This is a genomic window from Paenibacillus sp. BGI2013 (genome assembly GCF_002843485.1).
GTDB lineage: Bacteria > Bacillota > Bacilli > Paenibacillales > Paenibacillaceae > Paenibacillus > Paenibacillus amylolyticus.
Map to the genome: position 1 here is coordinate 1 of NZ_PJFA01000002.1, position 57,671 is coordinate 57,671.

Annotated in this window: 51 protein-coding genes, 1 tRNA gene and 1 rRNA gene; 39 read left to right on the top strand and 14 right to left on the bottom strand. The window is 45.2% G+C overall.

Annotated elements, in window-relative coordinates:
• The 3 genes from CXK86_RS03950 to gyrA all read right to left on the bottom strand — a co-directional run.
• A 16S ribosomal RNA gene (locus CXK86_RS03950) occupies positions 1 to 331 on the bottom strand; the annotation flags it as partial.
• A gap of 467 nt (positions 332 to 798) precedes the next feature.
• A complete protein-coding gene (locus CXK86_RS03955) occupies positions 799 to 1,917 on the bottom strand; it encodes an HD-GYP domain-containing protein (RefSeq protein WP_101313481.1) in 1,119 nt (372 codons plus the stop codon).
• Positions 1,918 to 2,139: 222 nt separating this feature from the next.
• A complete protein-coding gene (gene gyrA / locus CXK86_RS03960) occupies positions 2,140 to 4,704 on the bottom strand; it encodes a DNA gyrase subunit A (protein WP_036612002.1) in 2,565 nt (854 codons plus the stop codon).
• Between the two features lie 427 nt (positions 4,705 to 5,131).
• Between gyrA and CXK86_RS03965 the strand changes: the two genes are divergently transcribed.
• Positions 5,132 to 6,079, top strand: coding sequence for a YheC/YheD family protein (locus CXK86_RS03965; protein WP_101313482.1), 948 nt, complete (start codon positions 5,132 to 5,134; stop codon positions 6,077 to 6,079).
• A 97-nt stretch (positions 6,080 to 6,176) separates the two neighbouring features.
• Here the strand turns inward: CXK86_RS03965 and gyrB are convergent, their stop codons facing one another.
• The 9 genes from gyrB to CXK86_RS04010 form a co-directional block, all read right to left on the bottom strand.
• Complete coding sequence (gene gyrB, locus CXK86_RS03970; RefSeq protein WP_101313483.1) at positions 6,177 to 8,087, bottom strand: DNA topoisomerase (ATP-hydrolyzing) subunit B; 1,911 nt, start codon at positions 8,085 to 8,087, stop codon at positions 6,177 to 6,179.
• A gap of 144 nt (positions 8,088 to 8,231) precedes the next feature.
• On the bottom strand, positions 8,232 to 8,480 hold the full coding sequence (remB, locus tag CXK86_RS03975) for an extracellular matrix regulator RemB (protein WP_017691405.1): 249 nt from the start codon (positions 8,478 to 8,480) through the stop codon (positions 8,232 to 8,234).
• 14 nt (positions 8,481 to 8,494) lie between these two features.
• On the bottom strand, positions 8,495 to 9,607 hold the full coding sequence (recF, locus tag CXK86_RS03980) for a DNA replication/repair protein RecF (protein ID WP_017691406.1): 1,113 nt from the start codon (positions 9,605 to 9,607) through the stop codon (positions 8,495 to 8,497).
• A 57-nt stretch (positions 9,608 to 9,664) separates the two neighbouring features.
• Positions 9,665 to 9,880 carry a S4 domain-containing protein YaaA gene (gene yaaA / locus CXK86_RS03985; protein WP_036611994.1) on the bottom strand — a complete coding sequence of 72 codons (216 nt, stop codon included), beginning with the start codon at positions 9,878 to 9,880 and terminating at the stop codon, positions 9,665 to 9,667.
• A 16-nt stretch (positions 9,881 to 9,896) separates the two neighbouring features.
• Positions 9,897 to 11,039 (bottom strand): DNA polymerase III subunit beta, encoded by a 1,143-nt coding sequence (dnaN, locus tag CXK86_RS03990; protein WP_017691408.1) that lies wholly within the window; start codon positions 11,037 to 11,039, stop codon positions 9,897 to 9,899.
• Between the two features lie 220 nt (positions 11,040 to 11,259).
• Complete coding sequence (gene dnaA / locus CXK86_RS03995) at positions 11,260 to 12,606, bottom strand: chromosomal replication initiator protein DnaA (protein WP_036611990.1); 1,347 nt, start codon at positions 12,604 to 12,606, stop codon at positions 11,260 to 11,262.
• An 871-nt stretch (positions 12,607 to 13,477) separates the two neighbouring features.
• The gene (gene gntK, locus CXK86_RS04000; protein WP_036671887.1) at positions 13,478 to 15,025 is read right to left on the bottom strand and encodes a gluconokinase; all 1,548 of its coding nucleotides are present in this window, start codon (positions 15,023 to 15,025) and stop codon (positions 13,478 to 13,480) included.
• A 66-nt stretch (positions 15,026 to 15,091) separates the two neighbouring features.
• Entirely contained in the window at positions 15,092 to 16,453 is a 1,362-nt protein-coding gene (locus CXK86_RS04005; RefSeq protein ID WP_036671886.1) for a GntT/GntP/DsdX family permease, read from the bottom strand.
• A 210-nt stretch (positions 16,454 to 16,663) separates the two neighbouring features.
• Complete coding sequence (locus CXK86_RS04010) at positions 16,664 to 17,338, bottom strand: GntR family transcriptional regulator (protein WP_101313484.1); 675 nt, start codon at positions 17,336 to 17,338, stop codon at positions 16,664 to 16,666.
• Positions 17,339 to 17,914: 576 nt separating this feature from the next.
• Here CXK86_RS04010 and rpmH point away from each other — a divergent pair.
• The 12 genes from rpmH (at position 17,915) to CXK86_RS04070 (ending at position 29,912) form a co-directional block, all read left to right on the top strand.
• Entirely contained in the window at positions 17,915 to 18,049 is a 135-nt protein-coding gene (rpmH, locus tag CXK86_RS04015) for a 50S ribosomal protein L34 (RefSeq protein WP_017691413.1), read from the top strand.
• A 358-nt stretch (positions 18,050 to 18,407) separates the two neighbouring features.
• Positions 18,408 to 18,758 carry a ribonuclease P protein component gene (rnpA, locus tag CXK86_RS04020; protein ID WP_036611981.1) on the top strand — a complete coding sequence of 117 codons (351 nt, stop codon included), beginning with the start codon at positions 18,408 to 18,410 and terminating at the stop codon, positions 18,756 to 18,758.
• 75 nt (positions 18,759 to 18,833) lie between these two features.
• The gene (locus CXK86_RS04025) at positions 18,834 to 19,712 is read left to right on the top strand and encodes a YidC/Oxa1 family membrane protein insertase (RefSeq protein ID WP_076252192.1); all 879 of its coding nucleotides are present in this window, start codon (positions 18,834 to 18,836) and stop codon (positions 19,710 to 19,712) included.
• Positions 19,709 to 20,410 carry an RNA-binding cell elongation regulator Jag/EloR gene (gene jag / locus CXK86_RS04030; protein ID WP_036611977.1) on the top strand — a complete coding sequence of 234 codons (702 nt, stop codon included), beginning with the start codon at positions 19,709 to 19,711 and terminating at the stop codon, positions 20,408 to 20,410. The genes CXK86_RS04025 and jag overlap by 4 nt, the downstream gene beginning before the upstream one ends.
• A 211-nt stretch (positions 20,411 to 20,621) precedes the next feature.
• Entirely contained in the window at positions 20,622 to 21,998 is a 1,377-nt protein-coding gene (gene mnmE / locus CXK86_RS04035; protein ID WP_036671881.1) for a tRNA uridine-5-carboxymethylaminomethyl(34) synthesis GTPase MnmE, read from the top strand.
• A gap of 222 nt (positions 21,999 to 22,220) precedes the next feature.
• On the top strand, positions 22,221 to 24,110 hold the full coding sequence (mnmG, locus tag CXK86_RS04040) for a tRNA uridine-5-carboxymethylaminomethyl(34) synthesis enzyme MnmG (RefSeq protein WP_036611972.1): 1,890 nt from the start codon (positions 22,221 to 22,223) through the stop codon (positions 24,108 to 24,110).
• Positions 24,110 to 24,832: a 16S rRNA (guanine(527)-N(7))-methyltransferase RsmG gene (rsmG, locus tag CXK86_RS04045; protein WP_036611970.1), complete on the top strand. Its 723-nt coding sequence runs from the start codon at positions 24,110 to 24,112 to the stop codon at positions 24,830 to 24,832. The genes mnmG and rsmG overlap by 1 nt, the downstream gene beginning before the upstream one ends.
• A gap of 515 nt (positions 24,833 to 25,347) precedes the next feature.
• Positions 25,348 to 26,166, top strand: coding sequence for a nucleoid occlusion protein (noc, locus tag CXK86_RS04050; protein ID WP_036611968.1), 819 nt, complete (start codon positions 25,348 to 25,350; stop codon positions 26,164 to 26,166).
• A 189-nt stretch (positions 26,167 to 26,355) separates the two neighbouring features.
• Positions 26,356 to 27,117 carry a ParA family protein gene (locus CXK86_RS04055; protein WP_036611966.1) on the top strand — a complete coding sequence of 254 codons (762 nt, stop codon included), beginning with the start codon at positions 26,356 to 26,358 and terminating at the stop codon, positions 27,115 to 27,117.
• A complete protein-coding gene (locus CXK86_RS04060) occupies positions 27,110 to 27,955 on the top strand; it encodes a ParB/RepB/Spo0J family partition protein (RefSeq protein ID WP_036611964.1) in 846 nt (281 codons plus the stop codon). The genes CXK86_RS04055 and CXK86_RS04060 overlap by 8 nt, the downstream gene beginning before the upstream one ends.
• Before the next feature lie 161 nt (positions 27,956 to 28,116).
• The gene (locus CXK86_RS04065) at positions 28,117 to 29,271 is read left to right on the top strand and encodes an aminotransferase class V-fold PLP-dependent enzyme (protein ID WP_101313485.1); all 1,155 of its coding nucleotides are present in this window, start codon (positions 28,117 to 28,119) and stop codon (positions 29,269 to 29,271) included.
• Between the two features lie 140 nt (positions 29,272 to 29,411).
• A complete protein-coding gene (locus CXK86_RS04070) occupies positions 29,412 to 29,912 on the top strand; it encodes a DUF4446 family protein (protein ID WP_047841029.1) in 501 nt (166 codons plus the stop codon).
• On the opposite strand, the gene yyaC is transcribed toward CXK86_RS04070, so the two are convergent.
• Positions 29,887 to 30,492 carry a spore protease YyaC gene (gene yyaC, locus CXK86_RS04075; protein ID WP_036611957.1) on the bottom strand — a complete coding sequence of 202 codons (606 nt, stop codon included), beginning with the start codon at positions 30,490 to 30,492 and terminating at the stop codon, positions 29,887 to 29,889. The two genes, CXK86_RS04070 and yyaC, sit on opposite strands and share 26 nt — an antisense overlap.
• 117 nt (positions 30,493 to 30,609) lie before the next feature.
• On the opposite strand from yyaC, the gene CXK86_RS04080 reads away from it, so the two are divergent.
• From CXK86_RS04080 to CXK86_RS04095, 4 genes are all read left to right on the top strand, one after another.
• Positions 30,610 to 30,873: a putative Se/S carrier protein gene (locus tag CXK86_RS04080; RefSeq protein WP_017691427.1), complete on the top strand. Its 264-nt coding sequence runs from the start codon at positions 30,610 to 30,612 to the stop codon at positions 30,871 to 30,873.
• 14 nt (positions 30,874 to 30,887) lie between these two features.
• The gene (locus tag CXK86_RS04085) at positions 30,888 to 31,829 is read left to right on the top strand and encodes a mechanosensitive ion channel family protein (protein ID WP_101313486.1); all 942 of its coding nucleotides are present in this window, start codon (positions 30,888 to 30,890) and stop codon (positions 31,827 to 31,829) included.
• Entirely contained in the window at positions 31,819 to 32,028 is a 210-nt protein-coding gene (locus tag CXK86_RS04090; protein WP_036611950.1) for a DUF951 domain-containing protein, read from the top strand. Before CXK86_RS04085 ends, CXK86_RS04090 begins: the two co-directional genes overlap by 11 nt.
• A 103-nt stretch (positions 32,029 to 32,131) precedes the next feature.
• A tRNA-Ser gene (locus tag CXK86_RS04095) sits at positions 32,132 to 32,222 on the top strand.
• A 437-nt stretch (positions 32,223 to 32,659) separates the two neighbouring features.
• Here CXK86_RS04095 and CXK86_RS04100 read toward each other — a convergent pair.
• Positions 32,660 to 32,854 carry a YjzC family protein gene (locus CXK86_RS04100; RefSeq protein ID WP_036671877.1) on the bottom strand — a complete coding sequence of 65 codons (195 nt, stop codon included), beginning with the start codon at positions 32,852 to 32,854 and terminating at the stop codon, positions 32,660 to 32,662.
• 202 nt (positions 32,855 to 33,056) lie between these two features.
• Between CXK86_RS04100 and rpsF the strand changes: the two genes are divergently transcribed.
• The 22 genes from rpsF (at position 33,057) to CXK86_RS04210 (ending at position 57,464) form a co-directional block, all read left to right on the top strand.
• On the top strand, positions 33,057 to 33,350 hold the full coding sequence (gene rpsF / locus CXK86_RS04105) for a 30S ribosomal protein S6 (protein ID WP_036611944.1): 294 nt from the start codon (positions 33,057 to 33,059) through the stop codon (positions 33,348 to 33,350).
• A 48-nt stretch (positions 33,351 to 33,398) separates the two neighbouring features.
• Complete coding sequence (ssb, locus tag CXK86_RS04110; RefSeq protein WP_017691432.1) at positions 33,399 to 33,884, top strand: single-stranded DNA-binding protein; 486 nt, start codon at positions 33,399 to 33,401, stop codon at positions 33,882 to 33,884.
• A 56-nt stretch (positions 33,885 to 33,940) separates the two neighbouring features.
• Positions 33,941 to 34,213: a 30S ribosomal protein S18 gene (gene rpsR / locus CXK86_RS04115; RefSeq protein WP_017691433.1), complete on the top strand. Its 273-nt coding sequence runs from the start codon at positions 33,941 to 33,943 to the stop codon at positions 34,211 to 34,213.
• A gap of 228 nt (positions 34,214 to 34,441) precedes the next feature.
• Positions 34,442 to 35,035 carry a M15 family metallopeptidase gene (locus CXK86_RS04120; RefSeq protein WP_047841028.1) on the top strand — a complete coding sequence of 198 codons (594 nt, stop codon included), beginning with the start codon at positions 34,442 to 34,444 and terminating at the stop codon, positions 35,033 to 35,035.
• A gap of 725 nt (positions 35,036 to 35,760) precedes the next feature.
• The gene (locus CXK86_RS04125; protein WP_101313565.1) at positions 35,761 to 36,750 is read left to right on the top strand and encodes an ABC transporter ATP-binding protein; all 990 of its coding nucleotides are present in this window, start codon (positions 35,761 to 35,763) and stop codon (positions 36,748 to 36,750) included.
• A gap of 14 nt (positions 36,751 to 36,764) precedes the next feature.
• Entirely contained in the window at positions 36,765 to 37,697 is a 933-nt protein-coding gene (locus CXK86_RS04130; protein WP_017691436.1) for an ABC transporter ATP-binding protein, read from the top strand.
• Between the two features lie 7 nt (positions 37,698 to 37,704).
• Positions 37,705 to 38,667, top strand: coding sequence for an oligopeptide ABC transporter permease (opp4B, locus tag CXK86_RS04135; RefSeq protein WP_036611942.1), 963 nt, complete (start codon positions 37,705 to 37,707; stop codon positions 38,665 to 38,667).
• A 29-nt stretch (positions 38,668 to 38,696) separates the two neighbouring features.
• Positions 38,697 to 39,602 carry an ABC transporter permease gene (locus tag CXK86_RS04140; protein WP_036611941.1) on the top strand — a complete coding sequence of 302 codons (906 nt, stop codon included), beginning with the start codon at positions 38,697 to 38,699 and terminating at the stop codon, positions 39,600 to 39,602.
• 19 nt (positions 39,603 to 39,621) lie between these two features.
• On the top strand, positions 39,622 to 41,448 hold the full coding sequence (locus CXK86_RS04145; RefSeq protein ID WP_036611939.1) for an oligopeptide ABC transporter substrate-binding protein: 1,827 nt from the start codon (positions 39,622 to 39,624) through the stop codon (positions 41,446 to 41,448).
• 254 nt (positions 41,449 to 41,702) lie between these two features.
• On the top strand, positions 41,703 to 42,608 hold the full coding sequence (locus CXK86_RS04150) for a D-alanyl-D-alanine carboxypeptidase family protein (protein WP_101313487.1): 906 nt from the start codon (positions 41,703 to 41,705) through the stop codon (positions 42,606 to 42,608).
• 251 nt (positions 42,609 to 42,859) lie between these two features.
• Positions 42,860 to 44,446, top strand: coding sequence for an MFS transporter (locus CXK86_RS04155; RefSeq protein WP_101313488.1), 1,587 nt, complete (start codon positions 42,860 to 42,862; stop codon positions 44,444 to 44,446).
• 242 nt (positions 44,447 to 44,688) lie between these two features.
• Positions 44,689 to 45,723, top strand: a complete 1,035-nt coding sequence (locus tag CXK86_RS04160) for an LCP family protein (RefSeq protein ID WP_036671869.1) — start codon at positions 44,689 to 44,691, stop codon at positions 45,721 to 45,723.
• A 184-nt stretch (positions 45,724 to 45,907) separates the two neighbouring features.
• Positions 45,908 to 46,333, top strand: a complete 426-nt coding sequence (locus CXK86_RS04165; protein WP_017691444.1) for a CBS domain-containing protein — start codon at positions 45,908 to 45,910, stop codon at positions 46,331 to 46,333.
• Positions 46,334 to 46,598: 265 nt separating this feature from the next.
• Positions 46,599 to 46,901, top strand: coding sequence for a MazG-like family protein (locus CXK86_RS04170; protein WP_017691445.1), 303 nt, complete (start codon positions 46,599 to 46,601; stop codon positions 46,899 to 46,901).
• Positions 46,898 to 47,818 carry a DUF2232 domain-containing protein gene (locus tag CXK86_RS04175; protein WP_243391271.1) on the top strand — a complete coding sequence of 307 codons (921 nt, stop codon included), beginning with the start codon at positions 46,898 to 46,900 and terminating at the stop codon, positions 47,816 to 47,818. The genes CXK86_RS04170 and CXK86_RS04175 overlap by 4 nt, the downstream gene beginning before the upstream one ends.
• Positions 47,819 to 47,829: 11 nt before the next feature.
• The gene (locus CXK86_RS04180; protein WP_076252179.1) at positions 47,830 to 49,821 is read left to right on the top strand and encodes a DHH family phosphoesterase; all 1,992 of its coding nucleotides are present in this window, start codon (positions 47,830 to 47,832) and stop codon (positions 49,819 to 49,821) included.
• Complete coding sequence (gene rplI, locus CXK86_RS04185; protein WP_076252177.1) at positions 49,818 to 50,261, top strand: 50S ribosomal protein L9; 444 nt, start codon at positions 49,818 to 49,820, stop codon at positions 50,259 to 50,261. Before CXK86_RS04180 ends, rplI begins: the two co-directional genes overlap by 4 nt.
• Before the next feature lies 1 nt (position 50,262).
• Positions 50,263 to 51,624 carry a replicative DNA helicase gene (gene dnaB / locus CXK86_RS04190; protein ID WP_036611922.1) on the top strand — a complete coding sequence of 454 codons (1,362 nt, stop codon included), beginning with the start codon at positions 50,263 to 50,265 and terminating at the stop codon, positions 51,622 to 51,624.
• A gap of 445 nt (positions 51,625 to 52,069) precedes the next feature.
• Positions 52,070 to 53,356 (top strand): adenylosuccinate synthase, encoded by a 1,287-nt coding sequence (locus CXK86_RS04195; protein WP_036671866.1) that lies wholly within the window; start codon positions 52,070 to 52,072, stop codon positions 53,354 to 53,356.
• A 222-nt stretch (positions 53,357 to 53,578) separates the two neighbouring features.
• Positions 53,579 to 54,346, top strand: a complete 768-nt coding sequence (locus CXK86_RS04200) for a hypothetical protein (RefSeq protein WP_076252175.1) — start codon at positions 53,579 to 53,581, stop codon at positions 54,344 to 54,346.
• 289 nt (positions 54,347 to 54,635) lie between these two features.
• Entirely contained in the window at positions 54,636 to 55,445 is an 810-nt protein-coding gene (locus tag CXK86_RS04205) for a class I SAM-dependent methyltransferase (protein ID WP_256720066.1), read from the top strand.
• Positions 55,446 to 55,931: 486 nt separating this feature from the next.
• Positions 55,932 to 57,464, top strand: coding sequence for a peptidoglycan DD-metalloendopeptidase family protein (locus CXK86_RS04210; protein ID WP_101313489.1), 1,533 nt, complete (start codon positions 55,932 to 55,934; stop codon positions 57,462 to 57,464).
• Positions 57,465 to 57,671 lie beyond the last annotated feature (207 nt).

Here is a 57,671-nt window from a genome sequence, read left to right on the forward strand (position 1 = left end):
TCCCAGTGTGGCCGATCACCCTCTCAGGTCGGCTACGCATCGTCGCCTTGGTGAGCCGTTACCTCACCAACTAGCTAATGCGCCGCAGGCCCATCCCCAAGTGACAGATTGCTCCGTCTTTCCAGTTTCCTTCAGGCGAAGAAAACAACTATTCGGTATTAGCTACCGTTTCCGGTAGTTGTCCCAAACTTGAGGGCAGGTTGCCTACGTGTTACTCACCCGTCCGCCGCTAAGTATCAAGGAAGCAAGCTTCCTATCAACTCCGCTCGACTTGCATGTATTAGGCATGCCGCCAGCGTTCGTCCTGAGCCAGGATCAAACTCTCCAATAAAGTATTGAAAAGAGCGATAAGCTCATTTTGAATCTGACGAGATTAAAAATCTCATTTGTGCTCCAGTCGATCCAAGCCAAGGCTTGTCTCAAACTTTCGCGTTCATTCTGCAAGCAGAATGTTAACTCACTCGTTGTTCAGTTTTCAAAGATCAAACTTATTTTGTTACCGAATGTCGTTCTCTTCAGCAACTTTTATATCTTATCACATCCAAACCAACTTTGCAAGCTCTTTTTTTAAGTTTCTTTTGAAGCTTATTTCATTTGCTTGCCGCACCGTGTAAACCGTGTTTTCTTGGCCGGAATTAGAATATACCATGTACAGATATTGAATGCAAGTCTTTTTTTGATTAATTATATATCTTTCTATAATCTTTTTGTTTTTTTCTACACTCCCACATTTATCTCACGTAAAAAGCCTCTCTATAAAAGAAAGGCCCTCTCATCAAGATACTTTAATATCTATTGTTATCCGATAACCTCTTGGATATGAAGCTGCCGTTGCTGCATCAGGTTAATGATGGTTCCTTCTACTGACACCATAGGCCGTGTAGGATGATCTCGATCAGAGAATACGATCTCTCCAATCTGGTTATTGCTGAGTTTTACTCGGATGCCATTATGGATCTGGGTCGACCGTTGAACAAATACACTTACGATTGCAGGGTCCAATTTCCCAAAGGCCTCACTTTGGATCTGTTCTAGGACTAGGTATGGTGATTGTGCCTTGCGGTAGATCTTCTCCAGCGTCATGGCGTGGAAAATATCAGCAATAGCTACAATCTTGGCATAAATATGAATCTGCGTCCCACTAAGCTGCAACGGGTAGCCTGATCCATCCACTTTTTCATGATGCTGCAAAGCTGCAAGTCTGGCTCCCTCATTAATAGCCTTTGCCTGTTTAAGGATCTGATAACCATATTTCGTATGCTGACGAATCTCTTCCTGCTCTGTAGCCGTCAACGTGGATGGTTTATGGAGAATCTGAGGATCTACCTTGTTGTTACCAATATCATGGAACAAGCCTGCAAAAGCCACTTGCATCCAATCCTTGGAGGGGAGATCGATCCATTGAGCCAGTTGATAGGATGTGATCGCACTCAGTACGGCATGGTGATATACATAATCATGTTCTTGCATTACTCGTGGACTGAAGGTAAGCACATTATATTGTTTGAGATGTGCAAACACTGCCTCCAACTGTGTACGTAACTCATAGACCGGTAATTCAGCCGCCAGAGAGGACAGGAAAGCATTTTTGGTTAGTCCGACCATCTTCTCATACTCATCCTGCAAAGACGTTACTACAGGAGCTGTGGTGACGTTCCCTGTCTTCCCTGCCCGTTCACCATTGTTGTCATTGGCAGAACTTCCTGCGGACACAGATGCACCTTTGGTTCCTGTACTACTCGACACCATTCTTTCTTGTTCAATATCTACCTGTTGAATCATAAAGGCTCTGAGCACTTCCATATCCTTGGGTAAAATGACTTTTCCCTTCTGAAGCAGAACGTTGCCGCGAAGTGTTTGCACATCACTCCCAAGTTTGAGTCCTGGTTTGACTTCTGACAGGGTGATTAATCCCATGTGTATTCCCCTCACTCATCGTTCTTCTATGTTAATACAAACAAGACCATAGTCCCGGTTTTTCATGATATTTCCCATTATATTACTCAGGAATCAGGCTGTACATCCCAGATTCGGAAGAATAAAAGAAGAGATTCCTTTATACAAACAAAAGGGCTCCCGGTGGGAGCCCTCGCAATCTTCTTCCAATCTCAAAGAGATCAGTCTTTATAAAATTCTATTTTATGCTTCCGAACCGGAATCGTCGTCGCCCTCAACTTCATTAACCTCAGCGTCAGAAACGGTGCCTTCTTCCAAGCTTACTTCCGGAGCTTGGGACTCCTCGCCTTCCAAGCCTTCAAGCGACTCATCGTCTGGTTCCTCTTCATTTTTGTCAATTCGGCTGACTGTAGCTACTGAATCCTCGTCACGAATATGAATCAGCTTCACACCCTGCGTGTATCGACCCATAGTGGATATGCCTTCCATGCTCATCCGGATCAACGTACCGCTGGACGTGATAATCATCAGATCCTCTTCGGTTTTAACCATTTTGAGGCTGACTACTGAGCCGTTCTTCTCTGTGACATTAATAGTCTTGATCCCTTTACCGCCACGAGTCTGCATCCGATAATCACTGACAGGTGTACGTTTACCGTAACCTTTGGCTGTAACGATCAGAACATCAAGCTCTTTATCAACTACATCCATGCCGATAACAGCATCCTGTTCATCCAATGTAATCCCTTTGACGCCGGTTGCGCTACGTCCCATGGAACGTACATTACCTTCCGAGAATCGAATAGACATTCCGTGAGCTGTACCCATGATGATCTCTTGCAATCCATCGGTCAGCTTAACATCGATCAGAACGTCATCATCACGTAAGGAAATACCGATCAAGCCGCCTTTGCGGATATTGGTGTAATCCTCAAGTGGCGTCTTCTTCACAACCCCTTGGCGGGTAGCAAAGAACAAGTATCTGTCACTTTCGAATTCCTGGACCGGAATTACGGCATTGACCGATTCGCCCTGCTCGATCTGGATCAGGTTGATAATCGGCGTTCCCCGAGCGGTACGTCCAAGCTCTGGAATCTCGTAAGCTTTGAGACGGTACACTTTACCTTTGTCAGTGAAGAACATGAGGTAATTGTGGGAGTTGGTCACAAACAGATGCTCGACAAAGTCGGTATCTTTTGTATCCATACCCACGACCCCACGTCCACCACGTTTCTGGCTGCGGTATGTGGATACCGGCAGACGTTTCACGTAGCCTGTATGAGTAATCGTAATGATAACCTCTTCACGTGGAATCAGGTCCTCATCCAGAATGCTCTCTTCGCCTACAGTGATCTCTGTACGACGATCATCGCTGAAGCGGTCGCGGATCTCTTGCAGCTCCGTACTGATAATCTCAAGCACCAGATGCTCATTGGCCAGAATTTCGCGATACTCTCTGATTTTGACCATCAGTTCGTTATATTCATTTTCAATACGTTCGCGTTCCAGACCTGTGAGGCGTTGCAAACGCATATCGAGAATAGCTTGAGCCTGATCATGACTGAGTGAGAAACGCTCAATCAAACCTTCTCTTGCTGCATCCGCATTACTTGATGAACGAATCAACGTAATAATCTCGTCGATATGATCCAGCGCAATACGTAAACCTTCTAGAATGTGTGCACGAGCTTCAGCCTTTTTCAGTTCAAACTGCGTACGTCTGCGAATAACCTCAATCTGATGCTGCAGATAGTGATACAACACTTCACGCAAGTTCAGAATTTTAGGTTCTTTATTAACAATCGCAAGCATGTTAATCCCGAAAGTGGATTGCATCGATGTATGTTTGTACAGGTTGTTCAGGACAACCCCCGGATTCACGTCTCTGCGAAGTTCAATTACAACCCGCATACCATTACGGTCAGACTCATCACGAAGGTCAGTAATACCATCAATCTTTTTATCACGTACCAACTCGGCGATTTTCTCAACAAGTCTCGCCTTGTTTACCTGATAAGGCAACTCTGTAACGATAATTCGCGCCTTGTTGTTGTTCTCTTCGATGTTGGTTTTGGCCCGCATCGTTACTGAACCACGTCCGGTCTGATACGCCTGGCGAATGCCTGAACGGCCCAAAATGTAGCCGGACGTAGGGAAGTCTGGTCCTTGAATGTAATCCATGAGTTCCATGGATGTAATGTCCGGATTTTGAATCATGGCCTGTACACCATCAATGACCTCACCCAGGTTATGAGGAGGAATATTGGTAGCCATACCTACCGCGATCCCGCCGACCCCATTGACAAGCAAGTTAGGAAAACGAGCAGGCAGAACGATTGGCTCATGTTCTTCACCGTCATAGTTTGGCTGGAAATCAATCGTATCCTTGTTGATATCTCTGAGCATTTCCATAGCAATCTTGGACAAACGTGCTTCGGTATAACGCATGGCTGCTGCCATATCACCATCGACCGATCCAAAGTTACCATGTCCATCTACATGCATATAACGCAGGGAGAAATCCTGTGCCATCCGTACCATCGTCTCGTAAACAGCAGAGTCACCGTGTGGGTGATACTTACCGATAACTTCGCCGACGATTCTGGCTGATTTTTTATGTGGTTTATCGGGTGTCATGCCGAGCTCTGACATCGCGTACAGAATACGCCGGTGAACCGGCTTCAATCCATCACGCACGTCAGGTAAGGCACGGCTAACGATGATGCTCATCGCATAATCCATAAACGATTCACGCATCTCGACGCCTATATCCCGATCTGTAATCTGAGAGTTCATTTCTTCCGCCATGCTGGACCTCCTTCTTGTCCTTCAACAAACGTTCCATTCCGTCATGCAAAAAAGTTGATTATATGTGAAAAGCCTAACAAGGCTAAAACCGCGCAAGAACGCTACTCTTTATTATATTACTTTCACAAAAGTTACACAATTAAACGTCCGCTGGGCAATAGCCTTTCTTCCGGGAACTTCTGCGTGTCTGGGGATACGCCCTGCCTTCCTCCCCAATTGCACATACAATGCTAGAAAAACGGCATATGTACTGTGCCTACCGAGGCTAAAGCCATTCCCGTCCTACGATCAAACTGCAAATTGTGCAGCTCATCGCACAAAACGCCATATTTCTCTATTATACCACTGAAATCGTCTCTTGTCCTTTGATTTCTCCGTGTCTGGTCCCTCTTTAGAACTGAACAAAACATGAAAGGACTGATGAATCTTGGGTATCCAACGCGTCTCCAGCAAATGGGCCAAAACAGCCGTGTTACAACGCAGTCGCATTGTGAATGAATATATCCCGGTGACCCGAAAATATAGCCGTCAAACTCTGGAACGAATGACTGAATTATTTGAGTCCAACTATATCAAACCGGACCGTGGTACTTACGGTAATGGGGTCATGCGGGTGAAAACAACCCGTTTATACGAACCTGTCGATAATTCCGAAGATTCCACCACAGATGCAGAGGTTTCGGAAGAAACCAATGATCGAAACCTGCCTGATGAACCCGAAGCAAGTGCTGTTATCTCCAGAGCTACCTATCTCACAACAACATATCATCTCCAATACGGTACAGAGGAGAGATCATTTCATTCTCTGGACGAACTCGAACGAGCACTGAATGATCGCATTCAGGAACGTGAATATATCATTCAACAGGGAATCTCGCTGATGAAGCATGAAGATTTGCCTTTTGACTTGCGTGTGTTAACTCAGAAAAATCTGCAACACAACTGGGAAACAACAGGTATTCTGGGACGTGTTGCTGCGCCGGGCAAAATCATCACCAACATTCATGGTGGTGGGCGATTGGCTACGTTTGAAGAACTCGTACTCCCCCATCTTCACCAGGAGGGCTTCAAAAAACTTCGCACTGAGCTGTACCGCTTAGGTATTCATACCGCTGTGCAATTGCAAACATCATTTCCAAGACTCAAAGAGATTGGTATTGATATTGCGCTAGACGAAGCAGGGCGTCCCTGGATTCTTGAAGTCAACACACTGCCAGGCATTTATGCCTTTGGCTTATTACCGGACAAGGAGGCGTACCGGAAGATTAAACGTTATGCGATTGCGTACGGTCGTTTGCCCTCCAAAAAGGGTAAGAGCTCCCGTCCATCCCCTAAAGCACAGGCTTCATCTACCAAAAAACGTGTACGCAGATAACAACAAAGGGATACGAAAGTGTAAGTATACGCCTTCCCTGTTCCATACCTTCCCTGATATAAAAAAAGGCGCCCTCTCAGGCGCCTCTTCGAATATGTTAAATGTCGAGGTTTTTCACGTATTTTGCATTTTCCTGGATAAAGTCACGACGCGGTTCAACGTTATCCCCCATCAGGGTGTCAAACATGGTATCAGCAAGTATGGCATCATTGATCGATACTTGCATCATGGTCCGGCTCTCCGGATCCATCGTCGTTTCCCACAATTGTCCGGCATTCATCTCACCAAGACCTTTGTAACGCTGAACGTTGAATTTCGCATTTTCGCCGAGCGTTGCAATAATTTCATCGCGCTCTCTCTCGGAACCGGCATAACGAATCACTTTGTTACGCTCAATCTTGAACAATGGCGGTTGTGCAATATATACATAACCTGCCTCAATGATTTTACGCATGTACCGATACAGGAACGTCAGCAATAGTGTTCGGATATGAGCACCATCAACGTCGGCATCGGTCATCAAAATGATTTTGTGATAGCGTGCTTTGGCAATATCGAAGTCATCACCAATACCCGTACCCATTGCCGTAATAATTGCTCTAATCTCCGCATTACCCAAGATCCGGTCGAGACGAGCTTTTTCCACGTTCAAAATCTTACCACGCAGTGGCAAAATCGCTTGGAAATGACGATCCCGACCTTGCTTTGCTGATCCGCCTGCAGAGTCACCTTCGACGATGTACAATTCGCTGATTGAAGCATCCTTGGATGAACAGTCTGCCAGTTTACCTGGAAGTGAGCTTACTTCGAGTGCACCTTTACGACGTGTCAGTTCACGGGCTTTACGGGCAGCTTCACGCGCACGTGCTGCTTGCAGACCTTTTTCCAAAATGCGACGGGATACGGAAGGATTCTCTTCCAGGAACTCCTGCAGCTTCTCGGCAAACAAGGATTCGACAATCCCACGCACTTCGCTGTTGCCCAGCTTGGTCTTTGTCTGTCCTTCAAATTGCGGTTCCGGAATCTTGACCGAAATAATAGCTGTCAAGCCTTCACGCACGTCATCCCCGGAAAGGTTCCCCGTGCTGTCCTTGATTACCCCCGCCTTACGGGCGTAGTCATTGATAATCCGCGTAAGGGCACTCTTGAAACCTGATTCATGCGTTCCGCCCTCATGCGTGTTGATATTGTTCGCGAAGGAATAGATATTCTCGGTGTAGTTGTCATTGTATTGCAGGGCAACTTCCACCTGGATGTTATCTCTGGAACCTTCAACGTAAATTGGAGTTTCATGCAGTACTTCGCGCTTCTGGTTGAGGAAGGAGACGTATTCGATAATGCCGCCTTCATACAGGAATGAGTTGGTTGCGCCTGTACGCTCATCCGTCAATGTAAGACCAATACCCTTGTTCAGGAACGCCAGCTCACGAATACGGGCCAGCAAGATGTCATATTCATAAACTCTTGTTTCCGTGAAAATTTCAGGGTCCGGATGGAATCTAACTGTTGTTCCTGTTTCGTCGGTTGTTCCGATCACTTTCAGGTCGTACTGTGGAGCTCCACGGCGATATTCCTGTTGATAGATATGTCCCTCACGTTTAACCGTTACAACCACTTTTTCAGAGAGTGCATTCACAACGGACACACCAACACCATGCAAACCACCGGATACTTTATATCCGCCGCCGCCAAATTTTCCCCCTGCATGGAGGACAGTCATAACTACCTCAAGTGCAGGACGTTTCATTTTGGTATGTTCGCCGACAGGAATACCCCGTCCGTTATCGACTACAGTCACGCTATTGTCTTCATGGATACTGACCTCAATGTGGTCGCAGTAACCTGCAAGCGCTTCGTCAATACTGTTGTCCACTACTTCCCAGACCAGATGATGCAGGCCCTTGGAACTGGTGGAACCGATATACATGCCCGGACGCTTCCGTACGGCTTCCAATCCTTCAAGGACCTGAATTTCATTCGCATCATATGACGGTTGATTCATAGACATGCCTTTCACCTACTTCTATAGATTCAATATCGTAAATATGCGTTAACTAATAATGTTTGCTGAAATAGGCAACGTCCTTCATTTCAGCAGCTACTCAAATTTAAAGACAAGCAGCAAAAGAGACATCTTTTATGCCACACAACGCTAGAGATCCGGAAAAATGTGAGCCCGCTTTTTCAGCGTGGCTGAGGAAATAGGCGAGTAGTACACAATGTTTTTGGTCACCACAATGGACTTGGCTTCCTCTTCGCCGATGTGTTCCACTGTTTTTTCCTGCTCGGCATGCGTGACATACTGCTTGGAGATCTTTGAGGATTTTTCAATCGATATATCAAAAATAGCGACCAATTCGGAAGAACGGATGATCTTCTCACCGCCCAGATGAATGTACATAAGCCCCTCACTCCTTAGCGTTCAACCTGTCCGGCATGAACGTGATAAATACTGGCATCTTTGAGCTTGTCAACGTTCAGGCTCTCGATCCCCGTAGCCGTAATAAAGGTTTGCACCTTGCTCTGGAACGTTTCGATCAGCTGCGTCTGGCGGAAAGGGTCCAGCTCGGACAGAACATCATCCAACAACAGAACTGGATATTCTCCGATTTCTTCATGAATCAGTTCAATTTCCGCAAGTTTAAGGGACAACGCCGTTGTGCGCTGCTGCCCCTGCGAGCCATATGTTTGTACTTCCCGATCGTTAATGAAAAAGGACAGGTCATCCCGATGCGGCCCACTAAGGGTTGTGCCTCGGCGAATCTCCTGCTCTTTCATTTGTGATAATTTTATCATAAATTGGTCCATTAAGACAGCTTCATCTTCCTCAGCGGCTTCGCTGAAGGAAGGAAGGTAGGCCAGCCGCAAGACTTCTCCGCCTCCGGTGATCCCCTGATGAATCGTTTCTGCCCACTTTTGCAGTTTCTTTATGAATTGTTTCCTTTTTTTGACGATTTTAACACCATGCTCGACCAGTTGTTCGTTCCACACCTCAAGCATGGTCTGGGCCGATGCCCCTTTTCCCCATAACTGCTTAAGCAAATTATTTCGTTGGACGAGCACTTTTTGGTATTGCTGCAGGTGGTACAGGTAGCCAGGTGCAACCTGTCCAATCTCCATGTCAAGAAACCGGCGGCGGACCCCCGGTGTGCCTTTTACAATTTCCAGATCCTCCGGTGCAAACATCACCACATTGAGCGCTCCGACAAAATCACTTAACTTGCGCTGCTCCAGGCCGTTAATCTTTGCTTTTTTGCCTTGTTGCGACAAAGATAGTTCAAGCTTGACCGATCCGTACTTTTTGTCGACCTCTGCTGCAAGTCTGGCACGTTCCTCACCGAAACGGATTAACTCCTTGTCACGGGATGTACGGTGGCTCTTGGTGAGTGCAAGTACAAAAATCGCCTCTGCAAGATTGGTCTTGCCTTGGGCATTTTGCCCGATCAACAAGTTTACGGGACCAAAAGAATCCAGTCTCAGATGTTCATAATTGCGGAAATTCTGCAGATCAATGCTGTTCACAAACACGCGGTAACCTCCCTTTTATCCCGTCCGTCAGGAGGCAGCAGGATCGAACTGGTCTTCTTATTCTGCAGCAACTTCGAATGTGCCTTCTCCGTCCACTTCAACGATATCCCCAGGGTATAACTTACGTCCCCGGCGTTCCTCAGGCTCTTTATTCACACGTACAAGTCCTTCCTGAAGCAGAGCTTTGGCCATACCTCCAGTTGGGATGCAATCAGCCAGTTTCAAAAATTGATCAAGCTTAATATATTCCGTACGAATCGTAACTTGGTTCACTGTGATCTTCCTTTCGTTAGTTGGTCGTCCGATATGGCAATATCACGTAAAGGCTGTGACTGTCATCCAGCGGTTTCAAGATGATTGGACTCATGACTCCTGTAAAAGCGATCATCAGCTGCTCACTTTCAACAACTTTCAGCACATCCAGCATGTATTTGGAGTTGAACGAGATTTTTAACGGATCTCCTGTAAACTCGGCAGGTTCGATTTCTTCTCTTACTTTACCTAGCTCGGAAGAGCTTGAAGAAATTTCAACGGATCCCGAATCCATCGTTTGCATACGCACGATGTTTGTTTTCTCTTCACGCGACAGCAAATAAGCCCGGTCAATGGATTCACTTAATTTTTTTGTATCTAAAACAAGTTCTGTTTTGTATGACGTTGGAATAATTCTAGAAGTATCCGGATATGTTCCGTCCAAAATACGGGAGTAGAACAATACACGGTCGATTTTGAACAGAACCTGGTTATCTGCAACAACGATATCCACAAGGGTATTTTGATCCGGAACAATTTTGCTGAGTTCGTTCAGCGTTTTACCGGAAATGACCACGTTGTTAAAGCGGATACCTTCTGCATTATCCAGCATTGCTGATCGAGTAGCAAGACGGTGACGGTCTGTTGCCACAAATTTCAATTCGTTGTCACCCAAACTCCAGAGTACACCTGTCAGGATTGGAGTAGTCTCATGTGTGGAAATGGAGAAGACCGTTTGTTTGATCATATTTTTCAGCAAATCTCCTGGAATGGAGACGGTTTGGTTTTCTTCGATGCTTGGCAGTACCGGGAATTCTTCCGGATCCAGACCTACCAGTTGAATTTCGGTAGCACCTGCGGAGATAAAGGTGTTGAAGTTCTCTTTGACTTCCATGTGCACTTCCTGTGATGGCAGCTTCTTGATGATCTCCACAAAAAACTTGGCTGGCAAAACTACACTGCCGGGTTGATCTACCTGAACTACGCTTTTATCTCCATCTTCAAGCGGGATGAAGGATTGAATGGATATATCGGTGTCACTTGCTGTCAACGTTACACCTTGATGATTGACGTCGAATTTAATACCGCTCAGGATCGGAATCGTCGTACGGCTTGAGATCGCTTTGGATACTTGCTGTATGGAATCGTTTAAGTAGTTTTTCATTATGCTGATTTTCATGGTTTCACTCCTAGCTGTTTTTTTGGGTGTTGGGGTGTTAAAAGGTGTTTTTCAAAGGCCGAAGGCTAAGCTCCGAAATGGCTATTTTGGAGATGATATCTTTAAGATCTTTTTAGTAATAATAGTAATAGGGGCACTGAATATGTGGATAAGTGGGTATAAACCCGTACACCCAAGCCTATCCACATGTGTATACGTTGTGCATAGGCTTGGGACTTGTTCAGGTTGGATTCTTTATTTTTTCGGTTAAGTTGTTGATAACTTTATAGAGATCCTGATCGTTTTTAATCGCTTGGGAGATTTTTTCGTGAGCATGTATGACAGTGGTGTGATCTCGTCCTCCGAATGCTTCCCCAATTTTGGGCAGAGAAAAGTCTGTCAGTTCACGAGAGAGATACATGGCAATCTGTCTTGGAAAAGCAACTGCCTTGGTCCGTTTCCGTGCTTTGAAATCTTCAAGCTTAAGGCTATAATACTCGCCGACCTTTTGTTGGATGTCATGAATAGTGATCATTTTGGGACGACTGGAAGGAATAATATCCTTCAGTGCTTCAGCTGCCAGATGAGTGGTTACATCTTGATTAGTCAGTGAAGAATAAGCAACGACCCGAATCAGGGCGCCCTCCAGTTCACGGATGTTGGTGTCAATCTGGTTGGCAATGTACATCATCGCTTCATTCGGAATATCCAGGTTTTCCGCACGTGCCTTTTTCCGCAAAATTGCGATCCTTGTCTCCAAATCTGGAGGCTGGATATCCGTGATTAACCCCCATTCAAAGCGAGAACGAAGCCGTTCTTCCAATGTCGGAATTTCCTTCGGTGGTCTGTCGCTGGAGATGATAATCTGCTTCCGTTCCTCATGCAGCGCATTAAACGTATGGAAAAATTCCTCTTGTGTTGATTCTTTTCCCGCCAAGAACTGAATATCATCAATGAGCAAAATGTCGACGCTCCGGTATTTGTTACGGAAGCTCTCCCCGCGGTTGTCACGGATCGAGTTAATGAATTCGTTCGTGAATTTCTCAGACGACAAATAAACGACTTTGCTGCCGGGATCATGCTCCAGAACATAATGTCCGATCGCATGCATCAAGTGAGTTTTACCGAGACCTACTCCTCCATACAGAAATAGAGGATTGTAAGCTTTGGCGGGCGCTTCAGCGACCGCCAGCGATGCGGCATGGGCAAAACGGTTGCCCGGCCCGATGACAAATGTATCGAACGTATATTTCGGATTCAGCATGCTGAGTACGGCTTCTTCCTGTACAACTGTAGGCGTTGGAGCCGGCAGTTGCGGGTCCGGTTCAGCAGGCTTGTTCTCTTCGATGACAAATTTCACATCGACTTGCTTGCCAAGCAACTCGTATACCGTCGAGCCAACCAATTTGGTGTAACGGCTCTCCAGCCATTCGACGGCAAACGTGGTTGGTGCGGAAATGACGATTGAACGGTCATTCAGCTTGGTGGCTTTGGTTGCTTTGAACCAGGTGTCAAAGCTGGGTTTGCTGAGTTTGTTTTGTATGATTGATAAAATTTGCTGCCATAAATCAGAAGTATGGCTGTCCACAGACTGTCACTCCTTTTACATGTTCCAAGTGTGGCTTAAGCCATGATGCAGTGTCGAAATACGAGATATATTGTTGAATTTATCCCCAAACCCCCGCAGGTCGAAAACAAAAAAAGTATGAACAACGGAAAATTGTTCACAACTTTATCCACAGGCTGTTGATAATATTATGGGTCAGATCACATATTCACATCCAAAAGTAATACAATCATAGCAAAAGAAACCCCGCATTTCAACGTATCGCGTGATTTTATCCACAAATTCAATAACTTGTGTATAATTTTTAGTCACAACACAATATATTGTTTATAAACTGTTTAATTTTCGACAGAATGACCCAAAAACCAAAAATGTCTTATACACAGGTTATCCGTCAAATGATGCCAAATTGTGTGTAAAAGTATTCTTCGTTTGTGAATAACCTGTCTGTGGATAACCGTGAAGTAAAAACGAAGCATGATTGAGATCGGAAAAAGAGTGACCTCTCACCCTCGCGTTTTTCTTGCCAATGGGGCGATGATGAAAGCGACGAATTCAGTGTCTGGATGGGAGACGGAGAGGGGAGTAAACTCATGCTTTTAATTGAACAAGATCAGTGGTGTATTTTCTGAGCAGATGGTAATTCTGTGATGGCAATGTATAAGAATAATGGACATAGATGACTTCATTTTGAGACATATGTAATGAGAATTATCAGGATCAAGAGGTAAGCTGATACTCGAATATGGAGGTTGAAGTGTATAAATGTATAATATGAAATCAAAGGATAGATTATGCGTGTATAGCAAAAGAGGGTGTCCTCTAAAACCGATTTTTGGTTTTAGAGGACACCCTCTTTTTTTGGTGCGGAGACGAAGTATGGATTGATGATTTAGAGACGGGGAAGAGACATCTTACGCTGGAATTCAGCGATATCTGCGTATTCCTCTTCCAGTTTGCGAGAAATCCGAATAAAGATGGGCAGCAGCTCTTGGTAGAGTACAGCATTCTCTTTGACAGGGGTATGCCGATGCGTTGTACCGACCATGGAAGAAACGGCATGAAGCGATTGGATCCGCCCTGTAGCGTACAAACCAAGCACGACGGCACCCAGACAGGAACTTTCGAAGCTCTCGGGTACAACCACTTCCTGATTGAAGATATCAGACATCATCTGGCGCCAGAGAGGAGAGCGTGCAAACCCACCGGTGGCTTGAATGGAGGTAGGTTGCCCAATCTGTTCTTCCATGGCGAGCAGTACCGTATATAGGTTGAAAATAACCCCTTCCAGGACAGCACGAATCATATGCTCTTTCTGGTGATGGAGTGTTAAGCCAAAAAAGGAGCCACGGGCATCCGGATTCCATAAAGGGGCACGTTCGCCCGAAAGGTACGGATGAAACAGAAGTCCTTCCGATCCCGGCCGGACACGTTCGGCAATTTTGGTCAGTACATCATAGGAATTGATGCCAAGTCGTTTCGCTGTCTCCACTTCAGACGCGGCGAATTCATCCCGCACCCAACGAAACAGCATGCCACCATTATTCACAGGTCCACCAATGACCCAAAGATTCTCTGTGAGGGCATAACAGAAGGTTCGACCTTTGGGATCGGTAACCGGACGGTCCACGACAGTGCGAATGGCCCCGCTGGTTCCGATGGTTGCTGCGACAACACCAGGTTCAATGGCGTTCACGCCGAGATTGGATAAAACCCCATCACTTGCGCCAATAACAAAGGGCGTGGAGGGGGAGAGAGCCATTTTTTCAGCCGATTCGTGATTCATTCCTTCTAATATATGTGTTGTAGGTACAAGCTTCGAGAGATGGTCGGGTGTAATGCCTGCAACCTCAAGGGCCTCTGCGTCCCAGTCCAGTTGTTCCAGATTGAGCAAACCTGTGCAGGAAGCGATGGAATGGTCGACGACATATTGTCCGAATAGACGGAAGAACAGATATTCTTTAATCGAAATAAATTTGGCGGTACTCTCAAAAAGTTCAGGTTCATCGTGGCGCAGCCACATTAATTTGGTCAGCGGTGACATGGGATGGATCGGTGTACCTGTGCGCAGATAGATGCGATGGCCCAATCCATTCTCTTGCAGCTTGGCAGACCAAGCTGCACTTCGATTGTCCGCCCAGGTGATGCAACGGGTTAAGGGTTTATTATCCTGTCCCATGGCAATGACACTATGCATAGCCGAGCTGCAGGATACAAACAGGATCTGCTCGGCAGCAACACCACTCTGATCCATGACTCCTCGTACAGAGCGGAGGGCCGCCTGTACAATCTCTTCAGGGTCCTGCTCGGCAACATCGGGTGCCGGGGTATACAAAGGGTATTCCTGAGTTGAGGTACTGATGACGGAGCCCTGCTCGGTAAATAACACGGATTTGGTACTGGTGGTACCAATATCGATCCCAATCATATAGTTGTTCATGTATTTAATCCTTCTTTCTTCAGAAAGCGATAAGATTTTAATTTCTTTCTACTATAGATACTCCATTTATACCACTGTACTCAGGAGCAAAATAAAGATCAGTCCCACTACAGATAATAGTGTTTCCATAACGGTCCACGTTTTCAATGTCTGGGAAACGCTCATATTAAAGAATTCTTTGATCATCCAGAATCCCGCATCGTTTACATGAGACAAGATGAGTGACCCCGCACCTGTGGCGAGTACAACCAGCTCAATATTGGCCCCTGGTGTGAGTGCAAGCACTGGAGCGACAATACCGGCGGCTGTTGTCATGGCTACGGTTGCTGAACCGGTAGCTACACGAATGAGACCAGCGACAAGCCAGGCAAACAGGATCACGTTGATGTTGGCATGGGTAGCGACTTCAGCAATCGCGTTACCCACACCACTATTGATCAATACCTGTTTGAAGGCACCGCCTCCGCCAATAATGAGAATGATGGTCGCCGTAGGCGCCAGACATTCACTGGTGAAACGGGAAATATCGTGTTTGGTGAATCCACGTGCAAAGCCGAGTGAAAAGAGGGCAAATACAACTGAAATGAGCAAAGCAATGATCTCATGACCGATAAATTCACTGAAAACGGTGAAACCGCTCGTGGCATTTGGGTCAATGATGCTTGCTATGGAACCAATCAGCATCAAAATAACCGGCAGCAATATGGTAAACAGGGTAATACCAAACCCAGGCATGTTGCTGTTTGTTTTGGTTGCGAATTGTTCAGCCAGTTCTGCTGGCGGTTCGGTGTGTATTCTTTTTCCAATAAATTTACCAAACAAAGGACCTGCAATAATCGCTGTAGGAATACCAACAATAAGAGAGTACAAAATGGTTTTACCCAGATCCGCGCTGAAGGCTTCAATCGCTATCATTGGCGCTGGATGGGGTGGAACCAAACCGTGTACGGTCGACAGACCTGCCAAAATGGGAATACCAATCTGCAGCAATGACATGTTGGTTTTACGTGCAACCGTGAAAATGATAGGGATCATCAAAATCACGCCGACTTCGAAGAAAACGGGAATACCCACGATAAATCCAACAATCATCATGGCCCAGTGCACACGTTTTACACCGAACCGATCAACCAATGTAGTTGCAATGCGCTCGGCACCTCCAGATTCGGCCATCATCTTACCAAGCATCGTACCGAGAGCAATAACAATTGCGATGGTTCCAAGTGTGCCGCCAAGTCCCCCGGTAATGGAAGAGATCACATCGGCAGGTTTCATGCCTGTAAGCAAACCGAGCATTAATGCGGACAACAGCAGGGTGATAAAGGGATTCCATTTATACTTGGAGATCAAAACGATCAGAAAAACGATCGCAATTAACGTCCAAACCAATAATGTTGCGTTGTGGGATAGTCCAAAAAGAGTGCTCATGATGTTGTGTGCTCCTTTATTTCTGATATAGAACGCTTACAAGTGAAATTAGCGTCAACAATTAAAGTTGTACCAGTACTACAGAAGGTGTTGGCGAAAAATGTAGTTTTATCATGCCCAAATTTGAAACAAAATCGCATTTTGTATACTTGTCGACAAGTTAAGCTGCAATCATTCACGACGGATATGATTGCAAACGCCTTGCATCGATTAAGAATCAAAGCTTTCGTGCAGGGTTTTTCCAGAATCTTGGAAATACGTGCGGACTCCAGTCTGAATGAGCACCTTGTCACCTGATTCAAGTGCTTCAATTAGCAAACGATGTTTCTTAATTACAGCGCTTACTTTCTGCTCGCCTTGAACAAATACTCTGCGCGTTGTGAGCAGCATAACGGTCATCACAACATATCGAATACTCTTCCATAGATGTGAAATACGGGAATGCTGAGCAGCTTCAATGATGGTCTCGTGGAAAACGAGATCCTGATAGGCGAATTCGACGGCGTCCTGATGCCGTCCAGCAAGTTGCATTTTGTCGATCACGTTACGCAGCTGGGTGATTAATGATTCTGGGACATCACCAGCAAGTCGCTGCTGCACAAAACTTTCAATCAGGAAACGGACATCATACAATTCTTCGACATCCTTGATTCGTAGTCCAATGACAACGACACCCATACGTTCAAGTCGAATAAGTCCTTCATTGGACAATGTTCGTAACGCTTCACGGACAGGTGAACGACTGCTGTCAAAATCAGCCGCAATTCGGTTTTCCGACAAAATCTCTCCAGGTCGAAGGGTACCGCTGATGATCCGCAGCCTTAATTCGCAGGCAATGGCTTCACCACGGGAAGCCCCTTGAAGCCAGGAAGAAGGAAATAACATATGGCTAACGCTCCTATTAATAAGTAATCAGTTCATTACTGATCATAGCATAACTATTTTGTGGACTGGACATTCAGTTCCATCGATAGTCTGTAGCTACAAGCTAACGGCTAATTGTTTTTTCAAAGGACTACTTGTATACAAGATGTGATTTTTATCCTACACCTTTCTCAAAAGCTTGTAAACCTTAATTGAAGCGGATACAACGGGATTAGAATATGACGATATTAATAGCCTATAATCATTATCCACATGTGAATAACTTCAAACAGGATGTAATGAAGGAGATAACAGGTATTGGAGGGTGTGGATAACTATAAACGCTGAAATAGGGTGATCTTATCAGGGTCTGGGGATAACTTTCAGGACTCTCTTCGGGGCTTGAAATTGGTAATAAAGTGAACGGACTGTGGTCATTACTATTGGTGGGATGAAGAGTGTATATAAAAGAGGGAGAAGCCTTGCGCCTTGCAGTTGACTTTTCCAGGTGATCATGGTTAAATATATAAAGGTGTTTTCTGTGAAGATGAAAGTGATTCATCACATAAGTATTTCCTTGTGAGGAGGTGCAATACATTGAGACCTACATTCAAACCGAACGTTAGCAAACGTAAAAAAGTTCATGGTTTCCGGAAAAGAATGAGCACGAGCAACGGCCGTAAAATTTTGGCCGCACGTCGCCTTAAAGGCCGTAAAAACCTGAGTGCTTAATGCATTGAAGACCACCGAGGTGGTCTTTTTTTTCTTAATTAGCTCAAATCAGACTGGATGCTGCTACAGATCAGGTCTGAATGGTCTGCGAAAAAGTGCTGAACACACACGAATGTATGTTGAGTGAGTTTTCCATTTTTCGAAAACTTACATTATATAATGATGAATCGTTGATAGGTTAAAATGGCCAATCAACATTCATCCCGGATGAATGCGGATCAGTTCAAGTAGCTGATTAACAATCATCCCAAATGAAGTTGTCGCCAAGGCGGTTTACCGTCATTCAAGAAAGCCTATACTAAATCAGTAATGAGGCCTCCGTCAATAACATTGGTGGAGAACAGCAAGGAGAAGCGCCGTGTATAAAAGACTGCGTCTACGAAACCGGGCGGACTTTAGCCGTGTATACCGGTATGGGAAATCGTTTGCCAATCATCAATTCGTGGTGTATGGTTGTCGCCGTAAAGATACGGAACAATTTCGGGTCGGCGTATCATGCAGCAAGAAAATCGGAAACGCTGTCGTACGCAACCGGATGAGACGCATGATCAAGGAAATTGTTCGCCATCATGAGCATGAAATCGTCACGCAGATGGATCTGATTTTTATCGTCAGAAAAGGTGCACTGGACATGCCCTATAAGGAAATGGAAAAAAGCCTGCTACATGCGATGCGAAAGGGCTCTCTTTTGAAGTCGAGCAAGCGGTAAGCTTCGGTTTATTTGTCCTCCTAATTATGGTATGATTTTACGATGGAATGGATTGGTTAAGAGAGGGGTTATGAAGTGTCGCGATTGAAGACATCAAAGGGGAAGTGGATTCTCCTCATTGCAGTCATTGCAATGGTCACTGTACTCGCCGGATGTACTCCACAAGGAGCCGGGGTTACTACGGAAGATCTAAAGAATAGTGATTCTTTTTGGCAAGCCAATGTTGTGTACTGGTTCTCACTGGCGCTGGATACATTCGCCAACTGGTTCAAAGGTGAATATGGACTGGCCGTCCTCGTGATGGTGCTTATTGTACGGACTCTGATTTTACCACTAACAATGAAACAAGTCCGTAGCTCCAAAGCTATGCAGGCGATTCAGCCGCAGCTGAAGGAGATTCAAGCCAAGTTTAAAGATACACCTGAGAAAGTTCAGCAAGAAACAATGAAGTTGTTCCAGGAGAACAAAGTTAATCCGATGGCCGGTTGTCTGCCACTTATCATTCAGATGCCGATTTACATCGCACTTTATAACTCAATTTACGGAAACTCCAGTCTGAGAACGCATGATTTCTTGTGGCTCCAGCTCGGATCACCCGATCACCTGTTTATTTTGCCAGTGCTGGCTGCCATCACAACATTCATTCAAACTTGGATGATGATGCGTATGAACCCTGCACAGCAAATTGGTCCGATGCAGTTTATGCTGTGGGTGTACCCGATTTTGATCTTCGTGATGTCTTATCAGTTCCCGTCAGCACTTCCGCTGTACTGGTTCTACAGTAACATCTACACGATCGTGCAAAACTATTTCCTTTACCGGAATAATGATAAAATCGTAGCTGAGGTCAACGTGAAGCAGAATAGCTCTTCCAAAAATGGAGCTAAACGCAAAAACGGTGGCAAAGCGACCGTCTCTGGAAAAGGGTCGAAAGGGGCCAAAAAATCGAAATGACCAAAGTCATTACGTCAGGAAAAACCGTTGAAGATGCTGTAAACCAAGGATTGACCGAGCTTGGCGTAAGTCGGGACAAGGTTGAGATACAAGTGTTAGAGCAGCCGTCAAAAGGATTCCTGGGTTTGTTCGGGGTGAGGGCGGCCAAAGTTGAAGTGAAATTATTGCCTGTACCGGAAGTTGTTCCACAGCCGATCAAGCCAGCTGCATACAAGTCTGAAGTAGATGCATTACTCGAGGATGTTGCAGCTAAAAATCCCTATGAAGAAGCGGCTGCTTTCTTGAAAGAGGTCGCAGCAGGTATGGGACTGGATGTTGAAGTGCATATCAAAAAACAGCGGGATGGACATATCTTCAATATTGCCGGCGAAGATCTGGGCATGATTATTGGCAGACGTGGACAGACGCTGGATGCGCTTCAGTATCTAACGAACATTGTAGCGAACCGCTATTCGGAAAGCTTCGTTCGAATTGTGCTCGACGCGGAGAATTTCCGTCAACGTCGGCGGAAGACGCTGGAGGATCTGGCTGAACGGTTGGCTGGACAAGCAATCCGTACCGGTAAGGAAGTTGTACTGGAACCAATGCCACCGCTCGAACGAAAAGTCATCCATGCAAAACTGCAAAATCACCCGCAGATTAAGACGTTAAGTAAGGGCGAGGAGCCTAATCGGCGTGTGGTTATTACGACGAAATAACACGAAATTGAAGACGCAATGGCTTCCTGCCCGGTGCAGAAGCCATTGCTTTTTTCGTACAGAAGCAATTTGATAAGGTGCGTAGAACAAGTAAAGAGTGGACTTAATACGATAAGCAGCATGTCATATGATATATCATTAATAGATTTGAAAATGAATATGGCGTCCCCAGAGGGACGGCAATTTTAAAATAGAGCAAGGAGAGATAACTATGATCAGTGATACGATCACAGCGATATCAACGGCTGTCGGAGAGGCGGGTATCGCCGTGATCCGGGTCAGCGGCCCGGAAGCAGTGTCGGAGACGGAAAAGATTTTTCGCAGCAAAACCCCTTTAACTCAGGCAGCATCTCACACGGTTCATTATGGTCATATCATAGATCCCGTTAATGGGGAAAAGATTGAGGAAGTATTGGTTACGGTCATGCGAGCACCACGCTCGTTCACAACAGAAGATGTGGTGGAGATCAGTGCGCATGGAGGTGTAGTGTCTGTTAAACGGGTCATGGACCTGTTGTTGCAGCTTGATATTCGTCTAGCTGAACCCGGTGAGTTCACGAAGCGTGCTTTCCTTAATGGGCGGATTGACCTGTCTCAGGCGGAAGGTGTCATGGATCTTATTCGTTCCAAATCGGACCGGGCTTTCTCGGTTGCATTGAAACAGGTTGAAGGCAAGTTGTCCTCCAAATTGCGTGATCTACGATATACATTGGTGGAAACACTGGCTCATATTGAAGTGAATATCGATTATCCCGAGCATGATGTGGAGTCGTTAACGTCTGATTTTATTAAAGAAAAGTCCAGTCAGGTTATGACTGAAATTGATAAATTGCTGACTACAGCAGAGCAAGGAAAGATCCTGCGAGAAGGTATCACGACGGCTATCGTTGGACGACCTAACGTAGGTAAATCCTCATTGATGAATACACTTGCGCAAGACAACCGGGCCATCGTCACGGACATTCCAGGAACAACTCGTGATGTAATCGAGGAGTTCATTACGATCAATAATATTCCACTGAAATTGCTGGATACAGCAGGAATCCGGGAAACAATGGACGTTGTAGAGAAGATCGGGGTAGAACGCTCTCGTTCTGCAGTAAGTGAAGCCGATCTGATCTTGATGGTTGTGAATGCCGCGGAGCCACTTCATCCCGATGAGATTGAATTATTGGAACAAATCCGCGGTAGACAATCGATAATCATTATGAATAAAATGGACTTAACGCCACAGGTAGAACGTGACGTGCTGCTTCGTTACATTCCGGAAGAACGGCTTGTACCAATGTCGGTGAAAGATGATCTGGGTGTGGATCGACTGGAAGATGCCATCTCTACGCTATTTTTCAGTGGTAAACTGGAGTCCGCAGATCTGACCTATGTCAGTAATGTGCGTCATATTGCTTTGCTCAAAAAAGCGAAGCAGTCCCTGGTGGATGCCTATGAAGCAGCAGAGCAGTTCATTCCGATCGATATGATTCAGATTGATGTTCGTTTGGCGTGGGAGCATTTGGGCGAGATTGTTGGAGATACAGCACATGATGCATTAATTGATCAGATTTTCTCCCAGTTCTGTCTAGGAAAGTAAAAATAATATACTGCCGATTGAGTTAAATCGTAGTGTATGATGGAGAGGTACAATTTCTGCCTGTTGTCAAAGGATAGAATGATATTGTAGCCATTACGTGTTGGTTTCATATAGATAGGAATGCAAGTTCCGATGAACGGTTAGAAGTAGTTTCATTATTGTAGAACATGATCCGTCTGCGTGAGTTACACCAAATGCAGCGGAATAAGGAGGTAAACGGGAATGGCTTTTGATGGCGGCAGTTATGATGTAATCGTCGTTGGTGCAGGACATGCTGGTGTGGAATCCGCGCTGGCCGCAGCTCGTATGGGGTCCAAAACACTAATGATTACGATCAATCTGGATATGGTGGCTTTTATGCCTTGTAACCCATCTATTGGGGGACCGGCTAAAGGACATGTTGTCCGTGAGATTGATGCACTTGGTGGAGAAATGGGACGGAATATCGATAAAACCTTTATTCAGATGCGGATGCTTAACACGGGTAAAGGGCCTGCTGTTCACGCGCTTCGTGCTCAGGCAGATAAATTCTCCTACCAGCATAAAATGAAGGAAACAATGGAGAATGAACGTAATCTGACGATGCGTCAGGGTATGGTTGATTCACTGATCGTTGAAGACGGAAAATGTGTAGGCGTTGTGACTCAGACCGGAACAGAGTATCGGGCTAAAGCAGTCGTTCTAACGACAGGCACATACTTGCGCGGCAAAGTGATTATGGGCGAGTTGATGTATGAGAGTGGACCGAACAATCAACAACCCTCTCTTAAATTGTCAGAGAATCTGCGTGAACTGGGCTTTGATCTGGTTCGTTTCAAAACGGGGACACCACCACGTGTGCATAAGGATACGATTGATTTTAGCAAAACCGAAATTCAGCCTGGCGATGACAAGCCGAAGTTCTTTTCCTATGAAACAGAATCTTCCGATAATGAGCAGTTGCCTTGCTGGTTGACGTATACATCTGTGGATACACATCAGATTATTAATGATAATCTGCATCGTGCTCCAATGTTCTCGGGGCTTATTGAAGGAACCGGACCACGTTATTGCCCTTCCATTGAAGATAAAATTGTTCGTTTCAGCGACAAGCCGAAACATCAGATATTCCTTGAGCCGGAAGGCAAGAACACATCCGAGTATTACGTACAGGGGTTGTCTACGAGTATGCCAGAAGACGTTCAACTGGCTATGCTGCGTTCAATTCCAGGTATGGAAAAAGTGGAAATGATGCGTAATGGTTATGCGATTGAATACGATGCGATGGTGCCTACACAATTGTGGCCATCACTGGAAACTAAACGTCTACCAGGTCTGTTTACGGCGGGTCAGATTAATGGTACCTCCGGTTATGAAGAAGCAGCAGGACAAGGTGTTATGGCTGGAATCAACGCTGCACTCAAAGTACAGGGGAAAGAGCCGGTAATACTGGATCGTTCCCAAGGTTATATTGGCGTGCTGATTGATGATCTGGTGACAAAGGGTACAAATGAACCGTATCGTCTGTTGACTTCACGCGCTGAGTATCGTCTGTTGCTTCGCCATGATAATGCAGATATGCGTTTGACGGAAATCGGACATGACATTGGCCTGATCCCTGAAGAGCGTTATGCGAAATTCCTGGATAAAAAGGCGAAAGTCGAGCAGGAAGTTGCACGTCTGAAAGTGGCTAAAGCTCGCCCGGTTGAAGTGAATGCCAAGCTGGAAGAGTATGGATCTACACCTATTCAGGATGGCAGTACGTTGCTTACCTTGCTGCGTCGCCCGGAGCTGGGGTATGAACTGATTGAACAGCTCTCACCATCTGAGGTAGAACTGACAGCAGATATGAAAGAACAAGTGGAAATACAAATTAAATATGCGGGTTATATTGAGAAACAATTGATCCACGTGGAACGTTTGCAAAAGATGGAGAAAAAGAAAATTCCGGACACTATCGTATATGATGAGATTCATGGTCTTGCTATGGAAGCCAAACAGAAGCTCGCTACGATTCGTCCAATCTCGATTGGTCAGGCTTCTCGTATTGCTGGAGTTACTCCTGCCGACATCTCCATTCTGCTGGTCTACCTGGAGCATTATAACCGTGTAACCGCAGCAAGGGGACAATAATGGACGATATTCAACAGCAACTGCAGCGGCGCTTAAAGAAACATGGATTAGAGCTGGGCGAACTCCAGTTGGAGCAATTCGAACTGTATTATCAGGAACTGGTATCCTGGAATGAAAAGATGAATCTGACGGGCATAACGGATCGGGAGCAAGTGTATACAAAACATTTCTATGATTCGGTATCGCTGGCTTTTTATACTGACATGACCAAAGTGAATAAGCTTGCTGACATTGGATCAGGAGCGGGTTTTCCGGGATTGCCACTGAAGATCTGTTTCCCGCATATTAAGCTTACGATCATTGATTCATTAAATAAACGTATTGGCTTTCTACAGCATGTGGTAGATATCCTTGGTCTGACTGATGTGGAATTGGTCCATGGACGTGCTGAAGAGATTGGACGCAAAGAAGGGTATCGTGACAGCTACGATCTCGTTACGGCGCGTGCAGTAGCCAAGCTGGCTGTGCTGAATGAATTCTGTCTTCCTTTTGTTCGTAAAAGTGGAATATTCGCTGCCATGAAGGGCGGAGACCCGCGTGAAGAAATGAAGGAAGCGGAGTTCAGCTTCAATCAGCTGAAAGGACGGGTTAAGGCCGTTCATCCTTTCCAGCTGCCGGTTGAAGAATCAGAGCGTCACATCATTCTGATTCAGAAATTTGATAAGACACCATATAAGTATCCGCGTAAACCAGGTACTCCAATGAAGACTCCGCTGATATAGTTGCGTGATGGTTTTGAAGTGAGTCAAAACAAAATAGAATTTTGGACATAGATAAAGAGGATGTTTCACGTGAAACATTCTCTTTTTTTTGTTTTCTAAAATGGAGGACTGGATCAACATTACAGATACTTCGTATTACATATCTTTTAAAGAACCTGTATTGATGAATTTTACGCACAGTAACTCATGAACAATTTCATTAATTGAATGTGTGCAAGTCGTCATATTTCCAATATTCACAAAGAAAAAGCAGGATAATTAGTAGAGTTTAAAGAATAGGTAAGCATAGGATTATGATAGAAAAGATGATAGAATAGAAGTATCCGATCCTGGGTCACAGCGATCATAGATTATATGTATAGATAGATGGATATGCGTTCGATGTTGCATGACAGAAAGCGTTATGAAAGGCAAAACTTATTCCAAGAACGATGCATGTGAAAGGTCGCTTATTGAATAAGAAGCACCTGCAAAGACTGTGGGAGCTATTACGAAACTAGGTGGTAATCTGCGGAATGAAAGAACAATTTTCGAAGTTGTTTGGTTTGGCGGAGCGCAATAACGGAGATGAGATCAAACAGATTCCGGTTAATGAAATTGTGAGCAGCCCATATCAACCCCGTACTATTTTTGATGATGATAAAATTGATGAGTTGTTGCAGACGATCAAAACACATGGTGTAATTCAGCCTATTGTCGTTCGCGTGCGAAATGGATCATATGAGATTATTGCCGGGGAACGTCGCTGGCGTGCAGTTCGAAAATTGGGTTTGGATACGATTCCGGCTATTGTGCGTGAATTCAACGACTCTCAGGCCGCATCCATTGCACTGATTGAGAACTTGCAGCGTGAAGGATTGACTTCAATTGAGGAAGCTGTCGCTTATCAGAAGCTGATCGACTTGCATCAATTGACACAGGAAAGTCTGGCACAACGACTCGGCAAAAGCCAGTCAACCATCGCGAACAAAATTCGGTTGTTACAGCTCCCGGACGGCATTAAGGCCGCACTGATGGAACGCAAAATTTCTGAACGGCATGCAAGAGCATTACTTTCTCTGGATACGGAAGAACTGCAGATGAAGTTGCTCGGTGAGATTATCGAAAAAGAATTGAATGTGAAACAGACAGAGGCACGTGTTGCCTTCTACAAGGAATCTTCTAAGATTAAAAAATCTAGACGTGTTTCCTTTACCAAGGACGTAAGACTTGCACTTAATACGATTCGCCAATCCATTGATATGGTAACTGGCTCTGGTCTGGACATCAAAACCAAAGAAGCAGACCATGAGGATCATTATGAGATCGTTATCCATATTCCAAAACGCAAATAATTGAAGCTTATGGCGGCAATGGGCCGCTTTTTATGTCTATAAAGCAAGTTAGGTCTGACATGTTTAAAGAACGGTCGGTATATTGATGGAACGGTAGTTGTTGTTTGTGTGGACGATAGCCGCCTGCTTTTTGTTAACAATATCTCACAACCTACAGAAAAGACTCCTATTTTATTTGAGGTGAAGTAATTGTCTAAGATTATGGCCGTAGCAAATCAAAAGGGCGGTGTGGGGAAAACGACGACATCTGTTAACTTGGGTGCAGGACTGGCTTCACTCGGGAAAAGAGTATTGCTTGTCGATATTGACCCTCAGGGGAATACAACCAGCGGAGTCGGAATCAATAAAGCAGATGTGGCTAATTGTATATATGATGTCATTATTAATGAGGTTCCTCCTCAAGAAGCAATTTTGGAGACTCAGATTGAAGGCCTTCATATCATACCTGCAACGATTCAGCTTGCCGGAGCCGAGATCGAATTGGTGTCCACGATATCACGGGAAGTTCGCCTGAAAAAATCACTCGCCATGGTGAAAAAAAACTATGATTACATACTGATCGATTGTCCACCATCTCTTGGTATGTTAACGATCAATTCGTTGACTGCTTCCGATTCGGTGATCATTCCGATTCAGTGTGAATATTATGCACTTGAAGGATTAAGTCAGTTGCTCAATACGGTTCGTCTGGTACAGAAACATCTGAATACATCCCTGCAGATTGAAGGGGTATTGCTAACGATGTTTGATGCGCGGACCAATCTGGGGATTCAGGTTATTGAAGAAGTGAAAAAGTATTTTCAACAAAAAGTATATCAAACGATTATTCCGCGTAACGTACGGCTTAGTGAAGCACCATCTCATGGTCAATCCATTATTACGTATGACCCTCGTTCAAGAGGGGCGGAAGTGTATTTAGAGCTCGCAAAGGAAGTGATTTCTTATGAGTAAGCGGCTTGGAAAAGGTCTTGATGCCCTCATTCCTTCGCTTTCAATTAATGACGATGATAAAGTCGTAGAAATCCCGATTAGTCAACTGCGGGCTAACCCCTATCAACCACGTAAAGTATTTGATGAGGGCGCAATACATGAACTTGCTGAGTCCATTCGTCAGCATGGTGTCATACAACCCATTATTGTTCGTCCTGTATTACGAGGTTATGAGATTATCGCCGGAGAACGACGGTTCAGAGCTTCGCAATATTGTGGTAATGCCACGGTACCGGCTGTAGTCCGCAACTTCAGTGATCAGCAGGTAATGGAGATTGCGTTGATCGAGAACCTGCAACGGGAGAATCTGAACGCCATGGAAGTTGCAGTTGCTTATCAGGGGTTAATGGATCAATTCGCGTTGACTCAGGAAGAGTTGTCTGTAAAAGTCGGTAAATCACGTTCTCACATTGCTAACTTCTTGCGTCTGTTATCATTGCCCGAAGAAGTAAAAGACCATGTTTCACGTGGAACATTATCTATGGGACATGCACGTGCGATCGTGGGTGTTAAAGACGAGGTTATAGTGAAGCAACTTGCGAAACAGACCATTGATCAGCAATGGAGTGTACGTGAGTTGGAGGAAGCTGTTCAACAACTGGATCGCTCCAAAACAGGTGAGGCTAAAGCCAAATCGAAGTTAAAAAAGAAAGATCCATTCATTGATACATTGGAAGAATCTCTTCGTGAACGTTTCAAAACTACAGTGAAAATCAAGCACAATAAAGATAAAGGTAAAATTGAGCTCAACTACTACAGTCAACAGGATCTGGAACGGCTATTGGAATTGTTACAATAACAGTCGGCTCTATGATTCATTAACAACATGCGGGGCTTACTCATGTCATGACATATCGCCTCTGTACCATGGAGAAACGATATGTCATTCTTTGTTTATAGGGTTATATGTGCAATATGTGCAGGCGAATTATTAATTTATAGGACAGAGGTGGTTGTGAGGTGGAGGGAGTTATCTATCTAGATCATGCAGCAACATCTTGGCCCAAACCACCTGCTGTCGGTGATGCGATGTTGAGTGCATTGGAGATTGCCGGAGCTAATCCTGGCAGAGGAAGTCACCGTATGGCTGTTCAGGCAAGTCGTGTATTGTTCGAGGCGAGAAAATCCATATCCAATATCTTTGGAATCAAAAATGCGAATGATATTGCATTCGGATCAAATACGACAGAAGCGCTAAATCTAGCTATTCAAGGCTCGCTCAGAGAGGGCGACCATGTGATTGCCACCATGGCTGAACATAACTCAGTCAGACGACCACTGGAGTACATGCGAAGACTCCGAAATGTGGAGATTGATTATGTACCTGTTGATGCTGCTGGAGCCATTGATCTGATGCAAATGGAACGTATGTTTCGCTCCAATACCAGATTGGTGGTATGTACACATAGTTCGAATCTGCTTGGCAGTATTCTTCCTATTGGAGAAATTTCGCTCCTATGTCGTAAACATCAGGCGATCTTATTGGTAGATGCAGCTCAGAGTGCTGGGGTTATGCCTGTGAATGTACAACAATTGGGCATTGATATGTTGGCTTTTCCAGGGCATAAGGGACTGCTCGGTCCTCAGGGTACAGGGGGCTTGTACATTGCTCCAGAGCTCGATATAGAGCCTTTACTTCATGGAGGAACAGGAAGTCAGTCAGAAGCTCTAGAGCAGCCAAAGGTGCGTCCTGATCGGTATGAGGCGGGGACGCCGAATACAGTCGGGATCGCAGGGCTGAATGCGGGTGTGAAACATGTACTTGAGATGACACCAGCGGTCATCTACCAACATGAGTGGGAACTGACCCAACTTATGATGGATGGGTTGTCATCCGTTAAGGGTATACGAATGCTTGGTCCAGAGATTGGACAGCCACGCACTGGATTAGTATCTTTTACTGTAGATGGGTATGATTCAGCACAACTCGCCTTCCGTTTAGATCGGAATTATGGGATTGCGGTTCGCTCCGGTTTTCATTGCACACCGCTTGCACACGAATCTGCTGGTACAACCGCTACCGGAGCAGTAAGGGCCAGTGTGGGATACAATTCAACTAGAGAACATGTGGAAGCACTCGTTAAGGCAGTGTTTGAATTGACTGGGGCAGACTAGATTAGAGTTGAAATGATGAACTCATTTGATACAGGGTTGCTTGATTAAGCTTATGGATATCGGGTTGATTTATAATGAATGATAATATTACAGGACAGACGTTAATCTGATCAAAAATATAGAGGGGTAGTTGCAATTACATGGCTGAATTAAACGAGCTGATTCTGGAACAGCTGTTATGGATTATTGGCGGAATGGCATTACTTACGGTGATCTTGCTGATTGTGAGTATTGTTCAAGGGGCAAAGTTACGAAAGTTTAAACGTAAATATGAAGCCATGATGGCTGGCAGTGGAGTAGAGGACCTGGAATCATTGCTGATTAATCTGAAACTTCAGATGGACAGCATTGAGGATGAACACAAACTGCAAACGAATCAGCTGCAAGTTGTCATGCAAAAGCTGACCCGCATTCAAGGTAAAGTTGGTGTGAAAAGGTACAATGCATATGGAGAGCGTGGCAGTGATCTGAGCTTCTCAATGGCCATGATTAACGATAGCCAGGATGGCATGATCCTTACGGGGATATATAACCGTGACGGTTCTTACGTATATGCCAAACCTCTTAAAGGGGGAGAGTCCACGTATACTCTGTCCCCAGAGGAAAAGGAAGCTATTACTCTGGCACAGCAAGCAGAGTAGAACGTGTATGCCATTCCCGAATGGCCGAGTATAGACTGCTGGAAATAATCTCGGACATGCGCATAACAAGACTGAGCCGTGTGTTCTGTAGAACAAAGTATTCCATAAAGCCGCCGACGTTAACGATACCTGTCAGATGGATATCGCCGACCGGCGGTAATTCTTTATTTACCCCCGCACCCGGCTTGAGTGGACCATTCACAACTTGAATGCATCCCACACTGGATGATTGACCGAGACAGGCGTCAATGCCAATCACATAAGGGTTATGGTGTGTTTTCTGTATGTTGTGGAGTGTATCTTGCAGGTTCATCGCATGGACTGGTTCATCCAAGGTACCATATAGATGGAATAAAGGGCTGTCCCACTTGGAAAGGGCTGATCCGACCAGAGGACCAAGGCAGTCGCCTGTTGAGCGATCTGTGCCGATGCAGACAATCACTACATTTTGCAGAGAATGGGCTTTATAGAGATGGAACATTAAACGATGGGTAATGGCTGAGTGAATACCTGGATCGGTATGGGGGATTTTCAAACTGGTCATGTCTTGTGATGAAAAGGAACGCGAAGTAGGATTCATAGGATCTATCCTTTCCCTTGGAATAGTAGTAACAGTATATGGAAAGGTAGAGCGTTTTATACTTCACGAGGACAAGCTTTTTCTCTAGGGTTGGACGTATAGCGAAAGGAGCCGGACATGGACGAATGGATTAACGATTGGATGCTGATTGCATTTGATTCAACCCAGCAGGCACTGCGTGCTGAAATGCTGCTGGAGTTTGCTGAGATAGAGATTGATTTGTTCCCTACACCAAAAGAAATTACAGCAGGGTGTGCGCTATGTATTCAGTTTCCAAAAGAGGATCTGGAGCGAGTGCAAAAGATCATTCGTAATGAGTTCGTAGAGATCCGAGGCCTCTATTTCAAAACAGAAGACAGCTATGATAACATACCGATGTAGAGGAGGCATGATGGATGCTGCCATTTCAGTTTGCTCAAGGGACTACAGCTAGTGATGCCGCAACCGCCGTTGGTGAAGCCCTTCGTTGGACGGATAAAGTCTGGAACAAAATTGCAGATCCCGATATGTGGCTTAACATTATGTTCAGCTCAATCCGGATCATCATTATTTTTATCATCACCCGTATTGTCATTAAGGTAGTCTATCGGATTATAGATCGTTCCATGGAACGCAAGCAGGAAGGCAAGATTCGCGTGAATCCGCGCAGGTTCGTAACCGTAGGGGAACTGTTGAAAAATGCGACCTCCATAACATGTAATTTTATTATGATTCTGCTACTGTTATCTGAGATCAATATCCAAGTTGGACCTCTACTCGCGAGTGCCGGTGTGCTCGGGCTTGCCATTGGTTTTGGTGCACAGGGTCTGGTCAAGGATGTTATTACCGGTTTCTTCATTATATTGGAGGACCAGTTCGCTGTGGGGGATGTTATTCAGACGGGAACCTACAAGGGAACGGTTGAAGTGATCGGACTTAGAACAACGAAACTGGTCAGCTGGCAAGGCGAAGTGCACATTATCCCAAACGGGGCGATTGCAAGTGTAACGAACTACTCCATGTCGAATTCGCTGGCTGTAGTGGATATTCCGATGAAGGCGGACTTAAGTCTCGATGAGTCAGTACATCTGGTGAAAAAGTCTTTGGTTGGGATTGAAGAGCGTGACCTAAATATTGTGAAGGTGCCGGATGTGCTCGGTATACAGTCGATGTCTACATCTGAGTATGTGGTGCGAATTGTGGCTGAATGTATGCCTAACTCTCGTGCTTCGGTGGAACGTCAGATTCAGGGCGATGTGAAGAAAACGCTGGAGTATCATGAGATGAGCAATCAAGCTGTATTGGAACAGGCAGTAGCTTTGGAGAAAGATGAGGGGGATGGCACAGGTGGAGCGTAAAAGTTTCCAGCTTGGGGATATCGTGCAGATGAAGAAGCAGCATCCCTGTGGCAGCAATGAGATGGAGATCATTCGTATGGGTATGGATATTCGGATTAAGTGTGTCGGATGTAAACACAGCGTGTTGATTCCAAGAGCGAAATTCGAGAAAAACATGAAGAAGGTACTGCGTTCAGCCGAAGATTCCACTGAATCCTGATCTTGCAATAATTCGGTATGCAGTATGCGTAATAACGTTTACATGCAGGCTCCGTAGGAGTGTTGCGTTCTGTAAATGATCATGCTATAATCAATATTGCTGCGGAAAGGTACCCAAGAGGCCCAAGGGGGCTGACTCGAAATCAGTTAGGCGTGTCACAGCGTGCGTGGGTTCGAATCCCACCCTTTCCGCCACTTCAAATGTAACTTACTCAATACACATTGAGTTTAATAAAAAGATCGATAAGAAGACTTTCCATTAGGAAAGTCTTTTTTGGTATAACGTTTTATTGAATATGTATTGAAATGTATCCATATCAGATGCATCATTAATGACTCGAACGAAAAACAAAGAGCCCCGAAGGGCTCTTTATCCGGCGGTGCATTTGTTTGTTAGGAAACAATCGGTCGTAACAATCAGACACTTGGTGTACTGCACGTAGCAATACGCGTGCTTCAGACGAAGGGCCTTACTACACATAACCACTTGCTTCTTAAATTACGTGATGAATCTCCAACAGCGAATGATCGGCTTCGTTGTCCAACGGAACCACACCTCTCTCGTGCACCGCCTGATTGTATTATGTGCTTTATTCCGTTTTATATACATGGATCGTAAAAAAGTATTGCGATTAATGGACGCGGGCTTTGGTCAGCTTCTTCCACTTGCGATTATGATTGCTTGTTTCGGGGAAAGCTTCACCTTTTTGCAGCGTAACACGCTTTGGGTTCTGAATTTCCGTGACAAAGCTTTTTTCCCCAACTTCTGTGTATTCTCCATCGTTTGGTGCTTTGTCTCCTGGTTCAAACTCGGTTTTTTCACCCATGATAAAACCTCCTCTGCAAATTATGTTACTTTGTTACTTCTGTAGTGTGCTCCATAGCCGGGCTGATCATGTGCCAATATGTACAGGGAACGTTTGCTTGCACTTTGACTCGGTATTTGTTATATTAATATAGTTCGAGTTTGTGCTCGTTCCTTGCTCTCAACCTAGATTGAGGGCCAGAGTCCATAAGGAGGTGAAAATTATGCGCAAATATGAAGTGATGTACATTATTCGTCCTGACATTGAGCAAGAAGTTGTTCAAGCTACAGTCGATAAATTCCAAGGCATCATCTCCAACGGCGGTGGTGAAGTTACAGCTCACGACGTTATGGGTAAACGCCGTCTTGCGTATGAGATCAAGAAATTCCGTGATGGTTTTTATGTTCTGGTACATTTCACTGCTGAACCAGCAGTTGTAACTGAACTTGAGCGTCTCATGAAGATTTCTGACGAAGTAATTCGTTATCTCATTACCAACGACGTTAAGTCTGCTTAAGACTACTCGTGATTAACGCACCAATACGCTCTGAAGGAGGGGATTACATTGTTGAACCGTGTCATTCTGATCGGACGGTTAACCCGGGATCCTGAGTTGCGTTACACTCCAGCAGGAGTAGCAGTTACGCAATTTACTTTGGCAGTGGACAGACCGTTTACAAGCCAAGGGGGAGAAAAGGAAGCCGATTTCATTCCGGTCGTAACCTGGAGACAGCTTGCCGAGACCTGTGCGAACTACTTGCGCAAAGGACGCCTGGCTGCAGTCGAAGGACGCATTCAAGTACGGAACTACGAGAATAACGAAGGAAAACGTGTATACGTGACCGAAGTCATTGCCGATAATGTCCGTTTCTTGGAGTCAGCTAACCGTGATAATAGCGGTGGCGGCGGTGGGCAACCAATGCGTGAAGAGCCTTCTTATGGAGGCGGCGGACGCGCGAACAATAACAATAATTCGCGTAGCAACAATCAGGATCCTTTTTCCGATGACGGAAAACCGATTGATATATCGGATGATGATTTGCCATTTTAACATGAACTGATACTCCTAGGAGATATGGGTTACATGATAGGAAAGGACTGAAAAGCATGGGCTTCAAGCAAAGAGAAGGCGGAGACAACGATAAAAGACCGGCACGTCGTGGCGGCCGTAATAAACGTCGTAAAGTGTGCTTCTTCACAGCTAACAAAATTACTCACATCGATTATAAAGATACGGACTTGCTTCGTAAATTTATCAGCGAACGTGGAAAAATTTTGCCACGCCGTGTAACAGGTACTAGCGCTAAATATCAACGCATGCTGACGATTGCAATCAAACGCTCCCGTCAAATCGCATTATTGCCATACACAACTGAGTAGTTTTTACTCAGCTTGCATACGAAGCAGTCGGCTTATAGCCGGCTGCTTTTTTGTATATATCAATAGAAGTAATAGAAATAACAGATCCACTCTAACAAATGGAAGAATTCAATACTGTGGTGATAGAAGCATTCAAGGCTCAAATGAATTATAATAGAGTCTAATCTACTGAAAAGGTACAGGCAGCAGGAATAGCTGTTTATTTCAGAATAAACACTAGGAGTGGATATGAATACATCAAAACGTAAAGGCAAACAGAGAAAAAAGAGAAGTCTAAAAACCTGGATTATAGCTACTCTTTTACTTTCCATTATATATGTGTGGTTACAGCAAAAAGGTGATATAGATAATATGTGGCCCGGGACAACAATCCAAGAAGCTCTGCCAATCACCGGCCTACATCCTGTGGTTGCAGAGAATGAGAAATTATTGGTACGTAAGGCAGCGAGACGTGGAATAGAGATTGTTATCACCCACGGTTACCGAAGTTCTGAGGAGCAAGATGCACTATTCAACCAAGGACGCTCAAGCGCAGGCAATATCGTTACTAATGCGCGTGGTGGTGAGTCATATCATAACTACGGATTAGCAATTGATTTTGCATTGAGGACGCCTGAGGGTGATGTGGTGTGGGATATGGAACGGGATGATAACGGCAATGGCAAGGCAGACTGGATGGAAGTTGTGGACCTCGCCAAAGAGTTAGGTTTCACTTGGGGTGGAGATTGGGCAAACTTTCCGGACTATCCTCACTTGCAGATGGATTTTGGTTTGAGTATTAATGAGTTAAAACGTGGTAAAAGACCTCCTGACTCTCAGTAAAAGGTGTTATATATACACTTAAATGAATAATTATTAGATAAGCTCTGCATTTTGCAGGGCTTTTTTCTTTCTTTTGTAAAATAAATGATAAAAGATGACAATTTGGTCTTTACATTAGCAAATAAATAAAACTATACTAGATTAACTAGATTTTTTACTCTGATCGCACATATTATTTCAATTGTAAGCATAACGGCTCCGGTTCAATAAAATTTGGCTATAGATCGAGATATAATCATCACTCATATATGTAACATTTACCTCACGCAAAATTAAGATTGTCTACTTAATTTAAAGCATACACATACACTAGATGTAACTATTATGTTATGTATATGTTATTTTGACCAATTGCCTATGTATACCTCACAGCCAAAAACAAGATAACGCCTCTCAAATTCCCTGCTATAAGCCTTTATAGTATTACTAATATCCAAATCTGTAGTATAAAAAACATTTATACCAAAAATCTCAAAATAAGCATTGACGTTAGCTAAAATTACACGTATGATTACATTAATTATTTTGATATATAATTCCGCTAGGAATTATCAACATTAATTGACCAATGGTCTAAATATAAGTCTCTTAAACTTGTTTCTCCTAACAATTTGGTATTTTGTATAAGCTATTGTTCGTTATCTTCAAGAACTTGGAAATATACAGTGGATGCATTTCTACACACGAATACAATCTACGGAAATTATGGGGTTAGGGTGATTGATTTGAATACAGAGCTATTGGAAGTCAGAAATCTAACAACATCATTCAGAATTGAAGATGACTATTATGCAGCAGTGGATCACGTTAACCTTACGGTGAAGAAAAATGAAGTGTTGGCGATTGTAGGTGAATCCGGGTCAGGTAAAAGTGCTTTTGCATTCTCTCTTATGGGTTTGCATAACAAAGCAAAAATAGAAGGCCAGATTCTTTATAAAGGACAAGATATTGCCAACATCTCCCCAAGCAAATTAAACAAGCTACGCGGCAAAGAAATGGGCATGATTTTTCAGGACCCATTGTCCGCACTAAATCCTCTAATGATTATTGGTGAACAGATTGAAGAGATTCTCACACTTCATCAGTCCAAGCTGTCTTCCAGAGAGAAGAGAGAAAAGGTCATTCACTTATTGAATCAGGTAGGGATTCCACGTCCCGAACAAATATACAAGCAGTATCCCCACGAACTATCTGGTGGTATGAGACAGAGAATTGTTATTGCCATTGCGATTGCCAACAAACCGGAACTACTCATAGCCGATGAACCAACGACGGCGCTTGACGTTACGATTCAACTACAGATTCTGGAGCTAATCCGTGATCTGAAGAGTGAAATTAACGCAGGCATTATTCTGATTACACATGATCTGGGTGTCGTAGCTGAGATGGCTGATCGCGTAGCAGTTATGTATGCAGGCGAAATTGTTGAAATCGCAGATATCTTCACATTGATGAACGATGCGAAGCATCCATATACCCGCTCACTGTTGAACTCTATTCCCACCCTGTCTGAAGAAGGATCCAAATTGCATGTCATCCAAGGTATTGTACCATCACTCAAAAATCTTCCTCGCAAAGGGTGCAGATTCAAAGCCCGAATTCCATGGATTAGTGAATCGGCTCATGAAGAGAACCCACAGATGCATGAAATTGCACCAGGTCACTTTGTACGGTGTACCTGTTACCAGCACTTTCATTTCCCTGACCAAAGCTGAGGAGGAATAACATAATGGCATTACTCGAAGTAGAAGGGCTCAAAATACACTTTCCGATTCGCGGTGGATTGCTTAAACGGGAAATTGGCAGTGTAAAGGCTGTTGATGATGTTAGCTTCTCCATTGAAGAAGGACAGACCTATGGTCTGGTTGGCGAATCAGGTTCAGGAAAAACAACAACAGGCAGAGCCATTATTGGGCTAAACCATGTCACTGACGGAAAGATCCTCTTTAACGGCAAAAATCTGGCTACGGAGCGACGTAAGAACAGGCAGCTCCAGCGGGATGTACAAATGATTTTTCAAGACCCATATTCATCACTGAATCCAAAGAAGCGGGTTATCGATATTATCGCTGAGCCGTTTCGTAACTATGAGCGTCTGACAGCTACCGAGGAGAAAAGACAAGTAAGAGAATTACTTGAAAAGGTTGGCCTGAGTCCGGAATCAATCTACAAATATCCTCATGAATTCTCCGGCGGACAGCGTCAACGGATAGGCATCGCACGGGCTATTGCCCTGAAGCCGAAGTTAATTATCGCTGATGAACCTGTATCTGCACTCGATGTATCGGTACAGGCTCAGGTACTCAACTTCATGCAGGAAATTCAAAAAGAATTAAATCTGACCTATCTGTTCATCAGTCACGATCTGGGTATCATCCGTCATATGTGTGATGAGATTGGAATTATGTATAAAGGTCGATATGTGGAACAGGGCACAACAAATGATATTTTTGAGAATCCGCAACACATCTATACCAAACGTCTCATTGCAGCCATTCCGGATATGGACCCAACCAAACGAGAGGAAATGGTAGCCTTCCGTCAACAGGTCAAATCCGAGTATGAACATTCATACCGAAATTTCTTTGATGAGGAAGGACTTGCATACTCGCTCAAATCCATTTCCGATACTCACCGAGTAGCTCTACCTCAGAAAGGTTGAAGGCCATATGTGGAAAACGATAGTACGCAGAATTATCATAATGATCCCTCAGATCTTTTTACTTAGTCTTTTGGTCTTTCTGATGGCCAAGGCCATGCCGGGCGATGCACTAACCGGATTGCTTGATCCAAGCGTTGATCCCAAAGCATTGGAAGCCCAGCGAGAGAGATTGGGATTGAATAATCCTTGGTATGTGCAATATTGGGACTGGATCAAAAACGCCATCCAAGGTGATTTTGGGCAATCCTTCCGTTTCAAAATGCCGGTTACCGACTTGATCGGTCAGCGTGTAGCAAATACATTCTGGCTCGCACTGGCGACACTTGTACTGACTTACCTGATCGCTATTCCACTGGGTATCATCAGTGGTCGTTACAACGATACCTGGTCTGATCGGTTGATCACGGGATACACTTACCTGGGGTTTGCCGCACCATTGTTCATCTTCGCACTGGTGATGGTATGGATCTTCGGATTCCACTTCGGCTGGTTCCCGACAGGAGGTAGCGTTGCGCCGGGTCTTACACCAGGCACATTCAGCTACGTAATGAGTAAGTTCTATCATCTATTATTGCCGGCATTATCCATGGCACTAATTACAACGGTATCTACGGTTCAATATTTACGTAGTGAAATCATTGATATCAAGCATAAGGAATTCGTTATTACTGCCAGAGCCAAAGGCGCCTCGGAATCCCGGATCTACAACAGGCATATCTTGAGGAACTCATTATTACCTATCGCCGCGTTCTTCGGATATGAGATTACAGGGCTTATCGGAGGTACGGTATTCATCGAAAGTATATTCAGTTATCCAGGTATGGGGCAGTTGTTCCTGAGTTCCATCTCATTGCGTGACTTCAGCGTTGTGACTGCACTCGTATTGTTGTATGGCGTAGCTTCCATTCTCGGGGCATTGCTGTCTGACATAATTCTGGGAATTGTAGATCCACGTATACGGATCAAGTAAGAACTTGAAGATTTCGGGGTGAAAACAAGATGAGCAAGGCCAACGAGGTAGTTGTAACTTCACAAAAGGTTGATAAAAGCCCCTCCAGCTTGAGTATTTTATGGAGGGAGCTTGTCAGAGATAAGGTGGCACTAATCTCGCTCATTTTCTTGGGCTTGGTCATGTTGCTGGTATATGGCACGTCTCTCATTCTGAATCAGGATGATATCGTACGCGTGGATCTGTTTGCCTTATATGAACCACCATCCGCGAAATATTGGCTTGGAACGGACTATGGAGGTCGTGATGTATTTGGCCAACTGGTCATCGGTACACGTAACTCCCTGACCATTGGAATTATCGTAACGTTAATGACTGGCTTCATAGGTATCTTAATTGGCCTTTTATCCGGTTATTTCGGTGGAATGATAGACAACCTGTTTATGCGTGTTGTTGATTTCTTCATGATCCTTCCCATGTTGATGATTGTTATCGCGTTTGTTACGGCAGTACCGAAATACAATATCATCTCGTTCTCTCTAATCATGACCGCATTTCTCTGGATGGGTATCGCCAGATTGATTCGCTCCAAAGCATTACAGGAACGGGAACTGGATTATGTAAAAGCTTCAAAAACATTGGGCTCTTCTCATCTGAAGATTATGCTCTCACAGGTTCTTCCGAATCTGAGCTCCATTATCATCGTAACGATGACATTGAATCTCGCTGCCAACATTGGCCTCGAATCCGGGCTGTCTTTCCTCGGGTTTGGTTTTCCCGAAAGTACGCCTAGTCTTGGAACACTCGTAAGTTATGCACGTAATCCGCAAACCCTGGAATCCAGATGGTGGATATGGCTACCCGCATCGGTACTGATTCTGGTATTGATGTTGAGTATAAATAATGTCGGTCAAGCCCTAAAGCGTGCGACTGATGCAAGACAAAGAAGAGGTTAAAAAAAGGGAGGAAAGGTTCATGAAAAAGGGATTATTTTCACGGGGACTATTTTTCACGATGATGTTGGTCTTTGTATTGGTGCTCGCAGCGTGCTCTGAGAAAGAGGCAGCTACTCCAGCTCCAGCTTCCAACACAGAAGAGGGAAAAACGGAGGAAAAACCTGCTAATGAAGAGGGCGTTTACTCCATTGATGACTTCAACAATGTCAAAACGAATGAGGGTACTGCGATCGAGGGTGGATCGATTACATTCGGACTTGTATCGGATACTGCTTTTGAAGGTACACTGAACTATAACTTCTATTCCGGTAACCCGGATGTTCAGGTACTGCAATGGTTCGATGAGCCATTACTTACATGGGACAAAGACTATGTGTACACCAATGATGGTGCAGCAACATATGAGACATCTGAAGATGGCAAAACGTTCACACTGACCATTCGTGACAACGTAAACTGGCATGATGGCAAGCCGGTAACGGCTGAAGATCTGCAATTTGCTTATGAAGTTATTGGTAACAAAGCGTATGATGGTCCACGTTATGACTCCAACTTTACTAGCATAGTAGGTATGGAAGAATTCCATGCTGGAAAAGCAAAAACAATCTCTGGTATTAAAGTGCTGAGCGACAAACAAATCAGCATTACGTATAAAGAATCCACTCCGTCCCTGCTGACAGGTGGCGTATGGACGTATCCACTGGCTAAACATATCTTCGGCGATATGGATGTAGCAAAAATGTCTTCTTCCAAAGAAGTACGTGAAAAACCAATTGGTTTTGGTCCATTTAAAGTGGATGTAATCACTCCGGGTGAGTCTGTAACTTATGTTAAGAACGAAGACTACTGGCGTGGGGCTCCGAAACTGGACAAAGTGACTCTGAAAGTTATCAACCCGACAACGGTTGTTCAAGAACTGAAATCTGGCGGGGTAGACCTCGTGGATGCATTCCCGACAGATCAATACAAAGATAATGCTAACCTGTCCAACGTAGAATTCCTGGGCGCAATCGATCGTGCTTATACGTACATCGGTTTCAAACTGGGTACGTGGGATGAAGAGAACGGAAAAGTTGTAAGCAATGCCGAAGCAAAAATGGGCGACAAAAAATTGCGTAAAGCAATGTGGATGGCTGTAGATAACGATCAAGTTGGTAAACGTTTCTATAATGGCCTGCGTTGGAACGCAACAACCTTGATTCCACCGTCTCACCCAGAATTCCATGATTCCAACAATCCGGGTGTAACATATGATCCAGAAGCAGCGAAAGCATTGCTCGACGAAGCTGGTTACAAACTGGATGGTGAATTCCGTACGAATCCGGATGGAACACCACTCGAAATCAACTTTGTATCCATGACTGGTGGAGACACAGCTGAACCATTGGCTCGTTATTATGTTCAATCATGGGCAGCTATTGGTTTGAAAGTAAATCTGGAAATGGTTGAGTTCAACAGCTTCTATGACCGTGTAGGTAACACAGGTAAAGATGATCCGAACATTGATGTGTATCAAGCAGCATGGGGCGTTGGTATTGACGTAGATCCATCTGGTCTGTATGGCCGTGATGCACTCTACAACTTCTCCAGATTCTCCAGCGAAGAGAATGACAAATTGCTGGCACAAGGTATCTCTGCTGAAGCATTTGATGTAGACAAGCGTAAAGAGATCTACAATCAATGGCAACAATACATGGTAGATGAAGTTCCTGTATTCCCTACACTGTATCGTGCAGTTGTAGCACCCGTTAACAAACGTGTAATGAACTATGCGATTGGTGATGGAACAGGCGTTTACCTGAGCGACCTGCAAGTTAATGCAGACAAAGCAGTTGTAGCTCAGTAAAACATTCTTAAATTAGCAGCTGTAAGGATTGGGGTCCTTTAAGAAGCCGGTTGCTAGATTATTAATGAAGAATTCTCCTGGAAAAATGAATAAAAAGTGTCTTTAAAAACATGGATTCTGTACACTCTGGCATGGGTGTATGGGGTTCATGTTTTTTTTGTAACCAAAAAATAAAAAAAATTTAACTTTTTTTCAAAAAAGTGCAGACAAAATGCCTCTTTACTTCGTCTATATAGGTAAGAGGTGATCATCTTATGAAAAAATGGTGGAAACGGGCAGGTATGCTGCTAGCTCTCTTGCTTATTATATATTTGGGTGTGAAACCGGACATGCTGGTAGGCAAACCGGGAATTAAAGCTGAATCTGCGGTATTAATGGATATGAACTCTGAACAGATCTTAATGGATTTTAACGGCTCCGAAGAGATTGCTCCGGCAGGCGTCAGTAAGTTGATGACAGAACTGTTAGTAATGGAGGCCGTGATCAATGGTGATATAGGCTGGAATGATCTTGTTAATGTGAGTCTGTATGCCAGCTCCTTGGGGGGCAGTCAACTGACCCTGAAACAAGGAGAGCAATTCACCGTTCAGGAGTTGTTCGAGATCATAGCTGTCTATTCAGCCAATGATGCAGCGGTTGCTCTGGCTGAACATATCAGTGGTACAGAGCAGAAGTTTGTGCAACAGATGAATCAGAAAGCAACTCAGATTGGACTTTCTGAGGATACACAATTCACGAATTCAACGGGCCTCAGTGAAAAGCTGCTTGGTCCTAACCGTCCGATGGATATACAAGGGCAGACCTTAATGACGGCTATAGATGCATGCAAGCTTGCGCGATATCTGCTGAATAACCATCCCGAGATTTTAAGAATCTCCAGTCAAATGCAAGTATCAATGCACCAAAAAGGGATGTACATGAGTAACACGAACTGGATGTTGTCCTCTATTGGTGGACCGTATGCTTACGATGGGAATGACGGATTGAAGACCGGGTATGATGAAGATTCCGGATATCATTTTGTGGGGACAGCTGAACGTGATGGCAAAAGACTGATATCAGTTGTATTTGGAACAGATACTCGTGAAGGGCGTTTTGTGGAGACTCGGAAGTTATTCAACTATGGGTTTTCGGGAAACCGAGTCAGACCAGATTATTGAAGCATTACGCAAGCGTTAGTACGTTAGATAAGATATGAGGGCTGTCCGCAGGTTCGACTGAACATGTGGTAGCTCTATTTTATCGAATCTGAGGTAAATTGATCCATATAACCATATTATTAAATTGACATATGGTTTTCTTTTGTTTTAAAATGACCAGTGAGTCATTATTATTCATCTCGGTTTAATATATATGTACCAAACCAACTGTACGATACTGAATTTACGATCTGATCGGGAGGTAACTTGTGATGCAAAAACAAATGAAATGGCCGCTAGTCCTGTTTGCCATAGGGGTATTTATGGCTGCGCTGGATAATGGGATCATCACCTCTTCACTGACCACCTTAAATGCATCATTTGGTGTGTCGCCAACATGGGGAGCATGGACGATTACGCTTTACACGCTTGGGCTTGCGGTGAGTGTACCTATTGCAGGCAAACTGTCGGACCGTTATGGTCGCAAGAAACTATTTTTGATTGAAGTGGCGTTGTTTGGGATCGGGTCCCTGCTTGTCGCGCTGAGCACATCGTTTACCTTTTTCCTGATTGCTCGTGTCATTCAAGCTTTGGGCGGTGGTGGGATTTTTATCATTGCCAGCTCATATGTATTAAGCAAGTTCCCGGCGGAGCGACAAGGTACAGCCTTGGGTCTGCTGGGAGGGATGAATGGTGTTGCCGCTATCTTGGGACCCAATGTCGGTGCTTTTATACTGGATCTGACTGGCAACTGGCATTGGTTATTCCTGATTAACGTGCCTATCGCCATTCTGCTATTCATAGCAGGTATTCGATTTATTCAGGAAGAGCAGGAACTGAATCGTGCAGCAGTGGACTGGAGCGGTATTGCTGTCCTAACGTTGGGTGTACTCAGTTTAATGTATAGCTTTAGCAATCTGGACGGTGTGAACATGCTTCAAAGCCTGGGATCACCGATGTTCTACGGCTTTTTCTTGGCAGGTGTGATCATTCTGGTGCTCTTTTACTTCATGGAAAAAAGGCTAGAAGGATCTGAACGTGAACCTGTTGTATCGACACAGCTTCTGGGCATTGCGTCCTTTCGCTGGACGCTGTTGATTGCCTTTTTCTCCGGAGCCATTCTGGCCTCGGTGATCTTTATTCCCGGATTTGTTGAGCAATATCTCGGCGTATCCAATACGGCTTCCGGGTACTGGTTTACTCCGCTTGCGCTGGCATCTGGCATCGGGGCAGGTGGAGGTGGATACCTCGTTGACCGCAAAGGGCCGATCTGGACGTTATCGGTTGCGGGGCTGTTATCTGCCATTGGATTCCTGCTGTTCCCGCTATGGGTGGAGCATATCTGGCAATTTGTCATCGCGAGTACACTCGTAGGTATCGGTTTCGGCATGATGCTTGGTGCGCCAGTTAACGTACTTGTCACGGAACAGGCGGGGGAGAACAACAAAGGCATCGCGGTAGCGACCAGTTCGTTATTCCGCCAGATGGCGATGGCTATTGCACCTACGATTTTCGCTGGATTCCTGGCACGTTCTTTCATTAATCTGGGGTCCAACATTCAGGCAGGATTCGCTGACAAAGGAATTCAGGTGCCTCCGGAGATGCTGGAGCAATATGCATCGGGTGGAGCAGCAGGGAGTGATGTCTCCAGTCTGACAGAGGGCCTGTCCCAGATTCCTGATGAAGGCATCCGTGATGTGTTGCTCCAGGCAGTGCATCAAACGACAGGGCAGGGTTATAATGGCCTTTTCTGGTCTGCGGTGGTATTCAGTGTGCTTACGCTGGTAGCTGCGCTTATAACGGGACGTCTGCGTCAAAAAGAGAAAAGCCAACATGTGGAAAGTATATCCACAAACTGATTCGATAACGTTAGAAATGAAGAGAACAGTGTACCTTTTGTAGCTAAAAAGGAGTCGCTGTTCTTTTCAATTTAACCGGATTGTAACTTTTCTTGCTCTCGCAATGATTACAATAGAACGAGCGTAAGCGGTGTCTTGATTCCAGAGAGAGAAAACTTCAGAGAACACCGAGTCACAAGACATCTCAGACGTTTAATTGGTATTATGGATTATCATTTCGATAGTGAAGAAGGAATCGATGGATGAAAAGCAGAACTAAGGATAAGAAGAAGAAAAGAAGAAAAGGCCTATATATAACGCTCGTTTCGCTTGTTGTTTTGTTAATCGGAGGGTATTTGTTCCGTCAGCAGCTGGCTGTAGCGGCATTTGATCTGTTTCTCGCCGGTTCGGTAGAAGATCAGTTATCCCGCTCTTATGTACCGCAAGAAGGCAACAACACGCCTGATCCAACGGTATACCGTAAGGAACCATTCTCCGTGTTACTGCTCGGTTCGGACAAACGCGCCTATGAGAAGACGCGTGGACGTTCGGATACCGTCATCTATGCTGTAGTACGTCCGAAGGAATCCCGTGTGCTTCTGGTATCCATTCCACGTGATACGTATGTGCAGATTGTAGGACGGGATGCCAACAAGGACGGCGAAGATGATTATGATAAGCTGGCGCATGCCTATGCTTTTGGTGGGGAGAATATGTCCATCAATACCGTGGAGAAATTTCTTGATGCTGATGTGGGTTATTATGCAACGATCAACTTCGACGGAATCAAAAAAGTGGTTGATGCGCTTGGTGGTGTAAAACTGCCAATCGATGAGGACATTGTGAACAAGAATCCGGATCACGTGCAATTCACGATTGAAGGTGGTAAGCCGATCTATGACGGGCAGGAAGCACTGTATTATGTAAGATACCGTGAGGATAGCGATTTTAATCGTACCAAGCGGCAGCAGATTTTCCTGAACGCGATGGCGAATGAGATGCTGAATTTGAATCAAATCGCCAAAATTCCGGAATTGATTCAGATCATGGGAGACAGCTTCCAGACGGATATGCGAGCATCTTTCATTATTGATCTGGCCAAACAAGTGCTTACTCAGGAGAAACCGCAGATTTCAAGCTTCACCATTCTGGGTGAGGGGATGAAAAAAGACGGTATCTATTATGGTCAGGCTGACGAGAAAGATGTCCAATATGCCAAAGAGCTGATTAACAACTGGATGGATCAATCGACCCCAGCCGGTGAAGTCATGATCCCTGACCGGCAAAAGATTGAATAACCAATTCCATACCAATGATGTGTTGTAGACCACAATCAGCAGTACGTTTATTCGCGGGCTGCTGTTTTTTTTCTTTGTATTGAGAACTATTATCCTTTTGGAACATCCTGCGTTCTGATCCGTATAATATAAGTTGAGCGAGATAAGTTGAACGAAGAAATTCACAAGGAGGATACACAAGGGTATGAACATCGCATTTTTTTTGCTACCCAAACAAGAGGTTACGTGCGTGACGTCGGATTCTACGCTGCGGCAAACGTTGGAACGGATGGAATATCATCGTTTTACGGCGGTACCCATTTTGAATAAAGAGGGCAAATATATTGGTACGGTTACCGAAGGCGACTTACTGTGGTATATGAAGAATGCCGAGGGAAAGATTTCATTTGAAAACGCTTCAAAGTTCTTGCTCAAAGATGTTCCCCTTCGCTTGGATATTAAACCTGTATCCATTAACGCCAACATGGAGGACCTGATTAATCTGGCTAAAGTTCAGAACTTTGTTCCTGTGGTCGATGATATGGATCGGTTCATCGGTATTGTCAGACGGAGTCAGATTATTGAGTACTGCGAGGGCATTGTAGCCAAAGAATCGATCAAGGCTAAGTAAGGCTGTTACGAATTTAAACATTATTGTGTCATGAGGGATAATCACAGCCGTCCGGTATCATGTTAAACTTAAGAAGTCCTGAACCAGGGGCGCATTCGAAGTTTTTTACAAATATATAGGTCGATAGGATGTACGGAGGACTCCGCATAAGTACCTGACATCAGTTTCGGAGAACTTCTCCGTTTTTTGGGGTAATTTTGCGGGCCCTCTTTTTATGCTATAATCGAGAATAAAGCTTTTTCGGGGGAGAGTGACTTTCGCCAATATGCCTAAAGAACTGGATGTAGCCAAACGCGCTAAAGTGATTGAATGGCTGAAAACCGAAGTGCTTGATCAGGTATCCCGATTATTCAAGGCGTTATGGGAAGGCAGTACAACTCGAATCGGGGACAGTCTTGCCAGTTTGATTATGAGTAGTTACATATTGGGCCGCAGGCTCGGTATTCCTTTCAAGGATCTGGATGCACTGCTAGTTGAGAAGTTGAAAAAGCATAAACAGGAAGGTCACCAGCTTGAAGACTGGTACCAGGATATTTCCGCGCTAGAAGATCATATGCGTAAGAGGTGAATTTGTTGAAATTTAGCTTTAAATCAGCTGTTTGGAGCGCAGTCTATCTGCTCTTGCTACTTTCGCTGTTAACTCCTTTATCGGTACTTGCCATATTTTTTATGATGATTCCGGGAGTTATTTTGTATGCTTCATTATCTTTAAAATCATTTATATGGCATCTCGTTCCAGTAGCCGTTATTTTGGTCGTATTCCACCCCATCTATCTGTTACTACTGCTCATCTTCACCCTGCCTGCAATCGTTATGGGTCACGCGTATAAAACACGCAAATCGGCCCTGTTCGCCCTGATGGCGGGAAGTGGCATGATGTTGGCAGAATACTTGTTGTTGCTCTTGGTCGGCAGTGTCATTTTCCAATTCGACCTGTCCAGTTATATTGAAGATGTGGTCAAATTGACCATTGAACCGTTAACCAATACATCGAATCAGATGATCAACGGATTTGCATGGACACCTGAGATGACCGAGGATGTTGCCAAACAAACACAGCTTATGATTCCGTTTGCTCTCGTTGTCACGTCTATGGTAATGGCCTTCATTACACACGCCATTGCTCGTCCGATTCTGAACGTGATGGGTGTGGTGGTATCGAAGCTTCCACCAGCGAGAGAATGGCGTATGCCGCGTGCGTTGATCTGGTATTATTTCCTTGCACTGTTGATCGAAGTGATCTCCAGACAAAGTGATGGAACATACTGGACCATGATTGCCATGAATCTGTCGCCGCTAATTAATCTGGGCTTCATGATTCAAGCGATCGGTTTCTTCTTCTTTCTCTCACATACAAAGAAATGGAATCCGGTTATACCATATTTCCTGGCGGCAGCGGTCTTCTTCATTGGTCCGCTTCGGATTATCGGAATTATCGATCTGGCGTTCCCGCTTCGTGAGGCAATATCGAAATCAAAACGATAGGGTGATGAGTCATGCCTAAATTTCTGAAGAAACGCTGGCACGGCTACTATACCGTATGGGCGTTCATACTGCTGCTGTTGCTCGTTATGTTCGTTACCATTTATAACTGGACGCTTGGTTTGATTAGTCTGATACTGGCTTCGGCGCTGGGAATCGTCATGATTAAGGCGGAGCTCGCGTTCCGCCGTGAGCTTAACGACTACATTAATGGCCTTTCTATTCGGATCAAACGGATGGAGGGGGAAGCGGTCAGCATGCTTCCATTCGGAATTGTGCTGTACAGCGAAGATCGTACGGTAGAGTGGCATAACCGCTTTGTCGCGGAGATGTTCCAGGAGAAGACAATGGTGGGTAATCCGCTACTTAATTTGTTTCCCAAACTTCCCCAGCCTAAAGAGAAGAAGGATGGGACGAAGGAACATTCATCCAAGGAGTTGCATGACGAATTCCAGTTGGATGATCGGCATTATGGAGTTATTCATAACCCGCAGGAGCGGTATGTATATGTATACGAGATTACGGAGCTAGCCATTCTTCGTGATAAATATGAAAATGAACGCCTTGCATTGGGAATTCTCGTTCTGGATAATCTGGACGAGGCTGCCCAAGGCATGGACGATCAACAGCGTACAGCACTGATTGCCCGTGTGACTAGCGAGATTACGTCATGGGCCAAGCGGTACGAAGTGTACCTGCGCCGTCTGTCTTCTGATCGTTATCTGTTGATGCTGAATCATAAGTCTTTGCAGGAGCTGGAGCAGAGCCGATTTGTCATATTGGATGAAGTTCGGGAGATGACTGCTGACCTCAAAGTGCCAATGACACTCAGTGTTGGACTGGCGTTTGGATCGGATAGCATCAGTGAGATGGGAGAACTGGCACAGTCCAGTCTGGACATGGCACTTGGACGTGGTGGTGATCAGGCTGCCGTGAAGTCCGGACAACGCCTGTCTTTCTATGGCGGCAAGTCTAACGCAGTGGAGAAGCGGACACGGGTAAGAGCCCGCGTTATTGCGCACGCGCTGCGTGATCTCATGCAGGAGAGCGACCGGGTGCTCATCATGGGGCACAAAATTCCGGATATGGACGCGATCGGCGCATCCATCGGAGTGTGGAAAGCGGCCAGTCTGTACAATGTGGAAGCCCGAATTGTACTGGATGGAATTAATCCATCAATTGAACGTATGATGGAGCAAGTGAACAAGGACGAGAAGTTGTCCAAAGCATTTGTATCACCGGAACAGGCAACCCAGATGATGACCGAGCACACGTTGCTGGTGGTGGTGGATACACATAAGGCATCCATGACCATGGAGCCGAAACTGGTACAGTCTGCTACCCGCGTGGTAGTTGTGGATCATCACCGCCGGGGCGAAGAGTTCATCAATGACGCAGTGTTGATCTATCTGGAGCCTTATGCGTCCTCTGCTGCCGAATTGGTAACCGAACTCTTGCAATACATTCATGATAAGGTACAATTCACTCCGCTAGAAGCTACGGCTCTACTTGCCGGGATTACGGTGGATACGAAGCATTTTGCACTGCACACGGGGTCCAGAACGTTCGAAGCGGCAGGCTTCTTGCGCCGTAGCGGTGCGGACACCATTATGATCCAGCGGTTGATGAAAGAGGATCTGTCAGAATATATTGCTAAGGCAGAAATCATAAAGCATGCTAAAATGGTATATGGAAACATTGCGCTGGCGGTCACAGACCCTGGTAGCAAGATTTCACAGATGATGATCGCCCAGGTGGCGGATACATTGCTGAACATGACTGATGTGGTCGCTTCATTTGTGATTAGTGAGCGTCCGGATGGACTGATTGGCATCAGCGCGAGATCGCTGGGGCGCATGAATGTCCAAGTTGTCATGGAACGACTGGGCGGTGGCGGACATTTGACGAATGCTGCCGTGCAGCTTGAAGGAACGCTTGGAGAGGCAGAAAAACGGCTGACGAACGTACTGGCTGAAATCGAAAAGGAAGAGGGGCTGTTCGAATGAAAGTCATTTTTATAAAAGATATGAAGGGTCAAGGCAAGAAAGGGCAAGTGAAAGAAGTATCTGAGGGTTACGCACAGAACTTCCTATTGCCACGGGGAATCGCACGTCTGGCAACAGACGGCAACATGAAGACGCTGGACAACCAGAAGGCGGCTGAAGAAAGACTCAAACAGGAAGAGAAAGTGGAAGCGGAAGCACTTGCGAAAAAGCTGGAAGCAGAAGTAACTGAACTGAAAGCCAAGTCCGGCGAAGGTGGTCGTCTGTTCGGCGCCATTACTAGCAAACAGATCGCAGAAGCTTTGTCTAAAAAGGGTCTGAAAGTAGACAAACGCAAAATTGAGCTGGACGAGCCTATTCGTACACTCGGCGTAACACAAGTAACTGTCAAGGTTCACCCTGAAGTGAAGGCAACCTTGAAGGTACAGGTAACGGAAGAGTAAGATGGGCGGAGAAATGTTATTCGACCGGATTCCCCCGCAGAACCTGGAAGCCGAACAGGCCGTGCTGGGTGCAATCCTGTTGCAGGGCGAGGCCCTGATTACAGCGATGGAACGGGTGCAAACCGAGGATTTCTATGATAAACCCCATCAATTAATCTTTGAAGCGATGATCCAGCTTGGTGAGGGAAATCAACCGATTGACCTTGTTACACTGACTTCGCTTCTGAAGGATAAAGGTGAGTTGGAGGACATCGGGGGCGTTAGTTATCTGGCTAAGCTAGCCCATGGTGTACCTACAGCCGCGAACGTAGACTATTACGCTCAGATTATCGAAGAGAAATCGATGCTGCGTCGCCTGATTCGTACGGCAACACAGATCGTGAGCGAAGGATATACAGGCGGAGAAGATGTTGCAGCGATGCTCGGAGAAGCTGAACGTCGCATTCTGGAGATCTCCAACCGTCGCTCCAGTAGTGGTTTTATAGCCATACAGGACGTACTGATGGAAGTATTCGATCGTGTGGAAACACTTCATCAGAATAAGGGTACAACGACAGGTATTCCGTCCGGGTTTATCGATCTGGACAAGATGACTGCCGGATTCCAGCGCAGTGACTTGATCATTGTAGCGGCCCGTCCTTCCGTAGGTAAGACGGCCTTCGCCCTGAATATCGCTCAGAACGTAGCCATTCGGGCCCAGGAGACGGTAGCCATCTTCAGTCTGGAGATGTCAGCTGCCCAGCTGGTGCAACGTATGATCTGTGCGGAAGCCAACCTGGATGCCAGCGTAATGCGTATGGGTGACTTCAAGGGTGATGAAGACTGGCAGAAGCTGACGATGGGTATTGCAGCTTTGTCAGAAGCCAACATCTTCATAGATGATACGCCAGGGATTACCGTAGCGGATATTCGTGCCAAATGCCGTCGTCTGAAGAAAGAGAAAGGCCTTGGCATGATCCTGATCGACTATCTTCAACTGATTAGTGGACGTGGTAAAGCAGGGGAGAACCGTCAACAAGAGGTATCCGAGATCTCACGTACACTGAAACAGATTGGCCGGGAACTGGAAGTTCCGGTTATTGCCTTGTCCCAGCTGAGCCGGGGTGTAGAGCAACGTCAGGACAAACGTCCGATGATGAGTGACTTGCGGGAATCGGGTTCGATCGAGCAAGATGCCGACATCGTAGCGTTCCTGTACCGGGATGACTACTATAACCAGGAGACCGAGAAGAAAAATATTATCGAGATCATTATCGCTAAACAGCGTAACGGTCCGGTAGGTACGGTGGAACTGGTCTTCCTGAAAAACTTTAATAAATTCGTCAATTACGAGAGGGCGCACAATGACGCCTTCGCGATGTAACGGGCAGGTGCTGACGACTTCGATCAAGAAGCCAGAATCGTCTGTCCCGAAGATCAACCATTAGAGCAACTGAACGCAAACATGTGTTATAAATACCAGATATAGATTCACATTGAAATGGGTATCCTTGAACCGGTGATAGCAGTCAAGCAAGCTTGGACTGAAGTCTCCGGTTTTTTGTGTTGAAATAATGGGTAAATCCCGAACATTACGGTTGTACTATATCTAATTGTTCGCCATTTGATTTGACTTTGAAAAAGGGTACTGGTACACTAATACTGCTGCGTTAAAGCAGCGCAAACCTTCCCTTGAATGTAACGGAAGGACATTTTTACTGTCCGTTAGCACGCTTCTCAGTCGGTTTATTGCGTAACATGCCTGCCGGGATAGAGGACGGACAGACCAATACAAAGGTGCGCAAGGCACCCACGGAGGAATGTTAACTATGTCAACGGTAGTTGTAGTGGGAACGCAATGGGGAGACGAAGGAAAAGGTAAAATCACGGATTATTTGGCGGAGAGCGCTGATGTGGTGGCTCGTTATCAAGGTGGTAACAATGCGGGTCATACAATTCTGATTGATAACAAAAAATATAAACTGACGATGATTCCATCAGGGATTTTCTACACGGATAAAGCGTGTGTGATTGGTAACGGAATGGTTATCAACCCGAAGGCACTCATCGAAGAAATTAACTATATTCATGACAATGATTTTACAACGAAGAACCTGTCCATCAGTGAGCGCGCACATATCATCCTGCCATATCACATGGTATTGGATGCACTGGAAGAAGAGAGCAAAGGTCCGAACAAAATTGGTACAACTGGCAAAGGAATTGGCCCATGTTACATGGACAAATCAGCCCGTATTGGTATTCGGATGGTTGACCTGCTAGATGCTGAAGACTTCGAACTGAAACTGCGTCATCTGGTCAAAGAAAAGAACCGTGTCATCGAGCAAGTCTATGGCGGCCAGCCTGTTGATGTGGAAGAGATTCTGCAAGATTACCTCGGATATGCTGAAATTCTGCGTCCTTACGTACGTGATACATCGGTTGTTCTGAACGAATATATTGATGAGGACAAAAAAGTATTGTTTGAAGGTGCACAAGGCGTTATGTTGGACCTTGATCAAGGAACTTATCCATTTGTTACATCATCCAATCCGTCCGCAGGTGGCGTATGTATCGGTTCTGGCGTAGGCCCGGCTCGTATTCAACAAGTCATTGGGGTAGCGAAAGCTTACACAACCCGTGTAGGAGATGGCCCATTCCCTACGGAATTGCATGATGCAATCGGTGACCAAATCCGTGAGACTGGACATGAGTACGGTACGGTAACTGGACGTCCACGTCGTGTAGGTTGGTTCGATAGTGTTGTTGTTCGCCACGCGCGTCGTGTCAGTGGAATCACAGGTCTGTCCCTGAACTCTCTGGACGTAATGACAGGTCTGGAAACCGTAAAAATCTGCACAGGATACAAATTCCGCGGCGAGGTCATCACACACTATCCGGCAAGCCTCAAAATGCTGGCAGAATGTGAAGCGGTATACGAAGAGATGCCAGGCTGGAGCGAAGATATCACTGGAGCGAAGAAACTTGAAGACCTGCCAGTGAACACACAGAATTATGTAAAACGTGTTTCCGAACTGACAGGCATTCCAATTGCCATCTTCTCAGTTGGTCGTAACCGTGAGCAAACAAATCAAGTTCTTCCAATCTACGAGTAATCGAAGAAATAGAGAGATTGTTTCTTGAATTATAAAATAGGATCCTCTGCCGACTTAGGCATGTTGAGCCTCCAGTTGTTGCTTTTATAGCGATGACTGGAGGTTTTTTGTATTTTTTTCGGATATAATCCCGAGATTTCCGTCAATACTGGTTAACAGTAGAGTCACAGACCCCAGCATGCGTATGCTAGACGGGTGGGATAATCGGAGGGAGAGAACGGAATGAAGTTGCTTGTGTGGTTTGTTAAAATCGTGCTAACCGTGTTGCTGGTCAGTTCACTGACACTGCTCACGACCGGATTAATTGTACAGTCATATGCGAAGTCGCTACTCGCGAGTTTCAATATTCAGTGGGAGGGTCAACCCATGGGGTTAACCGCCATGTTCCAAGGTGCCTTGGGTGGTAAAACCAGCGAGGGTAATAAATCAGGAAATGGGACGACAGATCAGCCGACAGGAGCGGACGAAGAGCAGGTTCCGGAAGATGCTGTTTCAGTTATGGGGAATGGAACGGAGAGCGGTCAATCTGGCGTAGATGCAGGCAACAATGCGTCCCAAGGAAGTGGCTCAGGCGAGGGCACAGGGGAAGGTTCAGGTACAGATACGACCGTAGGATCAAACTCAGGCACAAGTGCAGGCAATGGGACGGATACGGGCACGGTTAATGACTCAGGAACAGATCAGGGTAGTGGTTCGGCTTCAGGCAATGGAACCGGAGCGGCCAGCGGCGGTGCTTCTTCAGGCAATGATGCCATTGTTGTATCACCGGATGACATTACAGGAGCGAAGGACAAGCTGCCAGCAGAGGAGAAAGAAAAAATCTTTAGCCTGCTCATGAATAAGCTTCCACAGAAGGAAATGCAACAGATCTCAGGTGCCATGGAAGGTGGCCTAACGGAACAGGAATTACGTGAGATTGAACAGGTGATCTCGAAGTACCTGACCAGTGAAGAGTACGACAACCTGATGGAAGTACTGCAAACAGAATAGGATGATAGGCAGGCAGGGAAGACAGGTGTGCTCATAGACGTATCGCCTGATTCATAATGTAATGGACTTGTCGAGGATGATTGAATATAATTTATTTATATAAATTCTGGAAATGCCTGTAGGAGGGAAAAGTGTATGAAATATAAAGGTAAAGAACACGACATATAAAAACGTTCAGGCAACATTGCAGAAACCTCCAGTCCAATTCGTGGACCTCCGTTCATGGGTGCTTTCAAGAGATCCGATGGACTTGTGTTTATGAATACACTAATTGGAGGTTGTATTGAACATGAACTTATATCATTCTAATTCAGAACCATCAGTAAAAGAGTTTGCCGAGGCGACGAAAGAGCGATACGAGCAAGGGCTGCAAGAGGCGGACCAGCCGTTTAGTGGCTGGGATTTTAGCTATGTAACAGGGAGTGGGCGACTCCAGAGCGGAATGTTGCCTTGGTCATATGGAACAATGGCGCGCCGATTGTTGAATCAAACAGAACGAATGCTCGACATGGGGACTGGTGGAGGAGAGATGTTGTCCAGACTCCATCCCCTTCCTCCATACACATGTGCGACCGAAGGCTATCTCCCCAATATACCGATTGCAGAGGAACGTTTACAGCCGCTCGGTGTGAAGGTGTTTCCGGTGACTGATGATTCGCATCTTCCTTTCGCAGAAGGGGAATTTGATCTGATTCTTAATCGACATGAGTCGTATGATGAGCAGGAAGTTAGGCGGATTCTATCGGTAGGGGGACTGTTTCTTACTCAGCAGGTAGGTTGGTCAGATTGCCGGGAGATCAATGATCGGCTCGGCATTCCTATGCCAGCGGATTACGCTGGATGGGAGCTGGATCGTGCTGTTCTTCAGCTGGAACAGTGTGGATTCCGTATTCTAGAGCAACGGGAAGCAACTCCCGCGCAGCGTTTCTATGATATAGGGGCACTGGTATATTATCTAAAGACCATACCGTGGCAAGTACCTGATTTCAAAGTGGAATATTTCTGTGAGCCGTTAATGGATATTCATATGGAGATGGAGCACAATGGATTCTGGGAAGTACAGCAGAAGCGATTTGTAATTCTTGCAGTCAAAGAATAGAGACATAAAAGTTAATTTCTATTGTGGCATGAGATGAAATCCAGTTTAAGATAAACCACAAACAGGTTGTTTACGTAATCCCTTATCAGAGTTGATCTGGTGAGGGATTTTATATGTATTTTTATGAAAAATAAAGCATATTTCACTGGGTCTTAGAACCTAGTCTTAATTTGCGAACAAAAGTACATAGTACAGCGGATGTTGAGGCATAATGGGTGATGGACCAGCCGTACTATCTTATGGATAATTCAGGGAAAGCAAGCGGGGCGTGGCTTTGCGGTGTGACGTGTAGAGTTGAAATGAGTGTAAAACCTGTGTTAAAGTATACGGGTGTGATAAAAGGTTAAAATTTTGACACTTTTACGAGCGCAGCTAAAGTCCTGATTTTGCGGACACCCAATACAAGTATCAACGAGCATGGGACAGACACGATGGGTGATGTCTTGACAGAAATGCGAACTGAGAAGTGCTGAAAAGGAGAGAATCATGAAAGGTTTCAGAGGCATACGCCAACCGGGCAAAGACCGGGTACACGAACAATCCGGGGAACACCGGACGGCCGAAGACAAAAACAACATGAGCATGTCCACCTTCAGTGTGAATAAGAAGCGCGTTCTGGCCTCGCGCAAATGGATCATTACAGCAGCATGTGGTGTATTCATCGCAGCATCGCTTGGGTTCGCAGGCAAACAATATGTTACTGCAAACACCGTACCGTACTATAAAGTAATGGTTAAAGGTAGCGAGATGGGTACCATTGCAGATGAGGCACAATTACAACAACTATTTACAGACAAAACTGAGGAATATCAACATAAATATCCGGATGCAGAGATGGTGCTGAACACGGATGGCATCACAACCGAAACGGTAAGAGCGTACAAACCTGAAGTGAACAGTGACGAGACGCTGGACAAACTGGGTGACATGCTGACAGCCTACGCCAAAGGTGTGGAGCTCAAGGTAGACGGTGAAATCATTGGTATTGTGAAGGATCAGGCAACAGCTGATGCAATCCTGGAACAAGTGCAGAGTAAATACATATCGGCATCGGCTGTGCGAAGTTCGCTTAAGACGAAGTCGGTATCGGCTAATTCCTCGAAGAAAGACGAGGGGCCAAGCACAACCCTGAAGTCGGTAGGCATCAAGGAAGATGTAGCGACAGATGTGGTGAAGGCTGATCCAAACAAAATATGGGATGTGTCCGAGGCGGTTAAAGCTTTAACCGTTGGTAAAGACGCGCCTGTAACTTATGTGGTTCGTGAAGGAGATACAATCTCTTCGATCGCTGCCAAGTATGAAATTACACAAAGCGAGATTCGCCAGCATAATCCGGGCATCAAGGAAACGTCACTTCAAATCGGAGACGAACTGACCTTGACTGTTCCAAAACCGGCGGTAACCGTTAAATCGGTTGAGCAGGTTGTTGAACAGATTGAGATCAAACCACAAGTGGAAGTGCGCAAAAGTGCCGAGTTGAAAGCTGGTACAACAAAAGTCGTGCGCCCAGGACAAAGTGGCTTGAAAAGCATGCAGTACCGTATAACGAAAGAAAATGGTGAAGTGGTTCAGGAAGAGTGGCTTGGTCAGGAAGTGATTAAAGCAGCTGTAACTGAAGTAGTCCTTAGCGGAACAAAAGTTGTTGGTGAGGGCACAGGTGAATTTGCTTGGCCGGTATCAAATGCAACGATGAGTAGCAGCTTTGGACAACGTTGGGGTCGCCAGCACAAAGGTGTCGATCTGGTAGGTAACCGCGATGTGAAAGCGTCTGATGAGGGTGTAATTACTTTTGCAGGACAGAAAAGCGGTTATGGTAATGTCATCATTATTAACCACCGTAACGGATACGAAACACTGTATGGACATTTGAACAGCATTGGCGTTAAGGTTGGACAAGTGGTTGAAAAAGGCGAGAGTATCGGCGTTATGGGCAACACGGGTCGTTCGACTGGAACACATCTGCATTTTGAGATTATTAAGAATGGAACGGTAGAAAATCCGTTAACGTATTTGAACTAATATAGAGCTTAAGTGGAGCAAGGTTAGCTATAATGCTGGCCTTGTTTTTTGCTGCTGTAAAAAATTTTCAGATGAAAGACCTTCCAAGCCCCTGATCGGGATGTGACGGTGCTTCAGGTATGTTAAACTAGAGAGTATAAACAACAAACTAGAGAAACAAATCAAGTAGGCTTGGTACAAGCTAAACATAGAAGAGAGATATAAACG

Bases quoted from the DNA above. Each gene is read 5' to 3' on its own strand.
- CXK86_RS03955 (WP_101313481.1), bottom strand. From the start codon at position 1,917: ATGGGATTAATCACCCTGTCAGAAGTCAAACCAGGACTCAAACTTGGG.
- gyrA (WP_036612002.1), bottom strand. From the start codon at position 4,704: ATGGCGGAAGAAATGAACTCTCAGATTACAGATCGGGATATAGGCGTC.
- gyrB (WP_101313483.1), bottom strand. From the start codon at position 8,087: ATGTCTATGAATCAACCGTCATATGATGCGAATGAAATTCAGGTCCTT.
- remB (WP_017691405.1), bottom strand. From the start codon at position 8,480: ATGTACATTCATCTGGGCGGTGAGAAGATCATCCGTTCTTCCGAATTG.
- dnaN (WP_017691408.1), bottom strand. From the start codon at position 11,039: ATGAAAATCAGCATAATGAAAAACTACTTAAACGATTCCATACAGCAA.
- gntK (WP_036671887.1), bottom strand. From the start codon at position 15,025: ATGAACAACTATATGATTGGGATCGATATTGGTACCACCAGTACCAAA.
- CXK86_RS04005 (WP_036671886.1), bottom strand. From the start codon at position 16,453: ATGAGCACTCTTTTTGGACTATCCCACAACGCAACATTATTGGTTTGG.
- CXK86_RS04010 (WP_101313484.1), bottom strand. From the start codon at position 17,338: ATGTTATTTCCTTCTTCCTGGCTTCAAGGGGCTTCCCGTGGTGAAGCC.
- jag (WP_036611977.1), top strand. From the start codon at position 19,709: ATGACCAAAGTCATTACGTCAGGAAAAACCGTTGAAGATGCTGTAAAC.
- mnmE (WP_036671881.1), top strand. From the start codon at position 20,622: ATGATCAGTGATACGATCACAGCGATATCAACGGCTGTCGGAGAGGCG.
- mnmG (WP_036611972.1), top strand. From the start codon at position 22,221: ATGGCTTTTGATGGCGGCAGTTATGATGTAATCGTCGTTGGTGCAGGA.
- rsmG (WP_036611970.1), top strand. From the start codon at position 24,110: ATGGACGATATTCAACAGCAACTGCAGCGGCGCTTAAAGAAACATGGA.
- noc (WP_036611968.1), top strand. From the start codon at position 25,348: ATGAAAGAACAATTTTCGAAGTTGTTTGGTTTGGCGGAGCGCAATAAC.
- CXK86_RS04060 (WP_036611964.1), top strand. From the start codon at position 27,110: ATGAGTAAGCGGCTTGGAAAAGGTCTTGATGCCCTCATTCCTTCGCTT.
- CXK86_RS04070 (WP_047841029.1), top strand. From the start codon at position 29,412: ATGGCTGAATTAAACGAGCTGATTCTGGAACAGCTGTTATGGATTATT.
- yyaC (WP_036611957.1), bottom strand. From the start codon at position 30,492: ATGAATCCTACTTCGCGTTCCTTTTCATCACAAGACATGACCAGTTTG.
- CXK86_RS04080 (WP_017691427.1), top strand. From the start codon at position 30,610: ATGGACGAATGGATTAACGATTGGATGCTGATTGCATTTGATTCAACC.
- CXK86_RS04085 (WP_101313486.1), top strand. From the start codon at position 30,888: ATGCTGCCATTTCAGTTTGCTCAAGGGACTACAGCTAGTGATGCCGCA.
- CXK86_RS04100 (WP_036671877.1), bottom strand. From the start codon at position 32,854: ATGGGTGAAAAAACCGAGTTTGAACCAGGAGACAAAGCACCAAACGAT.
- rpsF (WP_036611944.1), top strand. From the start codon at position 33,057: ATGCGCAAATATGAAGTGATGTACATTATTCGTCCTGACATTGAGCAA.
- rpsR (WP_017691433.1), top strand. From the start codon at position 33,941: ATGGGCTTCAAGCAAAGAGAAGGCGGAGACAACGATAAAAGACCGGCA.
- CXK86_RS04120 (WP_047841028.1), top strand. From the start codon at position 34,442: ATGAATACATCAAAACGTAAAGGCAAACAGAGAAAAAAGAGAAGTCTA.
- CXK86_RS04130 (WP_017691436.1), top strand. From the start codon at position 36,765: ATGGCATTACTCGAAGTAGAAGGGCTCAAAATACACTTTCCGATTCGC.
- opp4B (WP_036611942.1), top strand. From the start codon at position 37,705: ATGTGGAAAACGATAGTACGCAGAATTATCATAATGATCCCTCAGATC.
- CXK86_RS04140 (WP_036611941.1), top strand. From the start codon at position 38,697: ATGAGCAAGGCCAACGAGGTAGTTGTAACTTCACAAAAGGTTGATAAA.
- CXK86_RS04145 (WP_036611939.1), top strand. From the start codon at position 39,622: ATGAAAAAGGGATTATTTTCACGGGGACTATTTTTCACGATGATGTTG.
- CXK86_RS04150 (WP_101313487.1), top strand. From the start codon at position 41,703: ATGAAAAAATGGTGGAAACGGGCAGGTATGCTGCTAGCTCTCTTGCTT.
- CXK86_RS04155 (WP_101313488.1), top strand. From the start codon at position 42,860: ATGCAAAAACAAATGAAATGGCCGCTAGTCCTGTTTGCCATAGGGGTA.
- CXK86_RS04160 (WP_036671869.1), top strand. From the start codon at position 44,689: ATGAAAAGCAGAACTAAGGATAAGAAGAAGAAAAGAAGAAAAGGCCTA.
- CXK86_RS04165 (WP_017691444.1), top strand. From the start codon at position 45,908: ATGAACATCGCATTTTTTTTGCTACCCAAACAAGAGGTTACGTGCGTG.
- CXK86_RS04170 (WP_017691445.1), top strand. From the start codon at position 46,599: ATGCCTAAAGAACTGGATGTAGCCAAACGCGCTAAAGTGATTGAATGG.
- CXK86_RS04180 (WP_076252179.1), top strand. From the start codon at position 47,830: ATGCCTAAATTTCTGAAGAAACGCTGGCACGGCTACTATACCGTATGG.
- rplI (WP_076252177.1), top strand. From the start codon at position 49,818: ATGAAAGTCATTTTTATAAAAGATATGAAGGGTCAAGGCAAGAAAGGG.
- dnaB (WP_036611922.1), top strand. From the start codon at position 50,263: ATGGGCGGAGAAATGTTATTCGACCGGATTCCCCCGCAGAACCTGGAA.
- CXK86_RS04195 (WP_036671866.1), top strand. From the start codon at position 52,070: ATGTCAACGGTAGTTGTAGTGGGAACGCAATGGGGAGACGAAGGAAAA.
- CXK86_RS04200 (WP_076252175.1), top strand. From the start codon at position 53,579: ATGAAGTTGCTTGTGTGGTTTGTTAAAATCGTGCTAACCGTGTTGCTG.
- CXK86_RS04205 (WP_256720066.1), top strand. From the start codon at position 54,636: ATGAACTTATATCATTCTAATTCAGAACCATCAGTAAAAGAGTTTGCC.
- CXK86_RS04210 (WP_101313489.1), top strand. From the start codon at position 55,932: ATGAAAGGTTTCAGAGGCATACGCCAACCGGGCAAAGACCGGGTACAC.